The organism is Coleofasciculus sp. FACHB-542, assembly GCF_014695825.1.
Taxonomy (GTDB): domain Bacteria; phylum Cyanobacteriota; class Cyanobacteriia; order Cyanobacteriales; family FACHB-T130; genus FACHB-T130.
Window position 1 is genome coordinate 115,343 of record NZ_JACJPB010000028.1, and the last position, 57,347, is coordinate 172,689.

57 protein-coding genes and 1 tRNA gene (1 of these 58 cut by a window edge) are annotated in these 57,347 nt (G+C 47.9%); 28 read left to right on the plus strand and 30 right to left on the minus strand.

Features of this window, described 5'->3' with window-relative positions:
• From H6F52_RS09660 to rpsD, 3 genes are all read left to right on the plus strand, one after another.
• Positions 1-3,315, plus strand: the 3' portion of a protein-coding gene (locus tag H6F52_RS09660) for a PAS domain S-box protein (RefSeq protein ID WP_190534102.1). Its footprint begins 228 nt before the window's first position; only the last 3,315 of its 3,543 coding nucleotides appear in the window; the start codon falls outside the window, past its left edge; it ends in the stop codon at positions 3,313-3,315.
• The gene (locus H6F52_RS09665; protein ID WP_339380773.1) at positions 3,312-3,752 is read left to right on the plus strand and encodes a response regulator; all 441 of its coding nucleotides are present in this window, start codon (positions 3,312-3,314) and stop codon (positions 3,750-3,752) included. Before H6F52_RS09660 ends, H6F52_RS09665 begins: the two co-directional genes overlap by 4 nt.
• Positions 3,753-3,859: 107 nt before the next feature.
• Complete coding sequence (gene rpsD / locus H6F52_RS09670; protein ID WP_190414721.1) at positions 3,860-4,468, plus strand: 30S ribosomal protein S4; 609 nt, start codon at positions 3,860-3,862, stop codon at positions 4,466-4,468.
• 61 nt (positions 4,469-4,529) lie between these two features.
• On the opposite strand, the gene moaA is transcribed toward rpsD, so the two are convergent.
• A complete protein-coding gene (moaA, locus tag H6F52_RS09675; protein WP_190534105.1) occupies positions 4,530-5,516 on the minus strand; it encodes a GTP 3',8-cyclase MoaA in 987 nt (328 codons plus the stop codon).
• Between the two features lie 44 nt (positions 5,517-5,560).
• Positions 5,561-6,988, minus strand: coding sequence for an MFS transporter (locus H6F52_RS09680; protein ID WP_347276109.1), 1,428 nt, complete (start codon positions 6,986-6,988; stop codon positions 5,561-5,563).
• 793 nt (positions 6,989-7,781) lie between these two features.
• Between H6F52_RS09680 and H6F52_RS09685 the strand changes: the two genes are divergently transcribed.
• Both H6F52_RS09685 and H6F52_RS09690 read left to right on the plus strand, forming a co-directional pair.
• Entirely contained in the window at positions 7,782-8,996 is a 1,215-nt protein-coding gene (locus H6F52_RS09685) for a pentapeptide repeat-containing protein (protein ID WP_190534108.1), read from the plus strand.
• Between the two features lie 820 nt (positions 8,997-9,816).
• Positions 9,817-11,031, plus strand: coding sequence for a pentapeptide repeat-containing protein (locus H6F52_RS09690; RefSeq protein ID WP_190534111.1), 1,215 nt, complete (start codon positions 9,817-9,819; stop codon positions 11,029-11,031).
• Between the two features lie 97 nt (positions 11,032-11,128).
• On the opposite strand, the gene H6F52_RS09695 is transcribed toward H6F52_RS09690, so the two are convergent.
• The 3 genes from H6F52_RS09695 to H6F52_RS09705 form a co-directional block, all read right to left on the minus strand.
• Entirely contained in the window at positions 11,129-11,350 is a 222-nt protein-coding gene (locus H6F52_RS09695) for a hypothetical protein (protein WP_190414726.1), read from the minus strand.
• 94 nt (positions 11,351-11,444) lie between these two features.
• Positions 11,445-12,941, minus strand: coding sequence for a DUF4157 domain-containing protein (locus tag H6F52_RS09700; protein ID WP_242033897.1), 1,497 nt, complete (start codon positions 12,939-12,941; stop codon positions 11,445-11,447).
• Positions 12,942-13,440: 499 nt separating this feature from the next.
• Entirely contained in the window at positions 13,441-13,761 is a 321-nt protein-coding gene (locus H6F52_RS09705) for a hypothetical protein (protein ID WP_206754031.1), read from the minus strand.
• A gap of 136 nt (positions 13,762-13,897) precedes the next feature.
• Here H6F52_RS09705 and cbiD point away from each other — a divergent pair, with 136 nt between their 5' ends.
• Both cbiD and guaA read left to right on the plus strand, forming a co-directional pair.
• Positions 13,898-15,058 carry a cobalt-precorrin-5B (C(1))-methyltransferase CbiD gene (gene cbiD, locus H6F52_RS09710; protein WP_190414728.1) on the plus strand — a complete coding sequence of 387 codons (1,161 nt, stop codon included), beginning with the start codon at positions 13,898-13,900 and terminating at the stop codon, positions 15,056-15,058.
• Between the two features lie 238 nt (positions 15,059-15,296).
• Positions 15,297-16,844 (plus strand): glutamine-hydrolyzing GMP synthase, encoded by a 1,548-nt coding sequence (guaA, locus tag H6F52_RS09715; protein WP_199292247.1) that lies wholly within the window; start codon positions 15,297-15,299, stop codon positions 16,842-16,844.
• 200 nt (positions 16,845-17,044) lie between these two features.
• Here the strand turns inward: guaA and H6F52_RS09720 are convergent, their stop codons facing one another.
• A complete protein-coding gene (locus tag H6F52_RS09720; RefSeq protein ID WP_190437619.1) occupies positions 17,045-17,977 on the minus strand; it encodes a cation diffusion facilitator family transporter in 933 nt (310 codons plus the stop codon).
• Positions 17,978-18,122: 145 nt separating this feature from the next.
• Between H6F52_RS09720 and H6F52_RS09725 the strand changes: the two genes are divergently transcribed.
• Positions 18,123-18,464, plus strand: coding sequence for a hypothetical protein (locus H6F52_RS09725; RefSeq protein ID WP_190414730.1), 342 nt, complete (start codon positions 18,123-18,125; stop codon positions 18,462-18,464).
• Between the two features lie 247 nt (positions 18,465-18,711).
• Complete coding sequence (locus tag H6F52_RS09730; protein WP_190414731.1) at positions 18,712-19,104, plus strand: hypothetical protein; 393 nt, start codon at positions 18,712-18,714, stop codon at positions 19,102-19,104.
• 421 nt (positions 19,105-19,525) lie between these two features.
• Here the strand turns inward: H6F52_RS09730 and H6F52_RS09735 are convergent, their stop codons facing one another.
• The 4 genes from H6F52_RS09735 to H6F52_RS09750 form a co-directional block, all read right to left on the minus strand.
• A complete protein-coding gene (locus H6F52_RS09735) occupies positions 19,526-19,768 on the minus strand; it encodes a DUF4327 family protein (RefSeq protein ID WP_190414732.1) in 243 nt (80 codons plus the stop codon).
• A 295-nt stretch (positions 19,769-20,063) separates the two neighbouring features.
• Entirely contained in the window at positions 20,064-21,734 is a 1,671-nt protein-coding gene (locus tag H6F52_RS09740; RefSeq protein ID WP_190534116.1) for a glycoside hydrolase family 3 N-terminal domain-containing protein, read from the minus strand.
• A gap of 5 nt (positions 21,735-21,739) precedes the next feature.
• A complete protein-coding gene (gene rbfA, locus H6F52_RS09745) occupies positions 21,740-22,141 on the minus strand; it encodes a 30S ribosome-binding factor RbfA (RefSeq protein WP_190414734.1) in 402 nt (133 codons plus the stop codon).
• 51 nt (positions 22,142-22,192) lie between these two features.
• Positions 22,193-22,399 (minus strand): DUF751 family protein, encoded by a 207-nt coding sequence (locus H6F52_RS09750; RefSeq protein ID WP_190414768.1) that lies wholly within the window; start codon positions 22,397-22,399, stop codon positions 22,193-22,195.
• 362 nt (positions 22,400-22,761) lie between these two features.
• On the opposite strand from H6F52_RS09750, the gene H6F52_RS09755 reads away from it, so the two are divergent.
• From H6F52_RS09755 to H6F52_RS09765, 3 genes are all read left to right on the plus strand, one after another.
• A complete protein-coding gene (locus H6F52_RS09755) occupies positions 22,762-23,595 on the plus strand; it encodes a DNA adenine methylase (protein ID WP_190534118.1) in 834 nt (277 codons plus the stop codon).
• Between the two features lie 165 nt (positions 23,596-23,760).
• Positions 23,761-24,429, plus strand: coding sequence for an SOS response-associated peptidase (locus H6F52_RS09760; protein ID WP_190534121.1), 669 nt, complete (start codon positions 23,761-23,763; stop codon positions 24,427-24,429).
• Positions 24,430-24,602: 173 nt separating this feature from the next.
• On the plus strand, positions 24,603-25,694 hold the full coding sequence (locus tag H6F52_RS09765) for a DUF3616 domain-containing protein (RefSeq protein WP_190429801.1): 1,092 nt from the start codon (positions 24,603-24,605) through the stop codon (positions 25,692-25,694).
• Between the two features lie 195 nt (positions 25,695-25,889).
• On the opposite strand, the gene H6F52_RS09770 is transcribed toward H6F52_RS09765, so the two are convergent.
• Positions 25,890-26,903, minus strand: a complete 1,014-nt coding sequence (locus tag H6F52_RS09770) for an SGNH/GDSL hydrolase family protein (protein WP_242033890.1) — start codon at positions 26,901-26,903, stop codon at positions 25,890-25,892.
• Positions 26,904-27,184: 281 nt separating this feature from the next.
• Between H6F52_RS09770 and H6F52_RS09775 the strand changes: the two genes are divergently transcribed.
• Positions 27,185-27,382 (plus strand): hypothetical protein, encoded by a 198-nt coding sequence (locus tag H6F52_RS09775; protein WP_190414739.1) that lies wholly within the window; start codon positions 27,185-27,187, stop codon positions 27,380-27,382.
• Between the two features lie 193 nt (positions 27,383-27,575).
• Here the strand turns inward: H6F52_RS09775 and H6F52_RS09780 are convergent, their stop codons facing one another.
• The 3 genes from H6F52_RS09780 to H6F52_RS09790 all read right to left on the minus strand — a co-directional run bounded on the left by H6F52_RS09780 (position 27,576) and on the right by H6F52_RS09790 (position 29,913).
• Entirely contained in the window at positions 27,576-27,989 is a 414-nt protein-coding gene (locus H6F52_RS09780; RefSeq protein ID WP_190534127.1) for a transcriptional regulator, read from the minus strand.
• The gene (locus tag H6F52_RS09785) at positions 27,970-28,272 is read right to left on the minus strand and encodes a type II toxin-antitoxin system HigB family toxin (RefSeq protein ID WP_190534130.1); all 303 of its coding nucleotides are present in this window, start codon (positions 28,270-28,272) and stop codon (positions 27,970-27,972) included. Before H6F52_RS09785 ends, H6F52_RS09780 begins: the two co-directional genes overlap by 20 nt.
• A 261-nt stretch (positions 28,273-28,533) precedes the next feature.
• Positions 28,534-29,913, minus strand: a complete 1,380-nt coding sequence (locus tag H6F52_RS09790; RefSeq protein WP_190534133.1) for a cytochrome P450 — start codon at positions 29,911-29,913, stop codon at positions 28,534-28,536.
• Between the two features lie 228 nt (positions 29,914-30,141).
• On the opposite strand from H6F52_RS09790, the gene H6F52_RS09795 reads away from it, so the two are divergent.
• Positions 30,142-30,774 (plus strand): AAA family ATPase, encoded by a 633-nt coding sequence (locus H6F52_RS09795; protein WP_190534194.1) that lies wholly within the window; start codon positions 30,142-30,144, stop codon positions 30,772-30,774.
• A 5-nt stretch (positions 30,775-30,779) separates the two neighbouring features.
• Complete coding sequence (locus H6F52_RS09800) at positions 30,780-31,439, plus strand: hypothetical protein (RefSeq protein WP_190534136.1); 660 nt, start codon at positions 30,780-30,782, stop codon at positions 31,437-31,439.
• Between the two features lie 305 nt (positions 31,440-31,744).
• On the opposite strand, the gene H6F52_RS09805 is transcribed toward H6F52_RS09800, so the two are convergent.
• Positions 31,745-32,866, minus strand: coding sequence for a site-2 protease family protein (locus H6F52_RS09805; RefSeq protein ID WP_190429797.1), 1,122 nt, complete (start codon positions 32,864-32,866; stop codon positions 31,745-31,747).
• 271 nt (positions 32,867-33,137) lie between these two features.
• Between H6F52_RS09805 and H6F52_RS09810 the strand changes: the two genes are divergently transcribed.
• From H6F52_RS09810 to H6F52_RS09825, 4 genes are all read left to right on the plus strand, one after another.
• Complete coding sequence (locus tag H6F52_RS09810) at positions 33,138-33,635, plus strand: 2TM domain-containing protein (RefSeq protein WP_190534138.1); 498 nt, start codon at positions 33,138-33,140, stop codon at positions 33,633-33,635.
• Between the two features lie 50 nt (positions 33,636-33,685).
• The gene (locus H6F52_RS09815) at positions 33,686-33,832 is read left to right on the plus strand and encodes a hypothetical protein (RefSeq protein WP_190534141.1); all 147 of its coding nucleotides are present in this window, start codon (positions 33,686-33,688) and stop codon (positions 33,830-33,832) included.
• Between the two features lie 170 nt (positions 33,833-34,002).
• On the plus strand, positions 34,003-34,482 hold the full coding sequence (locus H6F52_RS09820; RefSeq protein WP_190414745.1) for a hypothetical protein: 480 nt from the start codon (positions 34,003-34,005) through the stop codon (positions 34,480-34,482).
• A 131-nt stretch (positions 34,483-34,613) separates the two neighbouring features.
• The gene (locus H6F52_RS09825) at positions 34,614-35,045 is read left to right on the plus strand and encodes a hypothetical protein (protein ID WP_190429794.1); all 432 of its coding nucleotides are present in this window, start codon (positions 34,614-34,616) and stop codon (positions 35,043-35,045) included.
• Between the two features lie 103 nt (positions 35,046-35,148).
• On the opposite strand, the gene H6F52_RS09830 is transcribed toward H6F52_RS09825, so the two are convergent.
• The 3 genes from H6F52_RS09830 to H6F52_RS09840 all read right to left on the minus strand — a co-directional run bounded on the left by H6F52_RS09830 (position 35,149) and on the right by H6F52_RS09840 (position 38,465).
• Positions 35,149-35,544 (minus strand): DoxX family protein, encoded by a 396-nt coding sequence (locus H6F52_RS09830; protein WP_190534144.1) that lies wholly within the window; start codon positions 35,542-35,544, stop codon positions 35,149-35,151.
• Between the two features lie 105 nt (positions 35,545-35,649).
• The gene (locus H6F52_RS09835) at positions 35,650-37,212 is read right to left on the minus strand and encodes an NAD(P)/FAD-dependent oxidoreductase (protein WP_190534146.1); all 1,563 of its coding nucleotides are present in this window, start codon (positions 37,210-37,212) and stop codon (positions 35,650-35,652) included.
• A 44-nt stretch (positions 37,213-37,256) separates the two neighbouring features.
• A complete protein-coding gene (locus H6F52_RS09840; protein WP_190437462.1) occupies positions 37,257-38,465 on the minus strand; it encodes a NupC/NupG family nucleoside CNT transporter in 1,209 nt (402 codons plus the stop codon).
• A 157-nt stretch (positions 38,466-38,622) separates the two neighbouring features.
• On the opposite strand from H6F52_RS09840, the gene H6F52_RS09845 reads away from it, so the two are divergent.
• Together H6F52_RS09845 and H6F52_RS09850 are read left to right on the plus strand one after the other, a co-directional pair.
• A complete protein-coding gene (locus tag H6F52_RS09845; protein WP_190534148.1) occupies positions 38,623-39,453 on the plus strand; it encodes an N-acetylmuramoyl-L-alanine amidase in 831 nt (276 codons plus the stop codon).
• A gap of 144 nt (positions 39,454-39,597) precedes the next feature.
• Positions 39,598-40,242: a molybdenum cofactor guanylyltransferase gene (locus H6F52_RS09850; protein ID WP_190534151.1), complete on the plus strand. Its 645-nt coding sequence runs from the start codon at positions 39,598-39,600 to the stop codon at positions 40,240-40,242.
• 86 nt (positions 40,243-40,328) lie between these two features.
• On the opposite strand, the gene H6F52_RS09855 is transcribed toward H6F52_RS09850, so the two are convergent.
• The 10 genes from H6F52_RS09855 to H6F52_RS09900 all read right to left on the minus strand — a co-directional run bounded on the left by H6F52_RS09855 (position 40,329) and on the right by H6F52_RS09900 (position 48,876).
• Positions 40,329-40,976 (minus strand): hypothetical protein, encoded by a 648-nt coding sequence (locus H6F52_RS09855; protein WP_190534154.1) that lies wholly within the window; start codon positions 40,974-40,976, stop codon positions 40,329-40,331.
• A 293-nt stretch (positions 40,977-41,269) separates the two neighbouring features.
• Positions 41,270-42,442: a molybdopterin-synthase adenylyltransferase MoeB gene (gene moeB / locus H6F52_RS09860; protein ID WP_190534159.1), complete on the minus strand. Its 1,173-nt coding sequence runs from the start codon at positions 42,440-42,442 to the stop codon at positions 41,270-41,272.
• A 98-nt stretch (positions 42,443-42,540) separates the two neighbouring features.
• Positions 42,541-43,026 carry a Mov34/MPN/PAD-1 family protein gene (locus H6F52_RS09865; protein WP_190534197.1) on the minus strand — a complete coding sequence of 162 codons (486 nt, stop codon included), beginning with the start codon at positions 43,024-43,026 and terminating at the stop codon, positions 42,541-42,543.
• Between the two features lie 375 nt (positions 43,027-43,401).
• Positions 43,402-44,130, minus strand: coding sequence for an ABC transporter ATP-binding protein (locus H6F52_RS09870; RefSeq protein ID WP_190534160.1), 729 nt, complete (start codon positions 44,128-44,130; stop codon positions 43,402-43,404).
• A 90-nt stretch (positions 44,131-44,220) separates the two neighbouring features.
• A complete protein-coding gene (locus tag H6F52_RS09875) occupies positions 44,221-44,445 on the minus strand; it encodes a 4Fe-4S dicluster domain-containing protein (protein ID WP_190414753.1) in 225 nt (74 codons plus the stop codon).
• A gap of 178 nt (positions 44,446-44,623) precedes the next feature.
• Positions 44,624-45,847 carry an ATP phosphoribosyltransferase regulatory subunit gene (locus tag H6F52_RS09880; protein WP_190534162.1) on the minus strand — a complete coding sequence of 408 codons (1,224 nt, stop codon included), beginning with the start codon at positions 45,845-45,847 and terminating at the stop codon, positions 44,624-44,626.
• A 140-nt stretch (positions 45,848-45,987) separates the two neighbouring features.
• Positions 45,988-46,962: a J domain-containing protein gene (locus H6F52_RS09885; protein WP_190534163.1), complete on the minus strand. Its 975-nt coding sequence runs from the start codon at positions 46,960-46,962 to the stop codon at positions 45,988-45,990.
• Between the two features lie 113 nt (positions 46,963-47,075).
• Positions 47,076-47,900, minus strand: a complete 825-nt coding sequence (locus tag H6F52_RS09890; protein WP_190427486.1) for an inositol monophosphatase family protein — start codon at positions 47,898-47,900, stop codon at positions 47,076-47,078.
• A 60-nt stretch (positions 47,901-47,960) separates the two neighbouring features.
• Positions 47,961-48,416: a thermonuclease family protein gene (locus H6F52_RS09895; protein WP_347276201.1), complete on the minus strand. Its 456-nt coding sequence runs from the start codon at positions 48,414-48,416 to the stop codon at positions 47,961-47,963.
• Between the two features lie 91 nt (positions 48,417-48,507).
• On the minus strand, positions 48,508-48,876 hold the full coding sequence (locus H6F52_RS09900; protein ID WP_190414758.1) for a 2Fe-2S iron-sulfur cluster-binding protein: 369 nt from the start codon (positions 48,874-48,876) through the stop codon (positions 48,508-48,510).
• Between the two features lie 63 nt (positions 48,877-48,939).
• Between H6F52_RS09900 and H6F52_RS09905 the strand changes: the two genes are divergently transcribed.
• Positions 48,940-49,024, plus strand: a tRNA-Ser gene (locus tag H6F52_RS09905).
• 304 nt (positions 49,025-49,328) lie between these two features.
• Here H6F52_RS09905 and H6F52_RS09910 read toward each other — a convergent pair.
• Positions 49,329-51,086 carry an EamA family transporter gene (locus tag H6F52_RS09910; RefSeq protein WP_190427481.1) on the minus strand — a complete coding sequence of 586 codons (1,758 nt, stop codon included), beginning with the start codon at positions 51,084-51,086 and terminating at the stop codon, positions 49,329-49,331.
• 640 nt (positions 51,087-51,726) lie between these two features.
• Entirely contained in the window at positions 51,727-53,076 is a 1,350-nt protein-coding gene (locus H6F52_RS09915) for an inorganic phosphate transporter (RefSeq protein ID WP_190437481.1), read from the minus strand.
• A gap of 282 nt (positions 53,077-53,358) precedes the next feature.
• On the opposite strand from H6F52_RS09915, the gene H6F52_RS09920 reads away from it, so the two are divergent.
• From H6F52_RS09920 to H6F52_RS09945, 6 genes are all read left to right on the plus strand, one after another.
• Positions 53,359-54,756 carry a hypothetical protein gene (locus H6F52_RS09920; RefSeq protein WP_190534164.1) on the plus strand — a complete coding sequence of 466 codons (1,398 nt, stop codon included), beginning with the start codon at positions 53,359-53,361 and terminating at the stop codon, positions 54,754-54,756.
• A gap of 15 nt (positions 54,757-54,771) precedes the next feature.
• On the plus strand, positions 54,772-55,176 hold the full coding sequence (locus H6F52_RS09925; RefSeq protein ID WP_190534165.1) for a hypothetical protein: 405 nt from the start codon (positions 54,772-54,774) through the stop codon (positions 55,174-55,176).
• 63 nt (positions 55,177-55,239) lie between these two features.
• Positions 55,240-55,872: a hypothetical protein gene (locus tag H6F52_RS09930; protein WP_242033891.1), complete on the plus strand. Its 633-nt coding sequence runs from the start codon at positions 55,240-55,242 to the stop codon at positions 55,870-55,872.
• A 72-nt stretch (positions 55,873-55,944) separates the two neighbouring features.
• Positions 55,945-56,082: a hypothetical protein gene (locus H6F52_RS09935; protein WP_190534171.1), complete on the plus strand. Its 138-nt coding sequence runs from the start codon at positions 55,945-55,947 to the stop codon at positions 56,080-56,082.
• A gap of 66 nt (positions 56,083-56,148) precedes the next feature.
• Positions 56,149-56,547 carry a type II toxin-antitoxin system RelE/ParE family toxin gene (locus H6F52_RS09940; RefSeq protein WP_190534172.1) on the plus strand — a complete coding sequence of 133 codons (399 nt, stop codon included), beginning with the start codon at positions 56,149-56,151 and terminating at the stop codon, positions 56,545-56,547.
• A gap of 5 nt (positions 56,548-56,552) precedes the next feature.
• The gene (locus H6F52_RS09945) at positions 56,553-57,260 is read left to right on the plus strand and encodes a helix-turn-helix domain-containing protein (RefSeq protein ID WP_190534175.1); all 708 of its coding nucleotides are present in this window, start codon (positions 56,553-56,555) and stop codon (positions 57,258-57,260) included.
• Positions 57,261-57,347 lie beyond the last annotated feature (87 nt).

The following is a 57,347-nucleotide window of genomic DNA, read 5'->3' on the forward strand; positions in this document are numbered from 1 at the left end:
TTAAAAACCATAGACTCCCAACGGCAACAAGCAGAAGAAGAACTGCGCCAACTCAATGCAGAACTAGAGGAGCGAGTCGAGCAGAGTACGGCACAATTGAGGCAAGCCAACGAACAATTGGCAAGCGAAATCGCCGAACGCAAGCAAGCAGAGGTGACACTCTCTCACCGCCAGCAGGAATTCAAAGCCGTGCTTGAAAATGCGCCCGATGCGATGATGCGTCTTGACAGACAAATGCGTTATGTATATGTCAATTCATTTGTCGAGCGGAGCACGGCAATGCCCGCGCAGGCATTCATCGGCAAGACTCCTGAAGAAGCTGGCTCACCCAAAGAGTTGTGCCAGCTTTGGGAAGATACCCTGCGGATGGTTTTTGAAACAGGTCAAGAACAAGCGATTGAATTCCAGACTGTCACGGTAAACGGATTCCGCAACTTTCAATCGCGTGTGGTTCCGGAGTTTAACCAGCAAGGTGAAATCGAAACTGCCTTGGTTGTGAGCCGCGACATCAGCGATCTCAAACGCGCCGAGGCAGCTCTCCAAAAAGAACGAGAATTCTTAAACGTATTGCTAGATAACATAGAAGCCGGAATCGTTGCTTGTGATGCCAATGGTGTTCTGACTCTGTTTAATCAGGCTTCACGAGCATTTCATGGCTTGCCAGAACAACCGCTTGCTGCGGAGCAGTGGGCAGAATACTACGATTTATATCTGCCCGACGGCAAAACGCCCATGAAGCGGGAAGATATCCCGCTTTTTCGAGCGTTACAAGAGGAGCATATCCGCGATGTAGAAATGGTGATCGCCCCAAAATCAGGCAAAGTTCGCACCTTATTAGCTAGCGGGCAGGCATTTTTTGATTTGCAGGGAACCAAGCTGGGTGCTGTTGTTGCCATGCACGATATCACCGAGCGCAAACGAGCCGAGGAGGCACTGCGAGAAAGCGAGGAACGGCTACAGGCAATCGTGGATAATTCCACAGCGCTGATTTATCTAACGGATATTCAGCACAGAATCCTGCTGATCAACAACAGGTTTGAAGATTTGTTTCACATCAATAGAGAGCAGCTCCTCGGTAAAAGCCTGTACGATATCTGGCCGTTTGCGATCGCCGATGCCTTTGTCAAGAATAACCAAAAGGTACTCGCAGCCCAAATTCCGATAGAAATTGAAGAAGTTGCCCCTCACGACGATGAGTTACACACCTACATTTCAATCAAGTTTCCCCTTTATGACGCTAGTGGCGTTGTTTATGCCGTTTGTGGAATTTCCACCGACATCACCGAACGCAAGCAGATAGAGGAACACATTCGCACCCTGAACGCCGATCTTGAGGAGCGAGTGAACGAGCGGACAGCAGAGCTAAGGCTGATCAACCAAGCATTGCAAAGTGAAATCAGCGAGCGTCAGCGGGCAGAAGAAGAACGCGCCCAACTCTTGCTCCGCGAACAGGAAGCTCGTGAATTAGCCGAAGCAAGCGAACAGCGCTATCGCTTTCTTGCTGAATCCATCCCGCAGATAGTCTGGACTGTAGACTCAGATAGTGATTTCGATTACGTCAATCAGCGCTGGGTTGATTACAGCGGATTAACCCTCTCACAAAGCCAGGGTGACGGATGGTTCTCTGTCCTACATCCGGACGATCGGCTGGTGTCGATAGAGCGGTGCCATCAATCTGCGGAGGCGGGCGAGAGTTACGAAATCGAAAATCGCTTCAAACGGGCTGCGGACGGACAATATCGCTGGCACCTAACTCGCGCAGTGCCGATGAAAGATCCTACCGGACGAATCGTTAAGTGGTTCGGCACCTGCACAGACATCGACGACCAGAAACATACGGCGGAGGCGCTGCGAGAAAGCGAGGCGCGGTTGCAGGCGATTCTAGATAACATTCCGGCAGTTATCTACCTCAAGGACACTGAGGGCAAGTTTATTTTTATTAATCACCAGTTTGAAATTCTTTTTCATATTGATGGAGAAAAGGTTAAAAGCAAGACTGATTACGATCTCTTCCCCAAAGAAATGGCGGATGTATTTCGGGCGAACGATCGAAAGGTACTCGAAGCCAGAACTGCTGTGGAGTGGGAAGAAGTTGTGCCTCAAGATGACGGACTACACACGTACATTTCGACTAAGTTTCCCCTGTGCGACGCGGCTGGAGTTCCTTATGGAGTTTGCGGCATCTCCACCGACATCACCAAACGCAAACGAGCCGAGGAGGCATTACAAGAAAGCGAAGCTCGGTTTAGGCGCGTCGTTGAATCCAACATGATTGGGATTCTCTTCTGGGATGTGTCAGGTAACGTTACAGAAGCCAACAACGCCTTCTTAGAGATGGTCGGGTACACGCGGGAGGATCTGCTTTTAGGGAAAGTGGATTGGAAAAAGATGACTCCTGTGGAATATAACTATCTCGATGAAAAGGGCATCCAGGAGCTAGCCGTGACTGGGATTTGTAGCCCCTTCGAGAAGGAATATCTTCGTAAAGATGGCAGCCGTATCCCTATTTTGATCGGCGGTGCGACCCTGGAAGGACATCAAGATAAAGGTGTGTGCTTTGTCATTGACATCACTGAGCGTAAGCGGATGGAGGAGGCTCTCTTCAAACAAGCACAGGAACTCGCTCGTTCTAATGCGGAACTGGAACAATTCGCTTATGTAGCTTCCCATGACTTGCAGGAACCGCTGCGAATGGTTGCCAGCTACACCCAGCTTCTGTCTCGGCGCTACAAAGGGAGACTGGATGAGGACGCCGACGATTTTATTGATTTTGCCGTCGATGGTGCGAACCGGATGCAACGGCTGATTCAAGATTTGTTGGAGTATTCGCGCCTGGGAACGCGAAGTCGGGAATTTGAGATGGTGGATTGCGATCGCTCTTTTGAGGAAGCGATCGCCAATCTGCAAATTGCGATCGCCGAAAATAATGCCACCATTACCCGCGATCCCCTACCCTCGGTGAGGGGGGATGCGACTCAAATCGGGCAGCTGTTACAGAACTTAATTGGGAATGGAATCAAGTTTCGTAAAGATGCCCCCCCCCAGGTTCACGTTTCCGCTCAAACAAGCGAAAATGAATGGGTCTTCTCAGTCCGCGATAACGGTATTGGGATTGCCCCAGCTCATCAAGCACGAATTTTTGTCATTTTTCAACGTTTGCACGCACGCGAAACCTATCCTGGTAACGGAATTGGTTTAGCTATCTGCAAAAAAATCGTCGATCGACACGGTGGGCGGATCTGGGTGGATTCTGAATGGGGACAGGGAAGTGTATTCTACTTTACAATTCCCAGAACAGGAGAGAACCCAAGGTGAATCTGGGTAATAGACCCGTAGAAATCCTGCTAGTTGAAGACAATGAGGGTGATATTCGGCTCACCCAAGAAGCATTTAGAGACAGTCAGGTTGGGAATCACCTGAATGTTGTCCGGGATGGTGTTGAAGCGATCGCTTTCCTCAAAAGAGAAGAAAAGTATGCCAATGCCGTTCGTCCCGATATTATCCTCCTTGACCTCAATTTACCGAAGCGCAACGGTATTGAAGTGTTGGCAGAAATTAAGCAGGATGACCAGCTTAAAAGGATTCCTGTCATTGTTCTGACCTCCTCCCAAGCCGAACCAGATATTCTCAGCAGCTACGATTTACATGCCAACTGTTTCATCAGTAAGCCGATTGACCTAGATCGGTTCCTGCGGGTGGTGCAGTCAATCGAGGACTTCTGGCTCACCATCGTCAAACTCCCCCCAGAATAGAAAAAGCGAACCAAAAAATATTTTTCGGATCACTTTAAATTTCTCCTAGATTGGGCTTACAATGATAGTTTTGGTTAAAGTCTGAAGGGTACACAAGAGGAAGCTATATGTCCCGATATCGAGGCCCACGCCTCAGAATTGTGCGTCGCTTGGGCGATCTGCCCGGTTTAACTCGCAAATCAGCCCGCCGTGCATATCCACCAGGACAGCATGGTCAAGCCCGGAAGAAGCGCTCAGAGTATGCTGTCCGCCTAGAGGAAAAGCAGAAACTCCGCTTCAATTATGGCTTAAGTGAAAAGCAGCTGCTGCGTTACGTGCGGAAGGCACGTCGCGCCACGGGTTCCACGGGTCAAGCACTGCTGCAACTGTTGGAAATGCGTCTGGATAACACCGTTTTCCGGATGGGGATGGCTCCCACGATTCCTGGGGCGCGTCAGCTAGTCAATCACGGTCATGTGTTGGTGAATGGTCGTGCGGTGAATATTCCCAGCTATCAGTGCCGTCCGGGAGAGGTCATCAGTGTCCGCGATAAGGAAGGATCTCGCCGGTTAGTGCAACAGAACCTGGAATATCCAGGTTTGGCAAATATGCCCAGCCATCTAGAGTTTGACAAAACCAAGATGACTGGCAGAGTCAACGGCGTGATTGAGCGCGAATGGATCGCGCTGCAAATCAACGAACTGCTGGTGGTTGAGTACTACTCACGCCAAGCTTAAGATAGTTTTGAGTTTTGAGTTTTGAATAATTCAGGACTCATTCAAAACTCAAAATTATTTTTTAGCCCCCAATTTGCGACATGGTGCGGCTATACGCACCAGTCGTGCCAGCATCTCTCTGCTTATAGTTAATCTCTGGTTTCATTAACAGCAATTGCTGCACTTGATTGCGGAGTTCGGCTGTATTAACACCGGCGCGGAGGGCGGTTTTTAGGTCAATTTGACCCGTCTCATTCAGCAGACAGGGACGCAACCAGCCATCCGCAGATAGACGCATCCGGTTACAGCGATCGCAAAAACACTCGGACATCTGACTAATAAATCCTAGCGTCCCTTTGGCTCCGGGAATCTGGAAGACATCGGCGGGACCGTTACCCCGAACAAAAGATTCTGTCAAGCCAAAGATGTCGTGGATGCGTTGGCGCAAATCGGCGGATGCCACCCAACCATTTCCGACAAATAATTGATCGTTGCCAATTGGCATAAACTCAATAAACCGGACGTGCCATTGCCGGTCAATTGTTAACGCAGCCAGATCCAGCACTTCTTGGTCGTTCACGCCGGGAATGACCACCACATTCAGCTTCAGGGGATCGAACCCGACGCGATGGGCGGCTTGAATTCCGTCCCAAACTTTCTGCCACTGAGAACGACCGCGATTGCCGATAATTTTGTCAAAGGTTTCGGAATTGAGCGAATCCAGACTGATATTCAGGCGTCGCAACCCGGCGTCGTAGAGTTGTTGGGCGATTGGGGCGAGTAAAAACCCGTTGGTAGTCATTGAGAGGTCTTGCGTTTCCGGCAGGGACGCGATCGCCTCCACCAACTCCACCACCCGCGGACGCAGTAGCGGTTCGCCCCCAGTTAGACGAAATCGAGTAAATCCTACCGGGATAAATACCTCTTCGATCAGGGTGAGCAATTCTTCATCAGTTAACAGCTGTTGCTGCAAAATGTAGTCAAGCTCAGCACCCTCCGGCATACAGTACTGACACCGGAAATTGCAGCGGTCAATTAAGCTAATCCGAAGGTAGTCTACCTGATTCATGTTTTTTTGGGGTTGATGAGAACACCAACCCCTAACCCCTACCCTTATTCTGATCCATTTGTCAGTGGATCTACAGTAATTGGGGCCCGAAGCGGTACAAGTTGCAGTTTCGGCGAAATGAGCGATCGCCAAACCTTCCGAATCGGATGACTGCGATGCTCCTTGACAAAGACTAAAGGCAGGATAGCCACAAGTCGTAAAACAGCAGACAGAGCAAACACGGTTGGCAAGCCACCGAAATTGTCCAACTCAGCCAGAAATCCCCCGACAGTCGTTCCCAGTGCGCCACTGACACCCGCAACCGCCGCAGCGATCGCAAAGTAAGCAGATTGATGGCGTCCTGCTGCCACAGCCATTTGCAAATTGTTGGTACACAAGTCAATCGCTGCCCAGGTGCCACCCATGAACAGGTGTAAAAGCGGGAACCAAACCCAAACCGAAACTGGGTCAGCTCCCAGCCCCAGCCAGAGTAAAGGTGTCAGTGCTGCCAACACCCCCACAAATACCAGAAGTGGACGATTCCCAATTCGGTCTGCCAGCTTCCCCCATACCACCATCATTACCAAGGTAGCCGCCGCCGTTAAGCTGCTATAGAGCGTTACCCAGCTGACATCGATATTCAGGTTGTCCAGCAGATAGAGACCGAAGAAAGGAGTGCAGATATTAACCGCAAATGCCCAAAAGCTAAAGTAAAGCAGAAACCTGACAAAATTGCCATTTTTGAGCAGAGCGATCGCAGTTCCCCAACGCTCAGTTTCCCCTGCCTCATCAGCAGTGCCGTGCTGCGTCTGGGGATTCACATCCACCATGAAAAACTGACAGCCCAAACTAATTAACCCAATGATGACTCCCAAGAACAAGACCACACCGTATCCCTGAAGCGGCCCGCCAGGCCAAACCGACACGGCTAGACCGAGCAGCGGTACGGAGAGCAGAGTGGTCAAGCTGATAGCACTGTTGCGAAAGCCAAAATATCGCCCCCGCAACTGTTCCGGAACCAACGCCGCCATCCAGCTGAGCCAGTTAGCACTGCCCAAGCTGCCAATGATATTGGTTGCCAAGACGATTGCTAATGTCCAGCTGACCAGGTTGGGCGAATTCGTTGGGTGCCAGCAACTCCAACCAATTCCCGCCACTAAAATTAGCCACAGCAGCCGCGACGGGCCGTAGATCCAGACATTAAACCAGTGGCGACTGATGGTTCGTTCTGACAGATACGCTCCCAGTGGTTGCAGCAAATTCACCAGCATGGGGACGGACGACAACATTCCAATCTCCATTGGGCTTGCACCTAATTGGAGTAAGAAATTACTGAGCAGGACGCCGCCGGTAATGCCGCCAAACACGACAGCAAAGACAGCATCCCAAGTAGACGCTTTTAGGCTAGACCGAATTACCTGTTTGGAAAGTTTGGAAGGTGAATTGGAAGAAACTACCAGCGGGGAAGCGGCGGGAGTTTCTAAAACCTCCAAAGCTGGAAGAGATACGGTTTCAGCTGGGACTTGCAACGGTAAACTCCTCGACTGGTTTAGATAGGCTGGAATAGGGAACCACTGACTTTGTCTCTATTAAAGAACCCTCTTGCCGACAGCACGGACGACAGCCTTGTCTGTCTTGGCTCGAAGATGGACGTTTTAGAAGGATAGACTGAGAATTCTAGGTTGGGCAGCTTCCCGCAGTCAGATAACTTTCTCAATCCTTTGAAACAAACATTCAAAATAATTAAATCTCTCTGCCGCTAGTTAATAAATGGTAGCAATTGTGTATCAGACCAGTGGACGTAAAACCAATACATCTTCACTTAACCTTTCCCCTAGAAAAGGCTGATTTCGTGGTTTCCCCTGGCCTTGTAAGGAAGGATTCAGGGGTTAGATTTGTCTGAGTGGAGGAAAAATTGAGCGCCAAACTTTTCTCCCTTAAACATCCCTTTCCCACTTTTTCTACCCAAAGACGGACTGGCGAGTAACAGCACTTGAAATCTCGGTTCTCTTCGTCAGAGTAGAGTCGCTGCCTCTTCTAGGGTTCCCAAGAAACCTCAGTGAATATCTACAAGCCGGTTAATGAGTTGCTCGAACTGCCATTGTCCAAAGCCTTTTCTTTCAGAAAACGGCGATTTCAGTAGTCTTTTGAGAATTTGTAACCAGTATCATCTCTATATCAGGGCGCAGGAGAACCGATTTAAACCGCCAAGACATCGTTGGTACCCTTTAGGGGTGCCTAACCAAAAATCATCGCATCTGCCAAAAGAGAGGGGAGCTGAAGTGCATGGCAAACAAGCAACAGCGAGCTTTACTCAAGCAAGGAGTAGAAGCTTGGAATAAGTGGCGTAAATTGAGTCCGGGAATCCCGCCAAATTTAATTGGAGCCGATTTACGCCAGGAAGATTTGGGTGGAGTTAACCTGGCGGGGGCGTCTCTGTGCAGTGCTGACCTGAGTGGAGCCAATCTGATGCAGGCATCTCTGCATCGAACAGACCTTCGGGGTGCGGATTTGAGGGGAGCATCCCTGAGTAAAGCGGACTTGTCAGAGGCAGATATCACTGAAGCTAATCTCAGCGAAGCCTACCTCTTTGAGGCGAACCTGAGCCGAGTAAACCTTGAAGGTGCAGATATGCACTGGGTCTACCTGGGTAAAGCTGATTTGTCTGGGGCGAATTTGGTTGGGGCGAACCTTAGAGAGGTAGATATGCGGGGAGCCAATCTAATCGGGGCGAACCTCCGCGAGGCGGATTTGTTTAAAGCGAATCTAATTGGGGCGGATTTACAAGGAGCCGATCTGCGCGGGACGAATTTGGGTGAGGCTAACTTAATGGGGGCAAGGTTGCTCAAGACTAACTTTGAGAATGCAAACCTAGAGGGTTGTTTAGTTTATGGGATTTCGTCTTGGGGGTTAAAGTTGGAAGGAGCCAACCAGTCAAATTTGGTGATTACTCCGCCAGATTATCCAGCGATCGCACTGGATAATCTGGAAGTGGCGACATTTATGTACTTGTTGCTGAATCACCAGAAAATCCGCGAGGTTTTTCCCTCAATAGCCTCCAATATCGTGCCGATCTTGGGCAGCTTCAAAGCAGATGGGCGGAAAGATTTATTGGAGGGGCTTCGCAATGCCCTTCGCCAACATGACTATTTGCCTTTGTCGGTGGAGTTGGAAAAAGCAGCGACGCCTGAACTCGCAGAGGCAATCTCCACCGTAGTTGGGATGGCGAAGTTTATGATTGTGGATTTCACGGACGCTAGCAGCATCCCCCAAGAATTACTGAAAATTCTCCAGGGTATCCCTTTGGTGCCGGTGCAACCGTTAGTACAAGTGGATAGCGTGGATAGCAAAGAGATAGCTGTGTTGAAGGAGTTTCAGGAATATCCTTACGCTCAACCCATTTACCAGTATCAGAATCTTGAAGATGCGATCGCTTCTGTAGAAGAAAAAATTATTGCCCCTGCTGAGGCAAAGGCGAATGATTTACTGAGCGGACGTTAGGGATGCCAATCCCTTACCTCTACGATGGCTGACGCTGATTTGATTGTTTGCTGAAATCGCCATCTTGCTTAGAATGTCTTCCGTAACTACGGAAACGGGGTTCGTAGCTAAAACTACAAACTACCGTCTCTATTGGCATGGCACACCTGGTAAGTTTTTCCGGAATTTGCGGGCGCGTGTCGAAAAAAACTGGCAAGGCTCTTGACAAAGCTCTGCTTACTTCGGTGGAAACTGAGTTTTAATTTTACCGAGTAGTTTTTCTAGAATTGCGTACCGAGCGGATGAGCGATCGCGAAGCCGATAACAAAGCGATTAAACTGACAAATGTTTTTCACCTTATCCAAGAACGGCTATAAAGCAATCACAGTATGCTTTTTAGTCTAAATAAAACCCTTGGCAGTATCGCTAAATGCGATCGCTTTTCCCCTCTTCTTCTGGTGTGCCCCCGTAATCTCACGTAGTTCAAAACAAAAGCCTTTTTTGTTGTTATGCATATTATGTTATTTCTGTCTGTATGCTTAGTAACATTTATGGCAAGTTTTATCTTTAAGCTCAGTAAATATACTACTTGTTTAAAGATTGTGTAAATATGTACTCTTAATGGTAGTCAGACTCAAGGCGTATTCCTTAAGATATAGATCATCAAATTAAACCATTTACGTGTAATTACGTAGTTACTTAATTTGTTAAATCCAAAATTACAAAATTAGCTGCCTGCAAAAGCGTAAAGTCGCTGGTCGCAATCACTTGAAGTATGTTTGGATATCTGAGTTCAAGTCCTGAATGTTTCTGAATTTAGAGAGGATTTATGGAAAGCTATATGGTAAAAAACAACATAGATTTTAAAACAAACCCGACAGGAATTGAAATTGAAACCCGGTTGAAAAATCGGACAAATAAGCAACAATTGGATCTGCTCAGACAAGGAGTGAAAGCCTGGAATGAGGAAAGACAACAGAATCCTCAAATCCGACCAGACCTAAAGATGGCTAACCTTAAACGAGTCAACCTCAGCACAGCCAATCTCAGCGGGGCAGACCTCTCCTTAGTCAACTTCAGCGGGGCTAATCTGACCTCGGCTAACCTGAGCGGAGCCAACCTTAGCAGAGCCAACCTCAGCGGGGCAGACTTGAGATGGGCAGACCTCAGCGGCGCACTCCTAGATGGGACAGACCTCAATGGCGCACTCTTAAGTGCTGCCAATCTCAGCAAGGCAAAATTCAACAAAACCAACTTAAAAGGGGCAGTCCTCAGCGGAAGCAACTTGAGCAATTCAGAAATCAGTGAAGCCAACTTCAGTGGGGCAGACCTGAGATGGGTAAACCTGAGACGAGCAGTCGTCAGCGTGGCAGACTTCCGCAAGACAGACCTGAGATGGGCAAACTTGAGTGAGGCTCAGGTGGTGCGGACAAATCTAGAGGGAGCCAACCTTGAGGAGTGTTCAATTTATGGGATTTCCACTTTGGGATTAAAACTGAAGGGAGCCAAGCAGTTGAGCCTAGTCATCACTACTTTTGGCGAACCCGCGATCGCAGTGGACAATCTGGAAGTTGCCGAGTTTATCAGTCGGCTGCTCAACACTCAAAAAATCCCCGATTTCAATAACACTACCTCTTCTAAAGTCATACTGGTTCTGGGTCGCTGCACTCAGGAGCGCAAGCCAATCTTGGATGCACTTCGCAAATATAACTATTTGCCGGTGGTTATAGACTGCGAGACATCGACAAGTAAAGACCTGACGGAAACCATCTCGACGCTGGCTCAAATTTCGCGGTTCATCATTGCCGATCTCACCGATCCTAGAAGTATTCCTCAAGAATTGCACGCCATTATTCCCAATCTGCAATCGGTGCCGGTGCAGCCATTGCTACATACTTCAGCCCAGAAAGAATACGCGATGTTTGAAGATTTCCAACGCTATCCTTGGGTGTTGGAAACATATTGGTATAACGCTTTTGAGGAAGCGATCGCCTCTTTTAAGAACAAAGTCATTGTCCCTGCTGAAGCGAAGGCAAGGGCTTTATTAGGCGGTTGATTGAGATCGGTGGCAACTTGCGATAACAATCATTGATCGATCGTTATCTTCTACCTGATACCTTACCCCTGCACGATGATTGCAGGGGTTTTACTGCCTATGATGCTTGTTGACGCAGTTTTTCGACATACTGCTCAAACTCTTGCTCAGAAACATAATCTATTTCCCCGTCTCCCAAAGTAATCTTTGAAAGATACTGCATTGCACGCTTAAACTCGCCAGTATCCCACTCATAGGCAAGAACATCCATGCCCCCGTCTTCCGTCTCGATTGCTTTAACGGGTCGATCTCCTACAATGCAGTAGAGTGGTAAGTCCATAATATGATGATCCGCTAGTTAACTTGATTCGCTGCTTGTACCGATTCTATTGAGTGCATACCGACATTACTTTGAGTTATCCAGTCAATGTCAATCATCCACCCGCGTTAGCTAAAGCCTGATCGTAAAGTGCTTTTGCTTCTGCATTAAGCTGATCAATTTTTGCTTTTTCTTCTGAGCTTAAAGCCCGATCGGCTGTTTGAGCGGCTGCCTCTATTTTCCGAACCTCTTCGTATATTTTATGCCCTGCACCTGACTTAACCTCTAGAATTTGGGTTAGATGGAGTTGCAATTCCGCAATATGACCATTTGATAGCTGAACGTTTAGAAGAATATCGCGATAGCCAGCTGGGGTAGGTTGTGCAAAGCGATTCTTTTCTCGCACCAGCGTTAAATTTCTATTGCAGACATCTAGCCCACCCATTAAGTCAGGAAATGACTTGTAAACTATAGAACCGCGTGCAATATCTACTAATTTAGAAACATCCCCCTTGTAATCAGCCATTGTTTTCTCCATTGCTCGTTCTCGCCCTTTTAAGGCTTGAGGTAGCTTTGCCACCCCAGAGGTCTCACTGGCAATTTGAGTGACTTTTTCGTACAGTTCCGGTTGAGCTTCTTCTGCTTGTTTGTAGAGTTTGTCTAAATCTCCTGCCACATCTCCACTAAATCCTGCTGTTGACTGTGCAGGACTTTGATCGCCTTGGCGCTGAATAACGGACTTTTGCTGCGGTTGCAGCGATCGCTGCACTGCACTGCCATTCTGCTGAACAACGTGAGTCAGTTCATGGGCGATCAACTCTTGTCCGCCCCGGCTTCCCGGCTCATATGCTCCCGCCCGGAAGAAAATATCCTGCCCTGTTGTAAATGCCTTCGCCTGGATTGAGCGATTCAACTGGTTAGATTGAGCATCCGTATGAATCTTCACCCCACTGAAGTCAGCCCCAAATGCCTGCTCCATCGGTTCGCGAATACTCTGCGCCAGTGGCTGTCCGCTTCCTCGTGCCTGTTGGATGGTTGCTTCGAGATCCGGTGAGGCGGGTTTCCCATCCTCACTAGACTGACACTGTATCATCGGCTTCATCTGGAGTTCTTTTTCTTCTTCCTCTTCTGGCATCACCTCGCGTTGCAGGATGGGTACATCCAACATTCTCATCAATTTGTTTTGATGATTCGGGATTCCCTGTTGATGCATCGAGTTAGAGTTTTGCACCATGCCAGCTTTTATGGTTTGAGCCAACTTACTTTCGGGCTGGCTAAGATCCCTTCCATAACTCGGCATGGGTGCATGAAGCCGTTGCACCACTTCTGCTGCTGTCTTGTCTGCTTCCTGTTCGTATTTATCCCCTGGCTCTCCAATCGTGAGTTTCGGTTGAATCGGTGGCGGTGTTGAGCTGTTAGGAGCAGATATAGAGATATTTGCAAAATTGTGACCAAAGCGCTGGGCACTTTCCAGTTGTGCCTGTAGGTCTGGTGTTTCGTGAGTTTGGGGTTTCTCCTGAACCGGGAAAGGGCGCGGCTTAAACTGGTTGTTAACTGGTACGAAAGTAGAATTTTGCGGAGCTTTTTGGGGGTCGTGCGATCGCGTTGCCATAGTCACAAATAACTTCTTCTATTTAGTTCAGTTAAGGAATAATTGAGAGCCATCAGGCTCATAGATAGAACCTAAGCGAGAACTCACGCTGTAAGTAGAGTATATTTACGGATTTTCTAATTTCGGAGAGTTAGATATAGCAACACAATGTAATAAATCGACTGTTGGAGAAGAAATCTATACCACCCAAATGTTGAGTCGAGAACCGTTTTTCCTAGTCAATTCGTTAAGGCGATCGCTTTAATGACCAATAACAAGCGAATGGATTCTGAAAAGACTGCCATTGCTGAATTCACGTGTACTGATGAAGTGACTCCTGAACCGGACAAAGCAGTAAGGTGAGGCGTTAACTTTGTCCGCTCCAAAAAAATATGCTTCTCTATCTTGGCTCACAACTGGGATGATTGAGCGGTTCTCACTGACGTTTAATACATCGGGAGGTTAGTACAGCTAGCTCTGTGTTAACCTCTCGATGTATTAGAACGCTCATTGACAACTGCTATAACGCAAAGTTGTTCTGAGCCGATTCCAGAACGGCTTGCGTCGCCACATCCAGAAATTCAATCGAAAGATTCTTGCCTAGTGCTACGGCTCGCTTCATTCCAGTCAGTAAGCACTTGACTCCGTCCCTTTTCACGGCGTTGACTGACAGCAGATCTACTACGACAGTGTCAGTTGCCAACTCCAAGGCTTGCTCTAGAGACTTGCTGAAAGCGGGGCTGGTGATACTATCTAGACAACCGCTGGGTCTTAGCACCACTGTGCTAGGGCGAATTTCCTGGCAGCTAACTTGAGCGCGGGGCTTGGTGACTGAGTTCATAATGGCTTTCATGGGATTTTCTAAAACGTGTCGTCAATCAAAGAACACAACCTATCTACAAACACATTCCAATAAAATCCCGAAGGTTCTGATGTCAAATGTCACGCTTGTCAGTGTTTGCGATCGCTATTAAACAATGATCTGTCCCCAACCCCGGTCTGGATATACATTGCCCGTGTTTGCCTGTGCCGCTGCTGTTGCCGCCTTGCGCTGGTTGCAGCAAGGAGCGTCACCGTTGGACGCCGTGCCAGTAGATTTAATTGAACCCGCCGAAACGGTGTTGATTCCGATTGAGCAGGTTGCCGGTATCGGTGAAGGGATGGCGTTAGCGATCGCTCGTAGCGATCCTGGCGATAACCTTGACCTTACCCGCAACACGCCAGTCTGGGCGCTGGTAGAAATTAAAAATCAAGGATTAAAAATTAATAATGAACAAAAAGAGTTTTTAGATCCTCCGCCCTCAGTCACGATCAAAGGCGGTGAAGGGATCGGGCGTTTGGTGAGTGCTGACGATCAACCTGCTATTTATCGTTATGCTCAGCGGCTGATCCGAGAGAATTTGGAGCGGATGCTGGAACCTGACGAGAAAATCCAGGTGACGATTATTTTGCCAGAAGGGCGTAAACTCGCTCAACGCACCTCAAATGAAGCCTTTGGGGTTGTGGAAGGACTCTCCTTACTCGGAACAAGCGGCATTTCCCAACCGCTGAGTGCCCCCGGACAACTGGAGGCTTTCCGCGAGGAACTGCAACAGAAGGCTAACTGTTTTGATTGTTTGGTGTTTTGTATCGGGGAAAATGGCTTAGATTTAGCCCAGCGGTTGGGAATCAATCCAGAAAGAATGATTAAGACAGCGAATTGGCTGGGACCATTGCTAGCATCATCAGGAGTGCAAAAAGTCAAGAATATCTTATTATTTGGCTACCACGGAAAATTGATGAAACTTGCGGGTGGGATTTTTCACACCCATCATCACTTGGCAGATGGACGTCAGGAAATTTTGACCGCTCATTGTGCGAATCTCGGTTTACCAACGCCGGTATTGCAGGCAGTTTTGAAGAGCGCCACTGCTGAAGACGCCTTGAAATACCTGCGCCAATTGGATGCAGCAGGTAGTACCGATTGGGTGGGGCAAGTTTATGGCGCGATCGCTCAAAGCATTGACAAGCGATCGCACGATTACATCCGTACTCACAGCGAACAACTCGTTACGGTCGGTTCCGTCCTGTTTGACCGCGATCGCCAAATTATCGTTAAAAGTAAAACAGGTACCTCGTTACTGTATCAAGTGTGTTAGTTTTATATGAATACACATCAACTTAATAAATAGCAATAAAGAAGTTTTTTATCTGCCGCTATTGTCAGTGGCGTAATCGAATCATGGAAGACTGGCTAATAGCAATAAACAATTAGCCAGTTTTTAATCCATTAAAGACTATCTGTACATCTGTACTCTACCTACTCAGGATAAGCCGGTGACTCTCCAGACTGAAACACCGCCTCAAATCGAGTATTTGGGGCAACTAAATCGCCAAATGATTGTGATTCTTGACTTCGGCTCTCAGTATTCTGAACTGATTGCCCGTCGGATTCGGGAAACACAAGTTTACTCGGAAGTTCTTTCCTATCGCACCACTGCCGAACAGCTACGACAGCTAAATCCCAAGGGGATTATCTTCTCCGGTGGTCCAAGTTCGGTGTATGACACGGGTGCCCCCCATTGCGATCCGGAAATATGGAACCTGGGGATTCCCGTCCTGGGAGTCTGTTACGGGATGCAGATAATGGTGCAGCAATTGGGTGGGGAAGTCACCAAAGCTGACCGGGGTGAGTATGGCAAGGCGTCGCTATTGATTGACGATCCCACGGATTTGCTCACCAATGTGGAAGATGGCACGACCATGTGGATGAGCCACGGGGACTCTGTAACCAAGATGCCGTCAGGGTTTGAAGTGCTGGCACACACGATAAATACGCCAGCCGCAGCGATCGCTCATCACGAGAAAAAGCTATACGGAGTTCAATTCCACCCCGAAGTCGTCCATTCGATTGGGGGAATTGCCTTAATCCGTAACTTTGTCTATCACATCTGCGACTGCGAACCGACTTGGACAACAGCGGCGTTTGTTGAGGAGTCGATTCGAGAGATTCGGGCAAAAGTCGGCGATAAGCGGGTGTTGCTAGCACTTTCTGGCGGCGTTGATTCTTCTACGCTTGCCTTTTTGCTGCACAAGGCAATTGGCGACCAACTGACGTGTGTATTTATCGACCAAGGCTTCATGCGTAAGTATGAACCAGAACGGTTGGTGAAGCTGTTCCACGAGCAATTTCACATTTCTGTCGAGTATGTGCAAGCACGCGATCGCTTCCTCAATCAAATTGAAGGAATTAGCGATCCTGAAGAAAAGCGTCGCCGCATCGGGCACGAATTTATCCGCGTATTTGAAGAAGAATCTCGACGCCTTGGCCCCTTTGACTACCTTGCCCAAGGTACTCTCTACCCCGACGTGATTGAATCAGCCGACACGAACGTCGATCCCAAAAGTGGCGAACGGGTGGCAGTGAAAATTAAGAGTCATCACAACGTCGGCGGCTTGCCCAAAGACTTGCGCTTCAAGTTGATCGAACCTTTACGAAAATTGTTCAAAGATGAAGTGCGAAAAGTCGGTCGCTCGATTGGATTGCCAGAGGAAATTGTACAACGGCAACCCTTCCCTGGTCCCGGACTGGCGATTCGCATTTTAGGCGAAGTGACGGCAGAACGGTTAAATATCCTGCGGGATGCTGACTTAATTGTTCGTCAGGAAATTAATCGCCAGGGGATGTACCACGACTTCTGGCAAGCTTTTGCCGTGTTGCTGCCGATCCGCAGCGTAGGCGTAATGGGCGATCAGCGCACCTACGCTTACCCGATTGTCTTGCGCTTTGTTTCTAGCGAAGATGGCATGACGGCAGACTGGGCGCGTGTTCCCTACGATTTGTTGGAAACGATTTCCACCCGAATTGTGAATGAAGTTCGGGGGGTGAATCGTGTGGTTTACGATATTACTTCTAAGCCACCTGGAACTATCGAGTGGGAATAATAAAGTAGTAAGAATTTTTAACGCAAAGGTACCCAAAGGTTAGCGCCAAGGTACGCAAAGTTTAAGAGACGGAGTGAAAGCTCTGTCTCTTTTTGGCTTGAAAGAGCGGTTCAACTGGATTTTGAAATAAATTATGTTTTCTTTAACTTTTGTGGAAAACTCGTAAAATTCTGTGGAAAAGTCCCCTCATCTGTGGAAAACTACCTAGATTTTGATTCTGCTTCGTAGGTAATTTGATCGGATTGGTAAGCAGGTGGCTCGATGTGAATCAAAATTCGGACGGGGCTAAATCTTTCTTTTAGGCGGTTCTCGACTTCTTCTGTAATTTGGTGGGCAGTTTCTACATCGGTGACGTCTACAATCAAGTGCATTTCGATGAATACCTGACGCCCAACAACGCCTCTAGAAGCAATTTCGTGACAATTAATCACTCCTGGAACTTGGATGACGATCCCATGAATGGCTTCGGGCGCGATCGCCATCTCATCGACTAGCCAGGGCAAATTATCTTTAATCACGTTCCAACCACTGCGAAACACTAACAAGGCAACGGGAAAGGAGAGAATAATATCCAACCACTGAAGTTGCGGCAGATTCAATACCTGTCCTTGCCAGACGCCAATCAACCCACCCAAAACAGCAATTGTCACCCAGACATCGCTCATGGTGTGCTGGGCATCTGCAATTAAAATGGGGCTGCCTACCTGCTGCCCAACATGGCGTTCGTAGAACGTGACAAAAATATTCACGCCCAGCACAATCAGCAGTAACCACAGCTCAGAGGGGGAAATGATGACGGGTTTACCACCGCCGCTGAGAATTCGTTCAATTGCCCCTTGCAGAATTTCAAAGCAGGCAATTCCTAAGAAGGCGGCAATTCCTAACGCTCCCACGCCCTCAAATTTCTGGTGTCCGTAAGGATGATCCCGATCGGGTTGGGGCGAAGAAAATCGGCTGGCAATTAATCCCAAAATGTTGTTGGCGCTATCGGTAACGCTATGCAAGGCATCCGCTAGCAAGCTGAGAGAACCCGTCCATGACCCCAGCACTGCCTTCAACGTCATGACGAACAGATTGAGCAGTAGGGTAATGATTAAAACCTTACGCACTGCCGAGCGGTTATCTGCTACCACAGAATTTTCCTCACTCGCCATTTAGAGTTCTATGGCATTCAGTCTAAAGCTTATGGCTTCACCTTGCATCTATCCTCTTGTAAATGCTGTCTGTTCTAAGTTATGAGTGATAAGTTGATTCACAATTCAAAACTCTTGATTGCTCATGTCTTCTTCAAAACTCATCCTCAACTTAGTTGAAGGTTCTGTTTCCTTTAGCTTTACGCCCCAGGCAGCCCAAGATTTACAAGGCGCGATCGCTCAGTTGATGCAGAGTCTCAAAGTCATTGCAGGTGGCGGCGGCAAAACCAATCCCCAAAAACCAATGGAATATCGATACACGGGGGATGTCTTTCTAGAGATTTTCTGCAATCCTAATATCTGGCCGACTCCCTTTGCCGCTAAAGTTTTGATCTCCCTCCGAGATGACCGCATTCGCCTGACTACGGAGGCAGAACTCACTCGCTTAATTGAGGATGTTAATCAGTATTTAGAACAGATGGGCTAAAACTGGGCGGGCAAATGGTTGCTTTAGATTCTTTCTTAGGACGGATGCTACTACCCTAAGAAGTCTGCAAAATGTCCCTTTGTGTGTGCTAAATGGTAGCATTAAGACGCCAGATCCTGCGTTTGTTTACTCGCTTGGCGGAAAGCCGAAAGCTAGAAACTTAAAAGTGAGTGGTGCCGAGCGGTTATTTATCGAAAGCGATCGCTAAGGGCTGTCTAACCTTCATTCAATCTGACTGATTTATCTAATGAACTCTAATAATCTGCTGGAGTTAGTACAAAAAGGATTTCGCGTTACTTTGGGTGCAACCGCTTCTCTAGTTGAGAGCGTACAAGACACTCAAAAGCGAGAGCAAAATCTTGAGCTGTTAAAGTCAGACGTCAATCTGGTGGTTCAACAACTAGCAGAAAAAGGAGAGATTACGGAGCTTGAAGCCCGCACTTTCCTGAATTCTCTAATGGCGCAAGCCAATGATGCAGCTAGCACACAATCTTCTGGAACTCCGAGCCGCCCTGCGACAACGCCGGTGACAACGGTTGCCCAGCCAGATACGCAATTGGAGCTAGAGGAGCTAACTGCACAAATTGCTGCAATGCGAACTGAGTTAGAAAAGCTGCGCGACCCCAACTCAGGGATTTAGGTCGGGGATTGCTAGCAGCTTTATCAAAGCATTTATTAGGCTTGCTCCTAGTAGCCTATCTGAAAGTTTGTGCTGAGCAAAACGAAGGAGTTGAAGTGTTGTCACGCATCTCGGTTTGAGCAGAGATCCTGCAAAGAGATTTGCGCGATCGCAGCGCGATTGTTGATGACAACGTTACGCCAACACTCCACAACGTTTTGCTCAGAATGGCATCTTCACTTTTTGGATAGGTCTAAGAAGCGAACTTAATTATTCGCACTAGAAAGAATCAGAATATTCTCCAAACCAGGCTAATTAAGAATCAACAGGTGAAAGAATAAAAGCAGTCTTTCCTTAAGTTGAGACAAGCGTGGAATCAAGCTTGTCCTGAGTTTCACTGTTTCCAGTGGAACTGTAGGATTGTCTTAAAGGTAAAAAAATATCAATCGTTGTCCCATTGTTCTTGCCCCATCAGATCGCCGATGCGATCGCGGAGTAAGATATTGCATCTTTCTAATTCACACTCAACACAAACCCACTCCCGTGCAGGGATGTACTGGCACAGAACGTAGATGGGTTGCTGACGAGTCACAATTCCTTTCTCCACCAATTGACGGGCTTCTTCTTGAAGAACGTCGATGGAGTATTGCACAGATGATTTAGGCGGCATTATATCAGCAGTCATGGTCTCAGCCTCGAAACTAACGAGCTACGACTATAACTTAATATAATCCAATACTGCTTAGCGCGGAAATAATTTTTGAACAGTATATCAAGTTACAAATGAATTTATTCGTTTAATAAGGATTCCAAAAGTCAGGGAACTTTGACATAAAAATATATCCTTATGCTGATGAAATTGTCGAAGAACGGATCTATTTATAATTAAGCCTGTATTTTCAAATTGAAGACACCGTAAATAATCGGTGATAACGGTTATGACATTGATTAACAAAATTAATCAATGTGCTGCACAGTTGCTAAATGCTTAGAGCTGGGGCACCGAACAAAACTTCAAGGGCGATCGCCTGAGCTGCTGGCATCTGTCCGTAAGAAAACACACAAGGGATATGTGGGGGCAGGTGTGGGAGAAACTGTTCCAGAAGATAAGGACTGCCGTAAATCACTAGCGCTTGGAGTTCGGCATTGCCTAAGAGTTTTTTAAACAAGTCCTGAGCCAACGGTGTCAAGCCAGCACTGCCTCGGAAAGGATTCCCACGGATGAACAGCTGGAGTAGGGTTGGCTGGGCATTTAAACCCGATTTATGATAAAACACCCAGCCAGGAATTAAGGTGGTGTGGGGATCGAGTAGTTGGAGTTGATAGCCGTGCTGTTTTGGCAGAGCCACAGCCGGTGCTTGTTTATCGAGAAAATCACAATTCAGGGTGTCATCCACCACGATTAAGTTGCGTAAGTTGCCCTGACAGGGAAGTAAAGGAATTTCGCCATGAACGACGAGCGCCTCTCGCACGATGTTGGCAGATGTGGCGAGGGCGTGTGGTTGAGCTAGTTGGAGGAGATGGGGAGGGAATGGTGAAGGCGCTGGTTGGACTTCAGGCGCGATCGCCCTTGCCTCTACAGGCGGTTGTGCTGTGCCTTGTTGGACTCGGCGCTTGGCTGTCCAGATACGCTCAACAGAGGCACGAATTCGCGCCTCTGAAATGCGTCCCTGTGCTACCGCGTCGCACACCGCTTGGATAGCACCCGCAGGATCGACTGGCATCAGCAAAATATCTGCACCGGCTTCGACAGCTAAGACTGGAGCTTCATTTGCTCCATAGCGGTTGGCGATCGCTCCCATCACCAATGCATCGGTAACAATTAATCCTTCAAATCCCAGCTGTTGCCGCAGCAGTTGAGTCAAAATCGGTTGGGAAAGGGTGGCAGGGCGTTCGGCATCCCAAGCCGGGATCAGGAGATGGGCACTCATTACGGCATCTACACCGGAGGCTGTACCCGTACCGATTGCTTCTTGAAACGGCAGTAACTCAATCTCAGCAAGTCGTGCCGGGGAATGGGGCAAGACGGGCAAATCTAGATGGGAATCCACCGCCGTATCGCCATGTCCGGGAAAATGCTTAGCAGTCGTTAACACCGGATAAGCTTTCGCCCCCCGGATGAAAGCAGACGCTAGTTGAGTCACTTCCTCTGGGTTTTCGCCAAACGCCCGGACGTTAATCACTGGATTATTAGGATTGTTATTCACATCCACAACCGGCGCAAGCACCCAGTTGATGCCAATCGCGAGGGCTTCCGAGGCGATGATGCCTCCCATTTGTTCGGCGTATTTCAAGGCAAGAGAGGCATCTTTCCGGAATACTGCCCCGATTGCCATCGGTGGCGGAAACCAAGTTGCCCCAGAAAAGCGCTGTCCGACGCCTTCTTCAATATCAGCCGCGATCAGCAAGGGGGTTTTTGCCCAGTCTTGGAGTTGTTGCGATCGCAGTGCTAATTCTCCAGCACTGCCTCCCAACAAAATGACCCCCCCGACGCCCAAATCCTGCACCCAGTGTTGCAGAACTGCCGCCGGTGGTTCCCAATCTGGATACTGAATTTGGTGGTCGAACAGGTAGCCTGACGCCCGTACCACGACCATTTGCGCTACCTGTTCTGCTAGAGAGAGCGATTCCCACTCCGGCAGCAATGCCACAGATTTCAATCTTCTGCCTCAACGATGTCTTCTTCTTCCACTCTCGCAGCCGGACGGTCTTGATTAAGCTGATTCAACAAAGACAAAATGCGATCGCCCCTTTCCAGAGAACGATCTTCCTGAAACAGTAACTCTGGTGTCCGACGCAGCCGCAACCGTTGACCGAGTTCGCTGCGGACAAAGCCAGTTGCTGCTCTTAACCCAGCCATCGTTTCTACCTTTGCTTCCTCGGTGCCATAGATGCTGACGAAGATTTTAGCGTGTTGTAGGTCGCCTGACACATCCACATCGGTGACGCTGACCATGCCAGCACCCACGCGATCATCTTTGATTTCGGTTAGCAGCATTTGGCTGATTTCGCGTTTAATCAATGCGGCAACGCGAGAAACGCGGCGACTTGTAGCCATAATCATCTGCTGCCTTTAAGACAGTGTGAGCAATGCTTTTACTCATCCTACCTAAATCGGACTCACTCCCAGCATCGCCCGTAGGGTTAGGGTAATAAAAGTTAAGGCTGCCACCAGAAAGCCCATCAAAGCGATCGCGCTGGTTCGATTTTGGAGTAGCGGTTTCAACCACCCAAAGGTATAAAAGAATACCCCTAGGATAATGGTGACAAAGTAGCGGGGGTAGCGAGAGATATTTTCCCAAAAGCCATCAAACATATTATTTAAAGTAGCCGACACAAAAAGCGGCGATAAGTCACTGCATCTTAACTGGTAACATTTGTCTGCGAGTTCGACAAGCTCGGCATCGTCCCTAAAGGGGGTTTCGTCTAGAGATAGTTCGCCAAGCGTCTGGTGGTAGCAGGCTACTACCCGCTATATTTGTGCAACCGCGACATATTGACTCATAACACATTGCCCGATAACACACGGACTCATAAGAGCGATCGCGTGTTTTGGTCGCGGTGATAGTCATTTTTTTCCTCTTGTCGAACCCGCTAGGTAGTCTAAATTAAATCATATCCCCCCACTTCCACAACAACTGTTACAAACGCTTTAATTTTTTTAGATAGCTAGAAGCAATGTCAACTCAGGCGACACAACAAGAAGTAGCGCGTCCCTTTCTAAAATGGGCTGGTGGGAAAAGCCAGCTGATTCAGCAATATATTCCCTATTTTCCCCCAAAGTTTACAACTTACTATGAGCCATTTTTGGGTGGCGGCGCTCTTTTCTTTCATTTATTGCCGAAAGTATCTATTTTGACGGATATTAATGCCGATTTGGTCAATGTTTTCCGATGTGTGAGGGATGAAGTAGAGCCGCTAATTGAATTCTTGCATCAGCATCAAATGAATCATAGTAAGGAGTATTATTACTGCGTGCGTTTGATGCAACCTAGCACCCCTCTAGAAAGAGCTTCTCGATTTATTTACCTCAACAAAACCTGCTTTAACGGATTATATCGAGAAAACTCAAAAGGGCAATTTAATGTTCCGATTGGGAAATACAAAAATCCAAAAATTTGTAATTCAGCTTTACTTAGGGCAGTTTCCGCTGCACTTCAGAGTGCCCTGATTGATGTTAAACCTTTTGAAGCTGTCCTACAATCTGCGGAAAACGCTGAAGATTTTGTTTTCTTTGACCCGCCTTATTATCCTCTAAGCTCTACCAGTAACTTTACCGCCTATAGCCGTCATTCTTTTAATGAAGCTGACCAAATTCGGCTTAGGGATGTCTTTGTAGAACTGGCGAATCGGGGTGTTAAAGTGATGCTTTCTAATTCTGACTGTCTGTTTATCCGAGAAATTTACAGCGATTTTAATATTTACGAGATATCAGCTTCCAGAATGATTAATTCCAACGCTAGAAAACGGGGCAAAATATCTGAATTATTAATCACATCTTATGCAAGATAACTGCTTACCCATAAAATAACGTAAAGTATTCGCCGTACAATTTTACTGAATTATTGGTATTTGTTATAATAGGATGTATATATTATTCGACCGTTAGAGTGTTAATTGCTCGATTGAAATAAGCTTGCAAATTTGTAATTTACCACATGGGATAGAAGTAGAAGTATGTGTGGAAGATTTACCCAAAGTAAGTCCGCTGAGACAATCGCCCAAGCATTCCAGGTAAATGATGTTCCACTCCTGATGCCTCGTTATAATATTGCGCCCACCCAGTCAGTACAGACAGTTTTACAAAATCCAGAACAGTCTCAACGACAGTTCAAAATGCTGCATTGGGGGCTGATTCCCCGTTGGGCAAAAGATACAAAAATGGGAGCAAAACTGATTAATGCACGGGTGGAAACGGTAGCCGAAAAACCGGCTTTTCGGGCAGCTTTTAAACAACGACGTTGCTTAGTAGTAGCGGATGGTTTTTATGAGTGGAAGCAGCAAGACGGGAAAAAGCAGCCATTTTATTGTCGCGTCAATGATGGACAACCTTTCGGCTTTGCTGGTTTGTGGGAGCATTGGGAAGGAGAGGATGGTGAGGAAATAGATTCTTGCACAATTTTGACAACAGAACCCAATGAGGTAATGCGCCCGATTCACAACCGAATGCCAGTCATTCTCGATCCAAAAGATTATGATTTGTGGTTGGATTCACAGGTGCAAAAGCCGGAGTTATTACAGCCTTTGTTGCGTCCATATTCAGCAGAAGAAATGGCAACTTATCCAGTCAGCACAAAGGTAAATAAACCAATGAATGATACGGCGGAGTTGATCAATAGCCTTTAAGCGATCGCACTCTCAAGATAGTCGGGTGAGCATCGATCGCCTTACCTTCCAGTTTGCCTCCTCAAATACTTCCAAAACTTCTGTCTTCCGGTAGAGGGTAAAAACCAGTTAAGCGTGAGCTATGCTGGCAGTGATTTCTATCGAGTCCAAACCGTTTTAGGAAAGCAGCCGTTATGCCAGAAAGTTTCTTGCTCAGCCGCGTACTAATTCGCTTCAACGGCAAAGCTGATGAACCTCTTAGCCAAGATTTATCAGCGGCTGCTTTGACACCTGATGGCAGCTTGTGGGTAGGTTCTGATGAAACGAGAACGATTGAGCGCTTATCCCCTGTCGAGCCATATATCTTCAGCAAACATCAGCAATTTTTTGTAAAAGATTTCATCGATTTAGCCGATCCGGAAGGCGAAATCGATATCGAGGGAATGGATTATACAAACCATTATCTTTGGTTCATCGGTTCCCACAGTACAAAGCGTAAAAAAATAAAGGGCAAAGACCTTGAGAAGGATCTTGATAAACTAGCAACCATAAAGTTTGAACCAAACCGTTATTTACTTGCCCGGATTCCTGTAGTAAAAGGTGAATTAGTTAAATCAGTCTCTCACCCAGAACAGCCAGATAAAAAACTGACAGCAGCCTGTCTGCAAAAAATAGGAAATAGTAACGTTCTGATAGAAGCACTCAAACAGGATCGGCACCTAGGGGCATTTCTAACAACTTCTATCCCCTCTAAAGAAAATGGATTTGATATCGAAGGCTTAGCGATTCGGGGAGATAGGATTTTTATCGGCTTGCGAGGCCCTGTACTGAGAGGGTGGGCAATTATTTTAGAGGTTGAAGTTGCAGAAACCGAGCCAGGAATTTTAACGCTGAAGAAAATTGGCAAAGATGGGAAGCAATACAAAAAACATTTTGTAGAGTTGAATGGGTTAGGTGTCCGGGAACTATGTCTGGATGGTGAAGACTTGATCGTTCTAGCGGGACCCACGATGGATTTAGAAGGTGCGCTGAGAGTCTTCCGCCTGAAAAATGCCTTACAACGTGATGAAAACAGCATCTCTTGGCAGAAAGAGGGAGATTTGGAAGTGTTGTTTGATCTGCCTTTCAGATTTGGTTCCGATCATGCGGAAGGGTTGGCACTGTTTCCCTGTTTAGGACAACCAAACTCTCTAATGGTGGTTTATGATTCTCCGGATGAGAATAGAGTCGTGAAGCCGAATGGTATTTTTGCAGATGTCTTCAGTTTGAAGTCTCTACCTTGTTAACTCTCAGGGACACGGCATTGCCGTGTCCTTACAAACAATATGTATTGCACGTTCATTGAGAACCTCACTAATCGCTAAATGTGTTGGAGATTATTAGCCCTTAGCAAAAGAGAAAAATGCAAACTGACAAGTTAGCGATGCTAACGCGATCGCGTCCTTCCTATACTAGCCACGCAGGAAAGGGCAAATCGCTTCTTAGGATTTGTTTTTCATCCCCTGAATGCGCGTCACGATTAATCCGCCACCAACAGCACCTAATAATATAATCCCGCCTACTGCGATAGTAGGTTCAACCGTGGTTTGAGAGCTAGAAACTGTGCGAGGTTCGAGCGTAGATTTTAGCGCTGGGAAGGCTAATTCTACAAATAACTTATGGGCGGCAGTCGTGGGATGAATGCTATCCCAAAATAAATATTCGTTTGGATTGTTACATATTTTGGCTCTGCTAACGCAGGCGTTGGTTACATTCGTGAAACCGAATTTTTTTGGATTGTTGGTAACTTGATTGTAAAGAGAATTGACATCAAGATAGGTGATTTTGATATCAGAGTTGAGTTGCTGACGCAAACCGTTGAGGGATGCGGCTAATCCAGAATTATGCTTCTTTGTTAAAACGTTGAGGGAGCCGGAACGTTGAGTTGTGCGCGTGCCGGGAAGCTTTCCTAAATCTGGTAAGTTAACAACTACGATATTTTTTGCGCCTGCTGCGGAGAGGGACTTCACCGCGATCGCTAAATTGTTAATTGGCACGGTAGAGTCGGTAGCGCCTCTTAGGTAATCATTCGCACCAGCCCATACAACATACAGAGCCTTAGGATTAGCCGCGGAATGGGTTGCCTTAAAGCTCTCGATCTGCGTCAGCAATCCAGGGGGAATCTGCTTAGAATTGCCTGTAGTCGCGCCTCCGTAGGCGAAATTAGTCTCTGTACTGGATTTTAATTTCAGCTTAGAGGCGAGATAATCTGCCCAAACAGGGCCATTGGAATAGCGTCCTTGAAAGTAGGGTGGGCTTGGAGGATATTGCCCGTTGGTAGCCTCTAATACATTGCCCACATCGGAGAGGCTATCTCCAAAAACATAAATTTGATTAAAATTCTGTGCCGAAGCCGGATTCGGAACTCCCAAAACGCTGAAGAGCGTGAGAAGCGCAAGGACTCGCCTAGGCTTTGCGATCGCTGCTGTAGCAGTAGCCATCCACAACTTTTTCATGAACATCCCCAGAAGATCCGATTAGAGTTATCACCAGCCGCTTTCTCCTTGTAGCAAAGTTTCTGGAAGATGGCTGAGCGAGTAGCGATCGCTTGACAAACTGTGCTTGTCATTTGCAATTCATCCATAAACGCGATCGCGCTTATGCTTGGGGACTTTCAAGTCTTTACCCTAACTCATGTTTCAAAAATGTAACTTTAGCTACTTTTTGCTGAAAATGTCATTAAAATATGACTTATACGGTCTTACCGCGCACCCGTTCTATCAGCAGAGGTTGTCTTATGCCAGAACTTATCTGTACTGTTCCCGTTCCCAAAACCCCACAAGAATTGGAACAAGCCGTTGAGCAATACATCACTAGCGATATCAGCGGTACTGAACTCATTTGTAAGTGGCAAGCCATCCGCGATGCTTCCCTAGATCAAGACTTTTGCGTGCCTACTGATAGCGACCAAGTTGCAGGCGGAGACAGCTATTAAGTTACATCTATTGACACGGATTGGGCGCTTAGGAGTATGGGTTGATTAACCCCCATTTCCTGCGTAGGGGTATGGCATTGCCATGCCCCTACAGATTGCGAATGATTGTAAGTTATTTAATCCATGTTAATTAGGGCACCCAGTCCAGACATTATTAATTATTAGCGCTACAATACTGACCTCGCTTTTTTCTCTAAACTGACTCAAAAAAGGCAGCTGGAGAGATATGAAAAAAATCAGCGAGTTTGCGAATGTGGGTAGCTGTAAGATTACGTTGACCACTCAACACCGCAGACACAATAGACTCGGTTTTGAATATAGGAATCAGGTCTTCCTGCCTCAGATTATATTCAGCTATCAAGGCTTTGAGTAGCTCTACACCATGAATATCGGGTATAGGCTCCTCATGAAGTTGTTCGTACTCGTAGACTAGGCTACCTAGAACATTGAGGTAGTCTTGTTCATCTGGTGTTAATTCGCCGCGATCGATCAGTGAATCAATTACTTTTTGAGTTGCAAGTAATTCTTCCTCAGAACCGATTGGGCGAGGAGGAAAAGTCTTTATTAACTCGATATAGGCGCTAGTATTACGTGAACCACTCATCATTTTTCCAGCCCTCCTTATCATATTCTGCATGGGTGAGGATATGGCGGATAAAAACTTTTTGATATGTATAATCTACCAAGGCAATAAGTCGATAGTTGTTACCGCCAATGTTGAAAACAGTTAGATTACCGACTTGATCGGCAGAGGGGAATACTTGGCGTAATTCAATAAAGTTTTGCCATTTAGCTAAGGACGTGAGTTTGTACCATAGCGACAGGCTACTTTCTGCATTAGGGTGTATTTCCCAAAACTCCTTAAGTCTGCGTAGGGTGATAATATGCATAGATTTTTAGTATCGGGTAAATGTGCATCATCAATCTCCAAATTCGTACAACTCTGATAATTATCTTACGCAAATTGCGAATATAGCGAATTGAGCTAGAAGCAAGCAGCGCGAGTATAATGGGCTTTTTCCCACCAACTAACCAAATGGTGGAAAAAAGCCCACCCTACAGACTAGAAGCAGGCAAAGGGCGATCGCGCCCACAAAAAAACTCCCCCAGCTTATCTGAGGGAGTTTGATTTTAAGTTTTCAAAAACCGAATTACACCGAGACTGGAGTATTTACAAGCTTCTTTAGCCGAGGAGTTGCAACCATTTTCATTCCTTCCGGTGCGGCTAAAGTCAAACCCCGACGCACTGGAATCACCGGACGCTTATTAACGAGCGACACTTGAAAATGCGACACAATTGTCGCGAGAACCAATTTCATTTCATACATGGCAAATGCCATCCCGATACAGCGACGATTTCCGCCACCAAAAGGCAAATACTCGTATGGAGAAAATTGCCGTTCTAAAAAGCGCTCTGGCTTGAATTGCTTCGGCTGCGGAAAAGTTTCCTCCCGATGGTGGGCTAAATAGATACTGGGGACGATAACCGTTCCTGGGGGCAATTTGTAGCCGGATATCTCAATGGGCGATCGCACAACCCGAACAAAGGTATTCGCAGCAATTGGATAGATACGAAGCGTTTCAGAGCAAACTGCCGTTAGATAGGGCAGTTTGGCAATGGCACTTGGATCTGGATCGGCGTCAACATCCAACTCAGCGAGCAGTTTGTCGCGCACCTGCCGTAATTGGTCAACCCAGTACAAAGCCCACGTCAGCGCAGAAGCCGTGGTTTCATGTCCGGCGACTAGCAAAGTCATTAACTCATCGCGTAACTCTACATCCGTCATCGGTTGACCCGCTTGATCGCGAGCAGACATCATCAAGCTGAGGATATCTTCGCGATTCGAGTTAGCTTCCGCTCGACGTTCCGCAATCTGAGCGTAAATCAGTTCGTCAATTTGTTTTATTTGGCGTAGCATCCGACCCCAAGGACTCCAATCGCCTAAATCTTGTTTAAGAAACTCAAAAAAGAAGGCGCTGGAGTTGAAGCGGGAAGTCATCAAGTCCAGGGTTGAACCGATTAAGCTGCGTAGTTCTTCCAAACGCAACCCCTCATCTAGTCCAAACACCACCCGTAAGATGACGCGCAGGGTGATTTCTTGCATCGACGCACGGATGTTGAAGGGTTTGCCAACCGTCCATTGATTCATCACCTGCTCGGCGATTTCAGAGATAATCTGACCGTAAGCCCGCATCCGTTCGCCGTGAAAGGGAGGGGTTAACATCTGTCGTTGGCGCTGATGGCGATCGCCATCCAGCAGTAGCAGAGAATTTTCTCCCATTAAAAACTCTAACCCGCTGTTCCCTCGCCCAGCGTCTAACTGACTAGAATCAGCAGTGAAAATCGTTTGTAGGTCTTGGGGTTGGCTGAAATAGACAATCGGAGTCCCCTGGCTTCCCTGGATGGTGAAGGTGTCACCATAAGCTTTTGCATAATCATCCAGGTACTTGATGGGCTGAAAAATAAATTTCATTAACCGCAGCGATCGCGGAGTGTTTGGCCCCTTAGGCAGGTTATGAGTGAGTTCCATTGAGGCGTTTTGTGTTCAGAGCTATTCGATTCTATTGTGGCGAGTTTGGAGGGCGGAGTGTTGGCTTTAAACCCGATGTCCTCAGAGGGCGATCGCTTGCTTCTCATCCTAGCGATTGATAAGCGATTGACAAAGATTGCGCCAGTCAAGCGCTGCGCTAAGGCACAAAAAACTCCCCTCGATCCCATTAAGCGGTATATTCGGTGGAGTCAGCATCACAAGCGAGCAGTGCCAAGAATAATTGCGATTCTCAACGGAAAGGGAGGAGTCGGTAAAACCACTACAGCAGTCAATCTGGCTGCAACCTTCTCGGAAGAAAAACGGGTTCTTCTGGTCGATGCAGATATTCAGGGTTCGGCGACTTGGTGGGTTGAGCGTAGCGAGAAAGGAATGGGCTTCGATCTCGCTCAAGAGACAGATCCAAAACTTTTAGGTCGTTTACGTAAGATAGAAGGCTACGATTTAGTAGTAGTGGATACGCCTCCAGCATTGCGATCGGAAGCATTAGCGGCGGTAGTAGCGATCGCTGATTATCTGGTTTTACCCACGCCTTGTGCGCCGATGGATCTGGCTGTACTCATTGAGACAGTAAAGGAAACCGTCATGCCAGTTGGAATCGCCCATCGGGTACTTCTGACAAAGGTGGATGCGCGAAGTTTGGGGGAAGCACTGGAGGCTCAAAACACACTTCAAGAGCTAGGAATTCCTGCTTGCCATAGCTTTGTCCGTGCCTACAAAGCCCACGAACGAGCGGCTCTTGAGGGGGTGCCGATTCATCAATGGGCGGGGAAAAAGGCGCGGGAGGCGGAAGCAGACTATCGCCGCGTGGCTAATGAAATACAGCGTGATTGGAGAAACTAAAAATAATGGCTAAAAAACGTATCTCAGACTTACTACACGAAGAAGCACAAAAATCCCCAGATTCAGCAGATGAACCTGTTCTAGAGGCGACCGTTGAGGAAGTTATAGAAGTGGAGGCGGAACTCGTAGAGGATTCATCAACAGATACGCCCGATAAAACTCCTGCTAAAAACTCAAATCCAACGAAGGCTGACTTAGAAGCAAGTGTGACAGAGTTAAAAACAGCTCTGGATCAAGCACGCGAAAGGGAAGAAGCTCTACAACAGCAAATTACCAATTTGCAATCCAATTTGGATGAGCAAAAATCTCTGATGGCTGACTTGAAAGGTGTTGTGAAGGAAACCCGTAAAGTGGAAGCTTCTTTACACCAGCAAATTGCCAATTTGCAGGCGGATTTGGATGAGCAAAAAAAATTGCTAAACAAGCATCAAAAAGCTCAAGAGCAAGCCAAACAGTTGAAAACAGAGCTAGAGCAAGCCAAAAAAGCAGCGATGCAACTTGCAGAAGCGAACTCTAAGCTAATTGAAGAAGCCAATGCTCTACACAAAGCGCCGCAAGCTGCTCAACCACAGAAGCACAAAACATCTGAGCGGGTATCTAACATCTTCTCTGAACCTCCAACCGATGAGCCTGCTGATTTTGCCTCAAAAAGTTGGTTGCTGTAAATACTCTTAGTAAAGAGGGCGAATAGAATTCGCATCTATACAGACTAAACCCACCTATGCGGGTTTCAAAAGTCCGCGTTAGCGTAGCGTGCGCGTTAGCGCATAGGCGGATTTTGTTGAATAGAAGCGAAGCAACTTCTGCCCCCCGTCTTCTTGAAGGGGGGTAAGGGGGTTGGCGTAGCCGCGATTTCTAATCGCCAGGTATATTTGCAAGATTGGGATGTATAGAAGTAGGGGCGGGTTAATAACCCGCCCCTACTTCTAAGCGCACTTGTTATTTAGCTGAATTCAAAATCCGAAATTGATTAAGCAGGATTTGCTTGCGCTCTTCTCTGGAGTAAGTTGAGAATCGAAGCTTTTTCCAGAAGTCCTACTAGCACGCCGTTTTCACGAATCACGGGTAGTTGAGTGAGTTTTTCTTGTTCTAGTAGTGTTACCACTTCTAGTAAAGATTGATCGGATTTGACGGTTGTGGAGAATTCGACGGGTTTTGTTAGCTGTGCGACTGATATTTCAGTCCACTGGGAGGTTGGGACAGCTTTGAGATCGTCAACTGCGATCGCTCCCACTAATTGTCCTTCCTCATTGGTAACTAAGAACCGCGACGCTTCGTTTTTGCCAATGATGTACTCGTTAACAAACTCTCTTAGGGAAAGCGACTCAGATACAATCGGGCTATCACTCATGACTGCATCTTCTGCGGTCAAAGCGGCTAATTGTTCTTGCACTCTAGCAGCTTGGGTTGCTCGACCCGCGTTTTGCAGCAAGAACCAACCGATTAACAAGTTCCAGAAGTTGAGACCGCCGCCTAATAGTAGAGGAACCAGACCAGAAGCGATCGCTATCCAACCAATGACTTGACCGGCGCGACCCGCAAACACGACACCTTTATAAGGATTGCCGGTGATCTTCCAAACCAACGCCTTGAGGATATTCCCACCATCCAGGGGCAAGCCAGGAATCAGGTTAAACAGCGCCAGCACTAAGTTGACGTAAGCCAGCACTCCGAGTATTGCTCCAAACGGCCCGGAAATGCTCGTGGTAAAGCCAATCGCGCTAATTAGACCAAACAGCGCCAAACTGACTAAAGGCCCTGCGATTGCCAGCCAGAATGCTCCTGCTGGGGTCTTTGATTCTTTTTCTAAGCTGGCGAGACCACCAAACAGAAATAAGTTGATAGATTTAACTTCAATTCCCTGCTTGATAGCCACAAAACTGTGTCCCAGTTCGTGCGCCAAGACGGATGCAAACAACAGCAGCGCCGCAATTAATCCCAGTAGCCAGGGTAATCCCCCGCCGAGTCCGGGAAATTGAGCCGCTAGTCCACTGCCATAACTCACCGTCACCCAAGCCAGGACAAAGAACCAGGTTGGATGTACGTTGAAGGGAATTCCGAATAAATTGCCGACGCGAATCGTGCCGTTCATTACGCCACCTCTGATTTAACATCTGAGAGGCTTAAATTGAACCTCTCTTTCTTGCACCTCTTTATCGTAACGATATGTAACGAGCATTTTAATCTTTCAGCTACCGTACTATCCGTCCGTTAAGGTTCGGTTTTGGAATAGCCTAGTGTGAGGCATTCTTACTTTTGCCTCGGCATAATAGAATCAGTACTGCTCTTGAAAGGCTGACTTCTGCATCACGTCCTTGGGGCAGAAAAGCTCTCCCAACCTCGACGACCGCAGGTGTCTTCCTATGCCCGTCTCCGAAACTCAAATCACCCGCTCTTACAATCAAGAAGAGATTCAGCAAATTCTCCAGATTGCGATCGCGCGTCAAACTGACGACACAGAATTTACCCGCGAACAGCTACTGGAAATCGCCTCTGAATTAGAAATCTCTCCAGAGTGTCTTCAGGTGGCAGAACAGCAGTGGCAAGCCAAACAGGGAGAAATCCAAAAGCGGCAGGATTTTAATCTCTACCGACGCACCAAATTACAGAAACAAGCTGGCAAATATACAATCGTCAATTCGTTTTTGATGCTGCTGAATATCGTGAATGCCGGTCAGCTTTCTTGGTCTTTATATATCGCCTTATTCTGGGGATTAGCTCTGGGGCTTAATGCTTTGAATACCTTTCAATCTGGAGGCGAAGATTACGAAAAAGCCTTTCAGAAATGGTATCGTCAGTACCAATTGAAACAATCACTGACCACTGTTTGGGATAAGGTTCTCAAAGCTTGGCAGACTTAAAACATATTCCCCTAGCGAAGAGAAATTTGCGGCTACGCAAAGGAAGGGGGTTGAAAATCAGTCTTGATGAGCGAGAATTTTGTCTAGAGACGTTGTATGCAACCTCTTGGGATTCGGTAATTCATGCTTGGCAGATATGCCAAAGGCGCGATCGCGTACAGCCCTTTGGGCATGAAAACAGCGAAGCGAGGGATTAGCCTCGCGCTGACTTGTCAGTTCTCATTTTCCCCCAGTCAGCATATCTCCTACAGGAACAGCTTTCGTTTGCCTTAAAATAATCCTGTCGGCTTGGTTAAACTAACCAGACTTTTACGGCTAGACAAGTTACGGCTAGACAAGTTCTCTCTGCATTCTCCCTGCATTAGATATGGTTCAGTACACTCTCGCACAAAGCCCAGAAGTCATCCTGACTGTTTCAGGCAAAGATTCAAAAAAAGCCCGTGAGAAAGCGATGGAGCAGCTCATGGAACTCATGGATGCAGACAAGCTACCCACCGATCTTGAAGATGGATTTAGTCCGGAACAACTGATTGAAGTCAAAGAGCTAGAAGCGGATGGGACTAGCGATGAAGACGCCGTAACCCAAGCTGTACAAGTTCTGAGCAACCTTGCCACACTGAAGCTGAAGGTGCAGGAGTCACGCGCCGAGGCGCTGAAGGTTCGAGCTCAAGTAGATATCCTGTTTTCAGAAAAGTCGGTGAGTGAAGAGGAAATCGCGCAACTCAAGGACGGTTTTAAGGTTCTCAAAACCTTTGCTCAAGTGAATCTGCGCTACCACGAGGCTCGCTCGAAAGCAGAGCAAGCTCGGAGCGTGTTAGATCAAGCTTTAAAATCTCCTGAAAGTTAATTTCTCTGCTTAGGCGCATCCGCTGCGCGATCGCGTCAGCGAGAATTCAGACTTGAGCAGCGATCGCGTTGTTGAGTTTTTCTCTCATTCGCAGCGCCAAATGCATCTGTAACCACCCAAGAAGATAAGCAATGATTCAATTTGGTAAAACTCCTTCTGATTCCGGAGAAAAAAGCTGGCGAAACCAGCTGGCTCAGTTTGTCAAAGCTAATCAGCAAGAATTGGCAGCCTTATCTTGGGGTTTGTGGTTAGAAAATGGAGACACTCAAGGTTATCTAGGGATCGATGTGCAACCGAAGCCGCATTTCGTCTATTGTCCAAAAGAGGCAATAGAAACACTCAATAATAAAGTCGAGAATCAGCTTCAGGAGATGGTAGGAGTTGTGGAGGCTCATAACCCTGAAGTGGAGGTTCTGATCATTGGAATTGGCGAGGGGCAAATAAAGCTGGTTCAGTTTCAACCAGAACCTCCACCTCCCGCTTGCTTTGAGAAAGTCGCCGCAGATGTTAATACATTGCTAGAGCGATTAGAGCAGCAGATGGACGAGCAGATACAAGGTTAAATCCTAAAAAGCGATCGCGTCAGCGTATGTATTCTTAGTGCTACTCGCACGCTTGCTAGTGAGGGGAAACGCGATCGCATCTTTCATCAACCACGTTAGCGAGTTAATCAGAACGCCTAGATGCCATCTGTTCGTCTAAACTCACTGGTCCAGACCCAATATAGTACACCATCAGTAATCCACCGATAATTGCTAAGTTTTTCATGAAGGCATTTACTTGCATTCGGTCGGCAAAATCGGTGTGAAAAATTAGCGTAGCCGGAATCATAAAGATAATTAGTGCGATCGCTCCCCAACGCGCTTTGTAACCAAGCAATATTGATAATCCGCCAGCCAATTCAAGAATAATTGCCGCAACGAGCAACAATGCTGTCAGGGGTAAGCCCTTGCTAGCCATAAACTGCTGCGTGCCACTAAAGCCCGTAATCTTGTCAAAGCCAGACTTTAAAAAAATGGCGGCTAAGAAAGCCCGTGCTATGAGGGGGATGTATTTTTCCATATTGACCTGCGATCGCTTAGCCTTTAACTTACAACAACAGGCGGGCGGGAAGCAAAGAATGGTATAAGCGATCGCATCCACTCTCTGACAACAGCATCCTGAAATTTACCCCGCCATGTCCTGAATCACGCGCATAGCGGCATTGTGTCCCGCCGCACCAATCACAGAACCGGCTGGGTGACAGCCTGCACTAGCAGAGTATAGCCCTAGAATGGGGGTAGCGTAAGGCAATCTGTCAGCGAAGCCGAAAGAATTATCAACGTGGTGGATATGCCCGCGAGTCAAGCCGAAGTGCTGCTCAATTTTCTGGGGATGCAGGGCGAACACATCTTGGACTAATTGTGAGGTGCCGGGGGCGAAGCGATCGCAAATTGACAACAAATGCTGAACATAGCGGCTTTCCTCCTTCTCCCAGGTTGTTCCTTGCAATTCATAGGGTACCCACTGCACAAATAGGGCTGAATTGTGGTGCCCGGAGGCATCCTGTAGAGAGGGATCGAGGGTGGTGTGGATATACCACTCTATTGCGGGAAATTCAGGTAAGCGCCCTGCCTGCACATCAGCGAAAGCACGATGCAACATCCCCATCACCTCTTTTTCATCCGGTAAAAGGTGAATTGTCGTGCCGTACTGTCCGCAATTTTGGGGCAGGCAGGTAAACTCAGGGAGTCCGCGCAGACACAGATTCACCTTAAATGTTGAACCATCCTTCTGATAAGCATCGAGTCGGGAGTTGTATTCCATCGGCAAATTCTCAGCCCCAACTAGCTGGCGCAAGCGGAAAGGATCGGCGTTGACAATCGTTGCCGTGGCGTTTATTTCAGTGCCATCCTGAAAAACAACACCTTTAGCAACACCTCCTGATAGCAGAATCTGGGTAACGCCTCGCCCTGTTTCAATTTGTACTCCTGCCTTTCTTGCCGCTTCTGCAAGGCGATTCGTCACTGTACCCATTCCACCCTTTACGATCATCCAAGTGCGATCGCTACCCGGTAGCCGACACATATTATGGATGAGAAAATTCATGCCAGTACCGGGAGTATCCCAGGTGCCATACAATCCTGAGAAGCCATCCGTCACGGCATACATCGCTTTTACTAAGTCGCTTTTGAAATTAAATCGATCGAGATACTCTCCGACTGACTTGCGGCAGAGATTGATAAAGACTTGGCGCAATTCTGGGCGCACATACCGTTCTGCCGTCTCTTCAATCGAAAGCGGTTCCTCTAACCAAGTGGGGGCAATATCGTCGCGCAGCTGGGCAAGTTCATTCTGTAGCGCTTCGTTTGCTTGCCAATCTGCTTCCGAGAAGAACGATATAAACTGCCGTTTCATCTCTTCTTGGTTTGAGCCAAACAGCAGATAACGCTTGTCAGTTGTGGGCAAAAAGTAGTGCGGATCGCGCCGAATCACCGGGATTTCCACATCAAGAAGGCGAATTAATTCCGGTGGCATCAACCCCAACAAATACGCACCCGTCGAAGTGCCCAAATTGGGTGCTGTCGGGAACGGATGCTCAGTGCGGCAGGCACCGCCAATCACATCCTTTGCTTCCACTACTAGAACCTTTAGCCCCTGACGTGCCAATAACAGTGCTGCCACCAAACCGTTATGTCCAGCACCCACCACCAGTACATCTACAGAATTCTCGATCCAAAGCGGTTTCATGCTCTTTTGCTGCTTCTGTTTTCTGTGCGTTCTTTGCGGTTCGTTTACAATAATATTCCCGCGATCGCAGCGGTCATAAAACCCGCGAACAAACCGCCTATCATCGCCCTGACACCCATTCTCGCTAAATCTTTTTGACGGTTCGGTGCCATCCCACCAATCCCGCCGATTGTGATTCCAATCGAGCCAATATTGGCAAAGTTGCACAAAGCGTAGGTTGAGATAATTACCGCCCGTTCGGATATTGCCTTCTGCTCAATTAGAGTCTTCAGATCCAGATAGGCGATAAAATCATTCAAAATCGTCTTTTTTCCTAACAACACTCCCACCTGAGCGCAGTCAGCCCAAGGCACTCCGAGCAGCCACGCAACGGGAGCCATTACAAAAGACAACATCCACTCCAACGACAGCAAAGGCACGCCAAGAAGCCCCCCCAACCATCCCAGGAGCGCATTGACGAAAGCCAGTAACCCCAAAAAGGCAATGATCATCGCCGCGACATTCACTGCCAGTTTCGTCCCGTCAATTGCTCCCCCAGCTGCTGCGTCAATCGCATTCACAAAGGTACTCTCCACCTCTATCCCTGCCTTGCCAACCGTCTTGGGGACTTCCGTTTCTGGATAAAGCAATTTTGAGGCAACCAGCGAAGTCGGGGCAGTCATGAAGAAAGCGGCAATCAGATGTGCCGGTGGAATCCCAAAGGAGAGATATGCCCCTAATACGCCACCCGCAATTGTCCCAAAGCCCGCGGTCATTACTGCATGAAGTTCTGATTGCGTCATCGTCGCCACATAAGGCTTCACCAGTAACGGTGACTCAGTTGGCCCTAAAAAGACGTTCCCCGCACACGATAAAGACTCAGCCCCTGATGTTCCCATCGTCTTCATCATGACCCACGCCATCCCATTCACCACTCGCTGCACAATGCCGTAGTGGTATAGCACCGTGATGAAGGAAGAAAAAAAGATAATTGTGGGCAGCACTTTAAAAGCAAAAAAGTGTTCGACAAAGTTATCTCCAAAGACAAATTTGGCACCCACATCAGAGAATTCTAAAAAGCGGCTAACGACATCGCCGAGAAACTTAAATACAGCTAAACCGCCGGGAGTTTTCAGAATCAGCAGTGCAAAAATAAACTCTAACCCAAGCCCCCAAAATACCGGACGCCAACGCACAGCACGCCGGTTCACTGAGAAGGCATAAGATAATCCCACAAAAACAGCCAACCCCAGTGCTGAAATCAACCGCTCCATCGACTCTCTCAGGGCTAAGTTACAATACGGCGTATCATAGCCTGGATGTGTGGGCAAGAAAGTATCAGCTGAGCCTGCGGATTCTATCTTTGTGGGGATGGATCGGAATGAATTACGACAACATTCAAGGCGATTAAAATTTTGGAGAGATCGTAAAATGGTACGAATTTTTCTTTCCGCTGGACATGGTGCTGGCGATCCGGGCGCACAATCTGGAGGCACTACAGAAGACAGAGAAATGCGGCTTACCCGCGATGCTGCGGTTAAGGAAATGCGATCGCGCGGTTTAGAGGTTTCCTCTGTTCCCGATTCCCTGAGTTTGAAGGAAACGATTACTTGGATCAACGCCTACTCCCGCCGTGGCGACGTCGCTTTAGAAATTCACGCCGATTCCGTCGGGAACACCAATATCCGGGGTGCCAGCGCCTTCTATACTGATGGCAACGAGCAACGCGAAACCGATGCCCAGTTGCTGCTGCAATCCTTACTCAAGGCAGTTCCCAGTTTGCCGTCTCGTGGCGTTAAATCGGATATTGCCACGGGTGTTGGTAGTTTAGGTTTCTGCCGTCAAGTGGATATTCCCTCTGTGCTGATGGAGTTGGGGTTTATTACCAATCCAAGCGATCGCTCTTTATTTCAAACCAAGCGCCTAGACTTCGCCCGTGGATTGGCGGATGGTCTAGAAGCATGGAGTCGGAAGGAAGCTCAGAGGCAGGGCTTAACGCCTCCCCCTCCTCCTAGCTACCCCGTTATTAGTGTCAAAATCAACGCCCAGCTATATCAAAATCAAGGAATTTTGGTGAATGGGAATGCTTGTATTCCGGTTGTTTTTCTAAAGTCTTTAGGAATCGATCCGAGTAAAGTCGCAGACTTCCGCACCACTACTCACCGAAATCTCGAATATATCAAAGCGGTAGATTTGCAGCCATTTAAAGTATCCGTTAAATGGGACAATCCAACCCGCACAGTCGTTTTAACAACCTATTAATTTGCTTTCAATTTATTGGGTCATGGGTAATTTATAATCGGTTAAATTTTTGAGTTTTGAATAAACAACTCATGACTCACTGCTTATGCGCGATCGCTCTAAAATTACCAATTCCCGATTCCCCTATTGTTCAATGAATATTCAATGAACCCATTTTCGGCTGTATCGCTGACAGCAATTGTTTTGGCAGGTGGAAAAAGCTCCCGCATGGGGCGGGATAAAGCCTTAATTTCTGTTAACGGCGTTCCCCTGATTCGGCGGGTTTGTGAAGTTGCCCAAGCGTGTGCTTCAAAAGTGTATGTAGTAACGCCGTGGATCGAACGATACCAAGATATTTTACCCAGCACCTGTAAATTAATTCGAGAAGTCGGGACAGGAGAACCCCGCCCTTTTTCTACAGAGGAAAAAACCCACGGGCCACTGATTGGCTTTGCCCAAGGACTCTCGCCAGTGCAAACAGAATGGGTGCTGTTACTTGCCTGCGATTTGCCCAATTTAAAAGAGGAAATTTTGCTCAATTGGGTACAGCATTTACCTGAGGTGCCAGAAGATTGTATTGCCTTTCTTCCCCGACATCCCAAAGGCTGGGAACCGTTATGCGGTTTTTATCGCCGCTGCTGTTTGCCTAGCTTGACTGAATTCATTCATAAAGGGGGCAGATCCTTTCAGCAATGGTTGTCTCAACATCCCGTAAAAGAACTGCTCCTAACCGAGCGATCGCTCTTATTTAATTGCAACACACCGGCTGACTTGGGAGAGGTAATGGGTAATAAGAGTTTTGAATTTTGAGTTATAAAGACGCGATAAACTTTTTACCTTTTACTCATTACCCATTACCTATTACCTATTACCTATTACCTATTACCTATTACCATTTAAGGATTAACCGGCGCAGCCGGAACAACGGGTTCTGCTTCCAAATTGGGCAAAGGTGACAACTGAGGAAGAGGTGCCTGTGGCGGCGTAAAGTCCGGCGTCGGCTTCGCGGGTGGCGGTGGCGCAAAGGTGGGGGATAAGTTGCGGGGCAAATTATCTGCGGAAATGCAGGTATCCAGCGCTTTAGTGGCAGAAATCTCTAACTGACGATTCAAGCCAACAACGCATTCAGCAAAGCGGACGGGTAGGAGGCTACGACGACAGGATTCGAGGACCTCAAGCAATGGCGGGTTTTTGGTATCTTGGGAAATATTAATCACGCACCTGCCTAACTCGATGGGACGTCGCACCCGGAGACAGGCAGCCAGAGCATCTTGTGAGGCAATCTGAGTTTCTCGGTTAATATTAAACACGCAAGCAGATAAATCTGTGGGTTTAAGGGCATCCGAACAGCTAGAGGCAGAGAGTTCTGTAGAGATACCAACCGCCCTTAATTCGGCAGCGCAGTATTGAAAGGGGCTGAAATGGGTGGCGGTGGCAGGAACGGTCTCAACAGCGATCGCCAAAAATCCTGCGGTAAGGGCTAGCCCAGTCGTGGATAATCGTCGGGAACGAGACAAGGCACGTTCGCTACTTTTGTTTTGCATGATAGTTCTACATAAGTAGGTCACAAGCTATCCTACTTGGACATTGGTAGCAGTTTGCACCTTTGTACTCAGTCTAATGTTATCGGCTGCAACTAAAAATGCGATTAGGGAAGCGAACCGACAGGTCGGCGCTTTGCTATCGCACTCCAAAAGCGAATAACAATCGAACCCCACATCTGCACCCAAGAAGTTAGCAAGTTAAAATCTAGAATCAAATCTAGAAAAATAGAGACGTTCTCACAGAACGCCTCTATTAAAGGTTACTAAATTCAAAGCTGTAACCTTAAACCTTTTTAGTATTCAGGCACCGAAGGGTCAATTTCTCGACTCCAAGCGGTAATTCCGCCTTTGACGTTGGTGCCTTCTATTCCAGCTTGTTTCAAAATACCCAGCGCCTTCGCCGAACGTCCACCCATCTTACAGTGGGCAATCAAGCGATGACCGTTGAGCAATTCCTTCACTTGGGCGACACCCGCACCATTTTCAATATCTGGTAACGGAACCAAAACGGAACCCGGAATTTTAGCAATTTCGTACTCGTTAGGATTGCGAACATCAAGCAGGACAAAATCATTTGCACCGCTATCGAGCAAGTCCTTCAATTCCCGAACCGTCATTTCTGACATTTCCATCTGCTGTTTTGCCTCTTCCGCTTTTGCTTGTGGAATACCGCAGAATTCTTCGTAATCAATTAATTTGTCAATGACTGGTCTTTCCGGGTTCGGACGCAGTTTCAGTTCCCGGAACTTCATTTGCAAGGCGTCATACAGCAACAACCGCCCACTCAAGGTATTCCCCTGACCTAAGATGATTTTGATCGCTTCAGTTGCCTGGATGGTGCCAATCACGCCGCACAGAACGCCGAGAACGCCTCCTTCAGCACAAGAAGGTACTAATCCGGGTGGTGGCGGTTCCGGATAGAGGTCGCGATAATTGGGACCCCCTTCGTAGTTAAATACCGTTGCTTGACCTTCAAAAAAGAGGATGGAGGCGTAGACGTTGGGCTTGTTTAACAGCACGCAAGCATCATTAACGAGATAACGTGTGGGGAAGTTATCGGTGCCATCTACGACAACATCGTAGGGTTCAAGAATTTGCAGGGCGTTCTCTGAACTCAGGCGGGTTTCGTACAAATCAACTTGGCAATCAGGATTAATTTCTAAAATCCGGTTTTTTGCCGATTCAATTTTGGGTTTCCCTACCCAAGAGGTGCCGTGAATGACTTGCCGTTGTAAGTTGGAACTATCAACGACATCAAAATCCACAATTCCGATGCGTCCGATACCAGCAGCTGCGAGATACAGCAGCAGGGGCGAACCCAGTCCACCTGTACCAACACACAGGACACTGGCGGCTTTGAGGCGTTTTTGTCCTTCCAGTCCAACTTTGGGCAGGATTAGGTGGCGAGAGTAGCGTTCGTATTCTTCTTTGGAAAGCTGGATTTCATCCAGATTGGGATTGAGCATGGCCTTTTAGTGAGGGCAGACAGAGTTAACAGCCTATCAAAAATACAATAGTCTTTGTATCCTTGGGTCTTAATCGTTTTTAAAATTAAGTTATTAATCTAGGTTGTTTCAACAATTATCATTTCTTCAGGCTGGAACTGGTGGGCGTCGTCGAGACTCCAGTTGCGGAGATCGCCAGCTTTACCTTGTTGAACAGAGACAATAATATACGAGTACACTGACCACGCACACGCTCGATCGAATTCAGAAGGAATTGCTGGATGGTCGGGATGGGAGTGGTAAATTCCAATGATATCAAGTTGGCGATCGCGTCCCAGCTTTTGTACTTTTAGCATATCTTTGGGAGCGATCGCGTATCTATCTCGCTTATCTGAACCCAGTTTGGCGGAACCTTCAATTTCTTGAAATACTTCTACTGCTTCTGCATTCCAGCGATTCTCGGTTGGCATGACTTCCACTACGGTTTTGCCATCTTCCGCCAGTTTACCCAGCAGCAAACCGCAGCACTCTTCGGGATAGGTGCTTTCGGCATGGGTGCGGATGGCTTGCAAATGCTGAGGGTGGAGTTTTAATACTGCCAAGATGCCAAATCATCCTGCGCGAGACGTGGAACTATTGTATGCCACAGATGTCTCTCGTTTTGATTGTCTGACTATCTGCTTTTCTTTCACAACAGCCTTGCTTCTATAGGAATTTTGAAGAAAATCTTCTCTCTTCTCGCTGCTGCCTTGTCTATCAATTCGTTGAGATTGAAACGACAAATTTTATCGGGAATTCAATCAAAAATATTTTTAATTTCCGGAGGGTTGCTGTAAAATTCCAGAAGTTAATTGTATTGTTCTAAATTTCAGCAATATATATGGGCGCATAGATTCCAATTATAAAAAATATAGTACCAAAGCGAACAATATTTGTATAGTGCCAATTTCTTTAATTTTTAGCAGCGATCGCTCAATGCGTCAGTGAGCTTTACCTGCGCCCAGATACAGTTCTCCTACCTTCGGATCGTTCAAGAGTTCGGAGCCGGGACCTGTGAAGCGATCGCGTCCTGTATCCAGCACATAACCCCGGTGTGCCATGCCTAAAGCTTTCCGGGCATTTTGTTCCACCAGGACAATTGCTTTGCCCGTTTGATTAATCGCTTGAATCTGCTCAAAAACGTTATTGACCAATAAGGGAGACAGCGCCGCAGAAGGTTCATCCAGCAGCAACAGAGTAGGTTCCAACATCAAAGCTTTTCCCATCGCCAGCATCTGCCGTTCTCCCCCTGACAGAGTTCCAGCCCGCTGATGCCGCCGTTGAGCCAGAACCGGAAAGGTGGCAAAGATATGATCTTTGAGCGGTTGCAAAGGGACATTGCGAATAAACGCGCCCATCTCCAGATTCTCTTCCACTGTCAGCGATGGGAACACATTCGAGATTTGCGGCACGTAGCACATTCCTCGGCGAACAATTTGATCCGACTTTAAGCCAGCAATATTCTCGCCTTTGAAAGTAATTTTGCCTTTATGAGGGTTTAAAAGCCCAAAAATAGTCTTTGCTAATGTTGATTTCCCGGCACCATTAGGGCCAATTACGGCAACTAATTCACCTGGATATATCTTGAAATTCACCCCTTGAAGGATATCCAAATCTTTGACATATCCCGCCCAAACATCTTCAACTTCTAATAAAGGTTCATTAGTCATTCGTTCTTATTTATTATTTAATATTTATTTTTTATGGTTCATGATGTATTGCAATTCCTGCATCAACCATGAACCATGAATAATCAACAATTAGGGTGTTTTTTGCAAATCGGGGCGTTCTTCGGGAACAATTGCGCCTTCCACGGGGCAGACTTGTAGGCAGATGCCGCAGTCAATGCAAGTGGAAAAATCAATCCAGTACCAGTCAGTCCCCTTCGTGTTTTTGCCAGGTCCTTCGTGAATACAAGCAACAGGGCAGGCATCGACACAATCAGCGACGCCTTCGCAGGTATTAGTAACAATCGTATGCGGCACAGTGTTCTCTCTCTTGGGATTGGCAGACGGCTGCTTCTATAGCCTACCAAAGTCTTTTGAAAGCTGATAGCTGAAACGAGACTTTTTAAATGCAAAAATATGCAAATAAAGGTGAAATTTTGCAAGAAAAATCGCCTCCCCTTTGCGTACCTCTGCGCGTACCTTTGCGTTAAAAAATCTAACTCAGCGTCTCAATTTTAGTAGCACCCTCAGCTTCCACCCAGGCAATGCGACGGATGTGACGGCTACGGGCATATTCTCGCACATCTTCAGGCGATCGCTCCCCTAAATCCATTTCCACCCGTACCAGATGAATAGAATCTCTCAGGGTTTGGGCGTAGGCGAACGCTGCCAGATAGGCTTGGGGAGATGAAGGAACGACTAACCAATCACTCGCGGGCGTTTCGCGGGGCATCCCAGCCTTCGAGAGCAAGACTTGATATAAGTCTTCAATATTCAGCGCAAAGCCAATACTGGGGTAAGTTTGCCCCTGGGGATGATAGAGTCCCAGCAGTTGGTCATAGCGTCCACCTTGGGCTAAAACCCGTGCTTGAGTGTCTGTATCGCTAACGACTTCAAACACAATGCCGGTGTAATAGTTAAAGGTTTGGATCAAGCTGAGATCCAGAGTTACGGGGAAGCTTTGCTGATGGGAACAGCCTTCACTGAGAAGATCGATCAGGGATTTCAGAGTATTGACTGTTTGCCGCTCAGATTCTGCTAAATCTAGGGTGGAAACTTGTTGCAGCACATCAGCAGGATGTCCCCGCAGCTCAAATAGAAATAAAGCTCGTTCTCGCAATTCGGGGGAAAGGGGCAGAGTTTCCAGTGCGATTCGATCGAGATGCGCGATCGCCCGTCGCACTTTTTCTTGCAGATGAACTGGAAACGGAGAAAAAAGCGATCGCGTTAACCCCGCTTCTCCCAAAATTACCTGCCACTGGCTTAACCCCAGACACTTCAAGCAGTCTCCCAGCAACAACAGCACCTCTGCATCTGCCAAGACACCCCCCGCACCCAACAGCTCTACCCCTGCCTGGTAAAATTCCTGCTGACGTCCGTAATTACTGCCCTGCGAACGGCGGAATACATTTGCGTTGTAGTAGAGGCGTTGCGGATAAGTAACACCAGCCATCCGCGTCACAGATGCACGGGCGATCGAAGCCGTCAGTTCTGGGCGCAGTCCCAGCGTCCCCTCCTCAGCATCCTGGATTTGAATCACTGTGGAGCGCTGGATTGCTCCGCCTGCCATCAAAGTATCCAACCGCTCTAGAGTGGAGGTGATAATCCGGTGATAGCCCCAGCGGTGATACACCTGCTGCAACCGATCTTCAATCCAGCTTTTTTGAGCGACATCGAGAGGCAGCAAATCCCTCGCGCCTGCCGGGGGTTGATAAACCATTCAGTCGTTGTTTTTTGTTAGTTGACAAGCGATTTTCAAGCGAAGTATTCACGATTAGCGAGTTGACGGTTTGACTCTAGCTCTCACCGAGAACTTCCAAACATCTAATAGCCGAGTTGCTAATCGAAGAAATCGCTTTCTTATTTCTTCTTACCAAACATACCAAATAAACCGCCTCCAGACTTATCCTCCGGCTTGCCCTGCCCTGGCTTGCCCTGCCCTGGCTTAGGCGGCGTCGTTGTCTTGCCACCCGCAACTTTTTGTGCCAGCTTGTCTAGTGCCTGTTTGCCCTCTATCCCAATCGGATCTTGAGGGTTTAATTTCAAAGCTTGGGTGATATGTACCTTCGCCATTGTCACCTTAGGCGGAGTTTGCTTCAAATAAACCATCCCTAATAAGCTATGGCAACGGCTATTGTTCGGCTCCATTTTCAGGGCTTCCCGCAACTCTATCTCCGCCTTCGCAAACTGGTTCTTCGTTATCAACTCATCAGCACGACGGAAATAGGGTTCCGCAACTGATGATGGTGTTGGTGGCGGTGGGGGCGGTGGGGGCGGTGGGGGCGGCGATGCATTTCCGCCAGCAGCCCCCGTGGCAGGACGTTTATCTGACATCATCGGGGTTGCTACCCCAGAACCCCCCTTCCGCCTCAGATAAACCATATTCAGTTCGCTGATTTGAGCCGTCACTTCTAGGACTTGGCTCAAAGATTCATATTGCGTTTGTGCTAGCTTTTGCAGTGCCGTTTTATAGGAATGCTCTAAATCGCCCCCCGCTTGAGCTAACTGTTTCGCGGTTTCACCTTGGGGTTGAGCGTTCGCCCCTTCCCCAGCCAAGCGCTTACCCATGCGCCCGACCATAACGACGTATTCTGCCCGCGTGCGATCCTGAGACAGTTGCTCGTAGGCAGGATTTACCAATTTTGACAACATCTGGCTGGCACGCTGTTTTTCTGCTTCGTTTTCAGCCTTGCAACTATCCGGATGCAATCTCCGGGCAATTTTGAGATACCGTTTGCGGATGTCATTGACGCCTGCATCTACTGGCACCCCTAAAATTGCGTGGTGGTCTGTGAAATCAAACTTGAACAGTCCACGGTCGATCCGAAATGACATAGCCCGCTGTCCCACCGTCAGAGCCGAATATTCTTTCTAATATACTTCCCTTGCGAAACCTATGTGTGACCTTGCTTACAGAGAAGCCTGATTTTTAGCACTTTGCCATCTACTTATTGCCATCTACTTAGAGGTGTAATTTGCAAAAGTTCTTGACTGAGCTGTGGGTGTAGATAACCATTTGTCGCCAAAATCCGACCGGAATGAATCGCTAAAGGACTCCCATCATAGGCGCTGACTTTGCCCCCGGCTTCCTCCACGATTACCACTCCGGCTGCCAGATCCCAAGGCTGTAAACCCCTTTCCCAGTAACCATCCAGGCGTCCGCAGGCAACATACACGAGATCGATGGATGCGGAACCGCTGCGCCTGACACCCTGAGTGAGATGGGTAAGGTGACAAAATTCAGCGTAGTTATTGTCTGCGGTTTCGCGTCGATCGTAAGCAAAGCCGGTGACAAGCAAGCTTTTGCTCAACTCGGCTGTTTTGGAAACTCGGATGCTCCTCCGGTTGCAAGTGGCTCCTAAGCCTTTGGCAGCCCGATACAACTCCTGATGAAATGGATCGTAAACGACACCGACTTGGGGAACTCCGTCAATCAGTAACCCGATTGAGGCGGAGAAAAAGGGATACTGATGAGCATAATTTGTGGTGCCATCTAGGGGATCGATTGCCCAGAGGTATTCGCTGTTAGTATCTCCCAGTTGCCCGGATTCTTCTGCCAGGATTTGATGGTGGGGAAAATGGCGATTGATGACTGAAAGAATGGTGGCTTCGGCGGCTTTATCTGCTTCGGTTACGAGATCGCCTGGACGTCCTTTTTCTTCAACGGCTTCTAATTTGCCCCAGTAGCTTTGCAAGACGGCACCAGCAGCTAGCGCCGCCTCGGTGGCAATATCTAGAAAAATTTGCAGTTGGTCAGGGGTATGGTGTGTCATATTTGTGGCTAATAGCTAATGGCATTGAACAATGAATAATTAGCCATTCGCAATGAGCCGTTAGCGATTTTGACGCCGAAACTCTGCTGGAGTCCAGCGCATGGGTTTTTCTGGGTTCCAAATGCCCTTGCCCATAATTCGAGCATATTCTTGAGCGGTGGTGAGCCGTTGGTCATATTTGTTGTTGAGCGATCGCGGTACAAACACATACCCTTCTACCACCATCTGCTCGTTCAGCAATACCCCATCTTTCCACACATAAGCTAACCGGCGCTCAAACTGGTCTTTGCTCGATCCATCCGACTCTAACAAAACGGATTGTCCGCCAATCAACTGCTTGAGCCGCTCTTGAGCCGCCGATCCCCAAGGCTGCTGTTTCATGTCGGGTGCCTCGATTCCCAGCAGCCGCACTCGCTCTACCAAAGCGGATTGCTTGCTGGTATCCAGCACTTCCAGGGTTTGTCCGGTGACAACCCGCTCCACCTTCACGGTGACGCCTGTCGGAACTTCTTTCACTTGGCAACCGACCAAGAAAAACCAAAAGCCAAAAGCCAAAAGGCAAAAGAGAAAATTCTTTTGCCTTTTTGTTTTTCGCGATCGCCTTTGGTTATTCTTCATCCAGAGGTAAACCGAAACGGACTTTGCCCTTGCCAAAATAGCGACCGAACTGGAGTTCGTAAACTTCATCCTCATCCTGAGTTTCTACTTCCAAGTCGGAGCGAGGATAACTTACGCATAGTAGAGCATAGCCTTTGTCGCGCAGTTGCGGAGAAAGCCCCATTGCTTCTGGCTGATGGATTTCCCCTGAGAGGACGCGCACGGCACAGGTGGTACAAGCGCCATTGCGACAGGAAAAAGGCAACTCGACGCTCTGATGCTCGACGCTAGATAGGATATAGCGATCTTCTGGCACCTGAAGGTCATGGTGAGTGCCGGTTTGGCGATTGCGTATCCGAATGGTGTGGTAATTCGTCATAGTTTTAGTGTATTATTAAAAATCGCAGCTTTGAGTTGCACATTTCAAAATAAATAAACCTCTGGAGAGGTGGCCGAGTGGTTGAAGGCGCAGCACTGGAAATGCTGTTTAGGGCAACTTAACGTGGGTTCGAATCCCACCCTCTCCGTTTAAAATCAAGACTCAGCAATGCTGTAAGGCTAATCGCCCCAGAAGATTCTTCTGGGGCGATGGTTATTTTTGTCGCTCGCCTGATTATCAGCGCGTGAATCCCCAGCAGAAAAAGCGATTGGTATTTGATTTTGCAGCAGGAGTGTTGACGTTGGTGGGGTAAGAGCGATCGGATTCAAATTTGACTAGAGAGAAAGACGCGATCGCGCCTTTTGAATAAATTAGAAGTGCCCAATAACAAACAATAAAAAAAGGGTGAGCATTACCCACCCTAAGACGAATCAAGTAACCAACAGGATCGTTTATTTTGCGGGTTGCGCCTTGTTTTGAACCAGCAGCCGCTCAAAACTTAGGGCAAACACTCCCAGCGTCACCAGTACGATGCCGAAAATTGATATCGGCTGTAAAGCATTCTGAGCGCTCGGAATAATCAAAAATGCCAAAACTGCTGTTAACACAGGGCCACTAGAAGCGATAATCGAGGCTCGTGCGGCACCCAAGAAGCGAACGCCAAAGTTATTTAACAAATAGCCCGCTAGAGTTAATATCCCCAAGACAACGCCGCCGATAATCAAACCCAGGCGCTTATCCGGGATGACCTGAACAGCCAAATTTTCTGGTAATGGCAACATCAGACTGATGCTAGCCAGGACAAAGATGGTTGTAAACTGAACCAAGCTGACGGGGACGGGGTGAAGCTTTTGAAAGCCAAGCTGCATAAAAATCAGGTAGAAGGCAAAGGCGATTCCTGAGGCGGCGGCGGTGCCAACTCCCACCCCAGAAATGCTTGCCACCCCACTATTAACCGCCGGGAAGATTTTAGGCCAAGCTGCGAGGATAACACCCAAGGAAATCGTGCACATCACTCCAACGCGCAGGAAGGTGGGGCGATCGCCAAAAAACAGCCACGCCAGCGGGACTGTAATAATTGGATACATAAACAGAATTGTCACTGCAACCCCTGGGCCAATTTGGGGGATGGCGATATAAATCAGCACTTGCGACAAAAACAGGAAGAAGCCACTCCCGACTACCGTTAAAAGTCCGCGCCGGTCTGGATCTAATAAAAACTTCTTAATATCCCTCCACACGTTGGGATAGAGAACGATGGCAAGTAAAGCCATTAAAGGCAGCACCACCATCATGCGGAACCACAAAATTAACAGCGAGTTGCCCAAACCTAGCTTGATGAATCCTCCCAAGGAAAACAAGTTAAAAATTTGACTTTCTCTGCCAATGATTTGGACAACCACGTTATGAACCGACAGCGCCACGGTAGAAATTAAAATCAACAATAACCCTAACTGACCTTGGGAGCTTGGTTTAGGTTGGCGTGGCGGTGGTAACGGGGCAGCCGGAACCGAGAACGGAATCGCATTCGCTTCTGGAGGCTGTTTGCGATCGCTATAAGCTTGTCCTCCCACCTCTGACTCGGATGGTACTAATGGCAGCGCATCGCTTTCTGCTTGCAGTTGTTCGTGCAGGCGATTGACGAGAGTTTCTAAAATTGCTTCTCCTTGTTGCTCCAAGCCGTGCATCCGCGACAGCTGCTGGGAGAACGAACTTTGATAGCTGCTGATGTCTTGTTGCAGTGTTTTAAAAGTCGTTCTTAGGGTTGTATCCAAGGAAGAGAGGATTCGGTAGGCACTGTCGTTGTAGTCATTTGCCGAGGGCGGCAAATTGGCGCTGCTAGTGCCACCCAGCGGGTGATAGGAGCTACCTGGTTGCTGGGACAGCCGTTGCATCAGCAGATCTTGCAGGTGTTCTGCGATCGCTTGGGTGAGTTGCCCAACTAAATATTGCTGCTGATCCTGATCAATTTGTTCTTGAGGCAGAGAGCTTTGGGACGAGGGTAATTGCTGACGCTGAGCTTGTAGATGATTGATCTCATCGACCAACCGGGATTTCTCAGCCTGGAGTCGCTCAACGTCTTGATTCAACTGGACGATGAGATTTTGCTTCAGGTTCTCAAGTTCCTGCGTCATCGCCCTCAAAAGAGCCTCTGTTGCCGTAGCATTTCCGGTGTTGTGATTTTCCGGTAGATTGTCCAGTTGCCCCATTAGCGTATAACCTCGGTACGATTGGCTATAACGAAGTGTAGTTTTAACTTAGTTTACTTAAGTCTTGTTAGTATTTCTGATATTTTGGCAGATACACTTTCTGATGGATGTGATTTTGCTCAACTAGGTGTTGTTTCTCTGATGAAGGAAAGTGTTTAATGTTTTGTCATCAATCCTGACAGATTACTCCAAAATTCTGGTGATTTTTAAGAGATTTTTCTGGTGAATTTAATTTTGTTCTAGACTGTTGAATCTTGCAGTGACTGCAAGAAAAACTACTTAGACACTATCCTCCCTCGACATATTGAAGAACAAAGAGGGAGTTTCTTCTTCCCGCGAGCGAGAGACTTTTGGAGGGTTCAGACAACTTTTGCAAGAAGTCTAATATTTTGATCCCTAAAGCCCCAATAAAAGGGGGAAGAAAGTTCGCGCCACGTTTAGAAGCAGAGGTTTGAGCTTTGTAATACGCGGATGAAACAGCGCCGTGTCTCCCTGCCTGAAAGCCAATTGATCGCTGGCATTTAGGATCGAGTTTTTGGACGCGGACGCATTTTCCCCAACAGGGTAGCAGCCGCCGCCTAGAAACTCCTTCCAGAAAGAGTGTATCCCAATCGGGCAACCGGAGAGGGGATGTAAAGTTTTAAATTGAATCCATCAAGTGGAAAATTCCGAATTGTCCCCCTATCTGACGGATAACTAGAAAGATAATTGCCCCCAAACCCGCACTAATGGGAAGGGTAATTAGCCAAGCGAGTCCAATCGATTGCAGCGTTTGGAACCGGATGGATTTCCAGTCTTTGACTGCACCAATGCCAACCACAGCACCGACAAGGGCGTGGGAGGTGGAGACGGGCAAGCCGAGCCGGGAAGCAAGCAAGATGGTCGTAGCGGTTGCGAGTTCGGCGCAGAATCCACCGCTCGGCTGGAGGGCAATAATGCCTTCTCCAATTGTCGCAATGACTTTTTTGCCCCAGACGGCAAGACCGGCAACGATACCGGCACCGCCCAATACTAGAATCCAGAGGGGAATGCTAAAGCCAGTGATAGGAACGGAACCTGTGCGATTGATATAAACGATCGCCGCTAAGGGAGCGATCGCGTTGCCAACATCATTGGAACCGTGGGCAAAGGCAACAAAGCAGGCACTTAATAGCTGAAACCGTGCTAGCTGACGCTCAATAGGATTGAGGATTTTAGATGGGGAGTTTGGGATTTCGCGGTTGTCCGTCTCATTGGCTCCCGCGATAACCCTTGTGTCTACAAGCTGCTCTGCTTCCTCGCGGGCTAATTGTCGCCAGATGAACCGGGTAAGGGCAACTGATGCGATCGCGCCAATCAAGAGAGGGATATCGTGGGCAGGAAGGTTGATGCCGAAACGATTTGTCAGCCAGGTATCGATGGGTTGACTCACAGAGGGTAGAACAATCACCCCAAAGACGCCCAGCAACGTCACGCTCAACCAGGGGATCCATTCGCGCAGTTGAAAAAGTGGGTTGGGTTGATCGAGAATCCAACGCTTGACAACGCTGTAGAATAACGCGGCAATCGTGCCACTGATGATCGGCGTTATCACCCAGGCGAAGCTGATTAGACCAATTAATGACCAATCAATGGCACCGACACCCGCCGCCACCCAGCTAAAACCGGCGATCGCGCCGACTACCGCATGAGATGATGCGACTGGCAAGCCCAGACTGGTGGCAATTTGCAGCCAGACGCCACAGGCTATCAATACCGAAACCATGCCAATCAGTAGCATCTGAGGTACGGCAGCGAACAGTTCTGGATTGACAACCCCGGTTGCCAGCGTCTCCGATACGGAACGACCAAACAGCACGGCACCTGTAAATTCCAACACTCCGGCAATCACCAATGCCTGCCGTAGGGTGACAGCCTTCGATCCCACCGACGTTCCCATCGAGTTAGCAACGTCGTTTGCGCCCAGATTCCAGGCAACGTAGAAAGCTAGCAGGGCAACAAAAACAATCATGCCGTAAATATAGATATTGACACAGCTAGTTTATCCGGTGAAGGATAGGGGAGCGAACTGAGAACTCAGCGTGCGGCTAACGCCTCGCTTCTCTAACGCGATCGCGCTGAAGGGAGAGGAAGCGGCGATCGGGATTTGAAGCGATGATTTTTACAAATCGAGGCAAAATTTGCGCGATTATCACTGCGGATACACGCGCCCAACTCTGTATAAGTATCTATTCAACGATTTGGGAAGACCGACTTCTCAATTGGAGCGGTGTGAGTTTAGTAGGGCTAATTTATGCGTTTTCCTCATGTTGCTGTTTGTACTTTAGCTGCTTTTGTGGCTGGAGGGATGACAGCCCAAGCAAGTGAAAGTCCGAGTTCCGAGGGTTCTCCCCAGGCAGCCGCGACCGATGAGGGGAGTGTTGCCACCCCGATGGTGACTCCTAGAAGTATGACAGCGATCGCTGCCCCAGAAATCCTACCAGAACCACGATTGTTATCCAGGCAGGAATTTGCGCGATCGCCTTCTCAGAATGCCCCAGGATTCGCTGCAAGGCAACTTCCGGCATTGACGGCTGCTCCCCAAACTGATTTGCAAGAAATCCCTGAAACTGCGGCGCTTCCCTCAAATAACCTCCTCTCCCAGTTATCAACAGCTTCTGATATTAACCAGTCTGCATCTGAGGAATCCGGGAGGAAAGCTTCTGACTTAGCTTCCTTCCGAAACGGGGAAACTGTTAACGAAGCGGCTGTAAATGAACGAACGATACCCAGTGGAGGTGTATTTACATCCAAGGCTGAGGCACTCCGTCCAGATGAGGCGATCGCTAACTCGTCAACGGTACAAACCAGCCAGTCAATGGCAACGGAACCGAAAGCCGGGAATACCTGTGCCTCGCAAAGAATCAAGAACGTTAAATCCTTAGATAATGCAACTTATCAAGTTGCTCAAGAAGGAACCACACTGGCGACAGAACGCTGTCCGAGTCCGGAACCTGTTGCGCCGCTAGCGTTGCCAGCACCCATTGAGGAATTTGAAGCTTCGCCCGCCCTGAGCATTTATATCCCAGTTGGCTATGGTGCAGATAGAAACACCGCCTTTATCAGCGGCACCTATCAACCCAACGTGCGAGAAGATAGCGGTTCTGTCGGGGCTGCGGGAATCGGCATCGGCTTAGGCAATGCCGATAAAGCCGTGGGGGTAGAACTATCCTACGCTTTAGCGACAAATGATAGCTTCGGCGAAGGTGGTTTTAATGGCAAGCTGCATCGTCGATTTGGGAGAGATGTATCAGCAGCATTAGGCTGGAATGGTTTTTTAAATATTGGTCACAACGACTTTGAACAATCCAAATATGGAGTTGTTACCAAAGTATTCCGAACGAGAGAATCTCTCAATGATGCTTTCAGCCGCGTTGCTTTTACGGTGGGTGTCGGCGATGGACAGTTCCGTTCCAACGGTGCGGTTGATGCAGGTGAAAACAATATCAACGTGTTTGGAAATTTGGCAGTTCGCGTTGTTCGACCTGTTAGTTTGATTGCGGAATGGACAGGACAGGACTTAGCATTGGGTCTTTCCATCGCTCCCTTCAAAAACTTTCCTTTTGTGATTACTCCAGCCTTGCGCGACGTTGCGGGTGCGGGTGATGGCTCTCGATTTGTATTAGGTGTTGGGACAGCATTGAAGTTTTAAGGAGGAGTACCCCAAATGCACACCATAAAATCTCTGGGTTGGGTTGTTGGCTTATCAATTGTGGCGCTGGGTATGGCTGCGCCTGCGAGAGCCGACCGTAGTTATTCTGATATCACGGGAACGAATATCTGGAACAATACGGCACCCGTTTTTGATACTGATGACAAGTTAGATCCGGAACTAACGGCAAATATTACCCGGCTTAACCAAGAGTCAGAAACAGCCTTTCAAGCCTGCGGGGCTGCTCTGACGGAACAAACTCCTACTACGCGCCGGTTTACTCGACAGCCTCAAACACCCCCCCCGGTTCCCCAAGCGTGTCAGCGTCTAGAGGAGTTAAGGACAGAAGTCGAAAACTTGAGAACGACTTTGCAGCAAAAAGACATTTCCAGAGCCAACTCCGGTTTGCGGACTTGGTAGCGGTTCAGTTGTCAGTTGCAGAGTCATTCTAGTGTGAGCAGGAGCAAGAATACGATGAGGCAGATGAAGCGTAAAAACGGTAGAACCGCCGGGTTCAAGTGGCTGCTGGGAGCGATCGCGGCTGGGTTTATGGGCGTGGCAACGCCCGTTCACGCTGAAGATTTGTTTGGCAATGAAGCTGTCCAGTTCCCGGTGGATACGACGATTGAATTTGAATTCAAAGAGTCCCACGGAGCTTATCGATCAACGCTTGGCGTTGTCAATTTAGATACGGGTGAAGAGACGGTGCTGTTTCAGGAAGTCAAACCCTATGACGACTTCGGAAGCGAACAGCCTCAGCCTTCCTCGCCCGGTCAAAATAATATTGGCACGGCAATCGATTTTCTGGGGACAGTTGATGGGGGAGCTGTAGAAAATCGACTCAGCGAATATACTTTTAAAGCGAATACCCGGTATGCTTTCTACCTGGAATCTGTTAGCCCTACAGGTCAAACTCGACGCAGTGTCAGATCCACCACCAACTTAGCAGCTGCGTTTAATGGCCGTTTGGATGGTGGCACGAACGAAGAAATTACTGGCGTTCGCATCGCCTGGGATGATACAGGGCTACCCCAACCTGGGAAAGATGAGGATTTCGATGACTTCGTGATTGAGGCGGGAGGGTTCCCGCCCGTTCCCTGCCCGCCAATCCGCTAATCGCAATTTCATTATCTTGATCCCCCAAATTTACCACCTTAAAAAGAGGAGGTAAATTTGGGGGATTTTGTTGTGAGTCAATATCAATTAACCAGAGCGATCGCGCTTCAGGAGATGAGGATGCGAACTGACAAGTCAGCGCTTCGCGATCGCTCCCAGTTATCGCAGCCACTTACACTCAAACAGAATAGAGATTGTTTGGCAAATTAGGTATTCCTTTGAGAGAATATTATTGTTGACATTCCTTGAGAGGAATATTAGAGTGAGAGGTAGCAAGTGGCTTGGATTTGGGAACTGTATCAGGACGCGAGTGGAGAGATCCCAAAGGATCTGCTGGCTTTCTTCGTTGGACTCATGCCACCAGATGAGTTCCCCCCAGATCCGCCTGTGCCAGTGCTAACCCTGTCAGAAACCAAGAGGCTGCAAGTTAATCTTGTCCGCTTGTGCGACAAGGGCTTGTTGTCTCTGACTAGCGACATTTTCGAGAAGTTAGAGCATGACCTGTACGAGTTTCGCATGACCAAGAGTGAGCATAATCCCCGGTTCATTCTGACTCCAGCGACTCCGCAGCGTTTTGTGGTGCTGCACGCCTTTATGAAGAAATACGACGGTGGCATCCGTGACAGAGACAAGGAACCAGCAAGGATTAGACTGCGTGAGTTGAAAAGTAGGTAAGGGCGATGAAAAAGTACGACTTTCAAGAATGGCTCAACGCGAAAATTAGTGATGACCCAGAGGTAATTCTGGCGGGTAAGCTGGAATACCTGCGGTTGTACTTGACTGATGCTATGCGCGAGTTACGGACTCAGGCGGGACTGACTCAGGAGCAGTTAGCCCTCAAGTTGGGAGTGAAGCAAGCAGCAGTGTCTAAGCTGGAGTCGGCACTGAAGGATCATGAGTTGGAGTCGGTGCTGCACTACCTACATACTTTGGGTGCGGATTTATTAGTGGCTGTCAAACAGGGAAACGAACTCTATCAGGTAAGCGATAACGAAGAGGTGGTGCTAGTAGACTTAGGCGCGGAAGTTGTCCAGCTAGCTGAGGCAGAGGGGATGACTCTGCGGGAATATGTGCAGGCAGCGGTTCACCGCTTCTCGCACAAAGGTGTCTCAGTCATCAAGTCTGTGACGGCGTTTCTGGAGAGTGATGACTCGGTAGCTGTACAGACACGGGAGAGATTGGGAGCGCGATCGCTTTCTGAAATTGCCGCCGAGTTGGAAAAATGCCTGAGCATCCCAGAAGAAGATGACCGACTCTTTGCTGTCAAGAATCTGTTAGCCGGTAGCGTTGCGGCGGTCGGCACTAACCGCAATTCAAGCGCTGAAAATGATGAAATCGAACTCCTAGATTTGGCAGAAAGCTTGTTGGAAAAATTATTGGAAATTTAACAAAAAATGGATGTAAAAAATGAATTACGACGGATTTATATAGAACCAATTTAGAACAATCTCTTTGACGGAGCAGAGGAATTATCT

Coding starts and splice junctions, on each gene's coding strand:
- rpsD (WP_190414721.1), top strand. CDS start 3,860: ATGTCCCGATATCGAGGCCCACGCCTCAGAATTGTGCGTCGCTTGGGC.
- moaA (WP_190534105.1), bottom strand. CDS start 5,516: ATGAATCAGGTAGACTACCTTCGGATTAGCTTAATTGACCGCTGCAAT.
- H6F52_RS09685 (WP_190534108.1), top strand. CDS start 7,782: ATGGCAAACAAGCAACAGCGAGCTTTACTCAAGCAAGGAGTAGAAGCT.
- H6F52_RS09690 (WP_190534111.1), top strand. CDS start 9,817: ATGGTAAAAAACAACATAGATTTTAAAACAAACCCGACAGGAATTGAA.
- H6F52_RS09695 (WP_190414726.1), bottom strand. CDS start 11,350: ATGGACTTACCACTCTACTGCATTGTAGGAGATCGACCCGTTAAAGCA.
- H6F52_RS09700 (WP_242033897.1), bottom strand. CDS start 12,941: ATGGCAACGCGATCGCACGACCCCCAAAAAGCTCCGCAAAATTCTACT.
- H6F52_RS09705 (WP_206754031.1), bottom strand. CDS start 13,761: ATGAACTCAGTCACCAAGCCCCGCGCTCAAGTTAGCTGCCAGGAAATT.
- cbiD (WP_190414728.1), top strand. CDS start 13,898: ATGATCTGTCCCCAACCCCGGTCTGGATATACATTGCCCGTGTTTGCC.
- guaA (WP_199292247.1), top strand. CDS start 15,297: ATGATTGTGATTCTTGACTTCGGCTCTCAGTATTCTGAACTGATTGCC.
- H6F52_RS09725 (WP_190414730.1), top strand. CDS start 18,123: ATGTCTTCTTCAAAACTCATCCTCAACTTAGTTGAAGGTTCTGTTTCC.
- H6F52_RS09730 (WP_190414731.1), top strand. CDS start 18,712: ATGAACTCTAATAATCTGCTGGAGTTAGTACAAAAAGGATTTCGCGTT.
- H6F52_RS09735 (WP_190414732.1), bottom strand. CDS start 19,768: ATGACTGCTGATATAATGCCGCCTAAATCATCTGTGCAATACTCCATC.
- rbfA (WP_190414734.1), bottom strand. CDS start 22,141: ATGGCTACAAGTCGCCGCGTTTCTCGCGTTGCCGCATTGATTAAACGC.
- H6F52_RS09750 (WP_190414768.1), bottom strand. CDS start 22,399: ATGTTTGATGGCTTTTGGGAAAATATCTCTCGCTACCCCCGCTACTTT.
- H6F52_RS09755 (WP_190534118.1), top strand. CDS start 22,762: ATGTCAACTCAGGCGACACAACAAGAAGTAGCGCGTCCCTTTCTAAAA.
- H6F52_RS09760 (WP_190534121.1), top strand. CDS start 23,761: ATGTGTGGAAGATTTACCCAAAGTAAGTCCGCTGAGACAATCGCCCAA.
- H6F52_RS09765 (WP_190429801.1), top strand. CDS start 24,603: ATGCCAGAAAGTTTCTTGCTCAGCCGCGTACTAATTCGCTTCAACGGC.
- H6F52_RS09770 (WP_242033890.1), bottom strand. CDS start 26,903: ATGAAAAAGTTGTGGATGGCTACTGCTACAGCAGCGATCGCAAAGCCT.
- H6F52_RS09775 (WP_190414739.1), top strand. CDS start 27,185: ATGCCAGAACTTATCTGTACTGTTCCCGTTCCCAAAACCCCACAAGAA.
- H6F52_RS09780 (WP_190534127.1), bottom strand. CDS start 27,989: ATGATGAGTGGTTCACGTAATACTAGCGCCTATATCGAGTTAATAAAG.
- H6F52_RS09785 (WP_190534130.1), bottom strand. CDS start 28,272: ATGCATATTATCACCCTACGCAGACTTAAGGAGTTTTGGGAAATACAC.
- H6F52_RS09790 (WP_190534133.1), bottom strand. CDS start 29,913: ATGGAACTCACTCATAACCTGCCTAAGGGGCCAAACACTCCGCGATCG.
- H6F52_RS09800 (WP_190534136.1), top strand. CDS start 30,780: ATGGCTAAAAAACGTATCTCAGACTTACTACACGAAGAAGCACAAAAA.
- H6F52_RS09805 (WP_190429797.1), bottom strand. CDS start 32,866: ATGAACGGCACGATTCGCGTCGGCAATTTATTCGGAATTCCCTTCAAC.
- H6F52_RS09810 (WP_190534138.1), top strand. CDS start 33,138: ATGCCCGTCTCCGAAACTCAAATCACCCGCTCTTACAATCAAGAAGAG.
- H6F52_RS09820 (WP_190414745.1), top strand. CDS start 34,003: ATGGTTCAGTACACTCTCGCACAAAGCCCAGAAGTCATCCTGACTGTT.
- H6F52_RS09825 (WP_190429794.1), top strand. CDS start 34,614: ATGATTCAATTTGGTAAAACTCCTTCTGATTCCGGAGAAAAAAGCTGG.
- H6F52_RS09830 (WP_190534144.1), bottom strand. CDS start 35,544: ATGGAAAAATACATCCCCCTCATAGCACGGGCTTTCTTAGCCGCCATT.
- H6F52_RS09835 (WP_190534146.1), bottom strand. CDS start 37,212: ATGAAACCGCTTTGGATCGAGAATTCTGTAGATGTACTGGTGGTGGGT.
- H6F52_RS09840 (WP_190437462.1), bottom strand. CDS start 38,465: ATGGAGCGGTTGATTTCAGCACTGGGGTTGGCTGTTTTTGTGGGATTA.
- H6F52_RS09845 (WP_190534148.1), top strand. CDS start 38,623: ATGGTACGAATTTTTCTTTCCGCTGGACATGGTGCTGGCGATCCGGGC.
- H6F52_RS09850 (WP_190534151.1), top strand. CDS start 39,598: ATGAACCCATTTTCGGCTGTATCGCTGACAGCAATTGTTTTGGCAGGT.
- H6F52_RS09855 (WP_190534154.1), bottom strand. CDS start 40,976: ATGCAAAACAAAAGTAGCGAACGTGCCTTGTCTCGTTCCCGACGATTA.
- moeB (WP_190534159.1), bottom strand. CDS start 42,442: ATGCTCAATCCCAATCTGGATGAAATCCAGCTTTCCAAAGAAGAATAC.
- H6F52_RS09870 (WP_190534160.1), bottom strand. CDS start 44,130: ATGACTAATGAACCTTTATTAGAAGTTGAAGATGTTTGGGCGGGATAT.
- H6F52_RS09880 (WP_190534162.1), bottom strand. CDS start 45,847: ATGGTTTATCAACCCCCGGCAGGCGCGAGGGATTTGCTGCCTCTCGAT.
- H6F52_RS09885 (WP_190534163.1), bottom strand. CDS start 46,962: ATGTCATTTCGGATCGACCGTGGACTGTTCAAGTTTGATTTCACAGAC.
- H6F52_RS09890 (WP_190427486.1), bottom strand. CDS start 47,900: ATGACACACCATACCCCTGACCAACTGCAAATTTTTCTAGATATTGCC.
- H6F52_RS09900 (WP_190414758.1), bottom strand. CDS start 48,876: ATGACGAATTACCACACCATTCGGATACGCAATCGCCAAACCGGCACT.
- H6F52_RS09910 (WP_190427481.1), bottom strand. CDS start 51,086: ATGGGGCAACTGGACAATCTACCGGAAAATCACAACACCGGAAATGCT.
- H6F52_RS09915 (WP_190437481.1), bottom strand. CDS start 53,076: ATGATTGTTTTTGTTGCCCTGCTAGCTTTCTACGTTGCCTGGAATCTG.
- H6F52_RS09920 (WP_190534164.1), top strand. CDS start 53,359: ATGCGTTTTCCTCATGTTGCTGTTTGTACTTTAGCTGCTTTTGTGGCT.
- H6F52_RS09925 (WP_190534165.1), top strand. CDS start 54,772: ATGCACACCATAAAATCTCTGGGTTGGGTTGTTGGCTTATCAATTGTG.
- H6F52_RS09930 (WP_242033891.1), top strand. CDS start 55,240: ATGAAGCGTAAAAACGGTAGAACCGCCGGGTTCAAGTGGCTGCTGGGA.
- H6F52_RS09945 (WP_190534175.1), top strand. CDS start 56,553: ATGAAAAAGTACGACTTTCAAGAATGGCTCAACGCGAAAATTAGTGAT.